A 56,557-nucleotide genomic window follows, 5' to 3' on the forward strand; every position below is an offset into this window, starting at 1 on the left:
CTGGTCAGGTGAGCGGACGTTGTCGCGCCTATCCAGGATGTTGTGGTTGAACATGGTGGCTGCCGCATACTGGTTGCCCAAGTAGCTGCCAATGTTGGGGTTGTAGATGGGGATACGGATGGTGGGCGGATCCGGGTCGCCAGGGTTGACCGGAGGAGGAACAACCACAAGACTACTTTGCAGATACCAGTTATTTTCGGTGCTGACCTGACTGCCCTGCCCCAAAATATATTCGTAGGCTCCTGCCGTAACAGGGGTACCCAGCACAAAAGCATCATGACTGGAAGTACCATTCACCGTCACAACTTCGATGCCATCGCCCGAAAGCCCGCCTCCCATGCTGCCGGCTGTTGGTTGAATATATATTCTGGTGGCGCCAGAGCCTGTAAACGCATGATCCAAAATCAGGCGGTCACTCACGCCGCCATCATGCAACTGCGTATTCAGGATTAAAGACCCCCCGTTCGATACGTAGGCTGTTGTACTGGTACTGTTGCCAATCGTCAGTGTACTGCCGGCCAGGTCATTGACGCCCATGGACAAATCAATCGAACCGCTGGCATTGTGATTAAACGTATCTATGTCGTCGAATACGGCATGCGTCACCGTACCATCCACATTCTTTGCCGAAAACCGGATGAGCCCATCATTATTGAACTGCCCATCCATACCAAAGATGCTGGTCACAACGCCTTTACTGCCCGAGCTGAAATCCTGCAGCGACAGGGTACCACCGGCCTGATTATGAAAGACCGTCTGGGGGCTTGCAAAATGTGTAAAACCTGTAATGACCCCGCCGTTATTCACGGTGGTGGAACCGGATGCATTATGCGCATAAACAGCAAAGTCATTTGCAGAAGAAACCTGGGAGCCTGTTGATAACGTTAAAGTCTGACCGCCTTGTACGATATTATTTAAATAAATACCATATCCATTGCCTGCCCCGCCTTTAATGTCGGCATCGGAATAAAGCAGCACCTGGTTCGTGCCACTGAAGCTGGATGTCTGAATCGCAATCGAATTTGCACCTTCGGCCAAAACCTGCCCGCCAACCCGCACATCAATTGCCCCAGTTGAACTGTAAGCATCAATACCTAACAAATTATCGCCTTGCGCGACTATTTTTCTGGCCATTGAATCAATGCTGACATTGCCGCCACTTCCTGTTGCAATACCTCTGACGACAAAGTTGCTTGTCGCACTTGCATTATTGGAAGTCACCTGAATCAAATCGACCTGTCCGATACGGATCTGTGCATGCGCGCCATTTGCGGCCTGACTGGCGATTGCACTGAGACTTGTGCCGTCTCCATACACATGAATCGTGTCCGCACGCACAATATTAACGGCCGCCGTATAGCCAGCACTGTTGGCAGAAACCCTGATACCGGTCTGCCCCTGGTCATTGGCACCGCCTACAATGATAGACCCGTTTGCATTGTCAAACTCCACCAGCACATTGCCTGCATTGGCTGTTGCCAGAATACCGGAGCCGCCCTGTATGTTATCTGTGCCCCCGGTATCCACCGTAATGCTCCCGCTGGCATAAACAGCCACATTGCCGCCCGCGCTGTTGTTGGCAACCGCGTTGATACCGGTCATCGGTGAGTAAGATATCACACCGTGCTGTATCAGATGCGTCAACGAAATACTGCCTTCCTGACGAATCGTAATGTTGCCATTCGGCGTATCATTTTGGGCATTGATCCCGTCTGTCTTAGATCCATGCGCAATGATTTTGCTGCCTGCACCCAAAAAATTGATCTCTATATCGCCGGCATTGCTTCCTGTCGCATATGCGCCAATACCCATCGCATTGGATGCATTCAGATTGATACTGTCGATGTTTTCGATATTCAGCCTGAGCAATCCGCCATTGGTACTCAGCCCGTATACGCCAGCAGAAGCGCCAGTACCCGCATAAGTCCCTGAACCAGGCGGAGAGGCTGAAGACGTGCCCATTGTTCCTGGCAGGGAACTGAAAACGCTTGACCTGTCAACCGTGATGACGCCCACCACCTTGCTGTAAGTCAATATCCCGCCCTGGGAAGATGCCGTATCCAGCCGGATACCATAGCTACCGCGGCTTGCCCCCTGATTCAAAGTGTTCTGAATGTGAATATCGTCTGTGGAATTGGACAAGACTGTGGGTGTGGACACCAGAGAATCCGGCTCCTGCCCGTAAACGCCAATCACGCCGGCCCCGTCAATGAGGACATCGGCCTGCGCGCCTATATTCAATGCCCCAAACATGACGGCTGCTGTGATGGGAGTCAGCCTGAAACATTTTTTATGAATGCTGCTTTTTTTATGTGCCATGAGATACCTATGTAATTTTTGGAGATAAAGCGTCAATATTTTTATTGCCCTAAATAAAAATCTGCATTGCTGCTATACCGGCCCTTCATGTTTATCATAAAAAGCCGTACGTTATCCATAAACATCCTGGCTAATGACGCAATTTGTGACATATTCCCGTAGAATGCCGCTTTTTTGTAACGCCTACAGATTTGGATCTGTTCTTCAGACCGCTTTTCATTTTCATCAACCCCGAAAAACAGCCTGGCACACTCCAAACGCATATCGGCAGCCTGCACATTTCAAATAGGCTTACCAAGTACAGTTACAATAAAAGCCGGTTTACATCAAAGCGCCCGTTTTTATTTTCGAAAGTGACCATGTTTCTTTATAAAGCGCTCTATTTTTTTAAACGGATTGATTACCAGGTTTCCATGTGGCTGGACAAGGCCGTGATCAACTGGCGCCTGAGAAAACACCAGCGCCGGCAGATTGACAAGACTGCAATCAAAACCATTCTGCTGCTTAGAAACGATGGCATTGGCGACATGGTCATCACCACCGCCCTGATCCGTGTGCTGGCGCAGCATGGCTATCAGGTCAGCGTCATGTCACAAAAAAGCGCTTTGGAGATCATTCAAAACAATCCGCATGTCGCGCGTACATTTGTCTGGCGCGACAACTACTCATCCAGTGAAATGCGCCAGGTTGAGCAACAGGTGCGTGAGCAGCATTTTGACCTGATCATTGACATGCGCTACCCGGTGTACTTCAAACACTCGCCGCACCGTATCATGCTGCCATACTACCTTGGCGGCAAATACACTCTGGGTTGGAACAAAAGCGCGCTCAAATGCTATGACGCCTCTATCAATCACTACACCCGCCGCGGCCACTACATCACACTGGTTCAAAAGTTTCTGGCCTTTTTAGACATCCACAATGCGGATCTTTCCTACGAGTTTTTCATTGACCCGGCGGCTGAAGCCGCTGCCGGCTCTTTTATCGACACATTGTGCACCGATCACGGCAAAGTTATTGTGCTCAACCCTTTTTCCGGCCACCCGCGCCGCGACATGACCAATGAGCAGATCCGCCAGTCCATTGAACTGCTTTTGTCTAAATACCCTCAAGCGCATTTCATCGCTATCGGTGTCAAAACACGTGTGGAAAAACTCATTGACACCCTCAAAATAGAGCGCCTGGTTTACTACAACTCGAAAAGCATACTGGACGTGGTGCCGCTGATTCAACGCGCGGATCTGGTCATCAGCCCTGATACCTCCATCATCCACGTGGTCGCAGCCTTCCAGAAACCTTTGGTTGGGCTGTATGCATCGGGCCGCAGAACGCCACGGTCACTTTCTGACGCCAAAACCCATATCAAAGAAAAATACCATGAGCAGGTGGATGAAGCGCGGGCCCGATTTTTTGATGGCCCCAACGTACGTGCCGGAACCAGGCCCAAAGGCAAGCTGCTGCTGGTGGAAAACTCCTTTGGCCCGAACAACAAAAACGCCATCCAGTTGAAAAACTATACCCACAGACTCTCGGAAATACCGGCGGAAGCTATTTTTGAAGCCTGCGACCAGTTGTTAAGCCGTACCGGCCCTGCGTAATGCTTCCCAAGAGTGTACCGCCCTATGGCTGTTTTTTACCCCAGAAAAACAGCCACAGCTTTTGACTGCCTGAATTCAGAATCAGCGCCCTTTTCAGGTGCTTAAAATTCCGGCTGCGCAGGCAATAAGGAATAGCGCCGAATTCGTGCACCTCTTGCACCGCGCCTGCCAGATCGCCCCGCTTGATTCTTTGGACCACCAGATTGGTAAAGATCATCACAATCCGATCTTCCCAGCTTTGCAGAAACTGAACGATTTTCTTTTTGTGCGAGCCATGGTATTCACGTTCTACCAGCGCAGTGGAGCGCTGCCGGCTGGCCAGGTCAATATGCACTTTCTGCGGCGTCATCGTGCTCATCACCGATTCCTGGTTCCAGCAATAGTGATACAAAACCTCAGGTACGCTTTTGACCTGTGCATAAATACCGCAATGCATCAGGAATTCCTGGTCTTCGCCCACAGAACACCCCGCCGTAAAACGGATACCATGTTCGGCCAGAAATGACTTTTTCGTCAACGTTGAATAAAGGCCGATATAGTCAACCAGGCCCGAAGCATAACACTCCAGCAGATTCATCTCGGGATAAGGCGCCCCCTGAATCTTGTTTTCCTTTTCATGCAGCGTACCGCAGTAAACCAAGTCACAGTTCCCCTGCGCCATTCTGGCCGCCAGCTTTTCCAAAATCGTGGGTTCATAGTAATCATCGCTGTCAATGAAAGCGATATAGTCCCCCGCGGCATGATCCAGCCCCGTGTTTCTGGCCGCAGCCACGCCCTGGTTTTCCTGACAAATGATCCGGATGCGTGCATCATTTTGAGCATAACCCTGGGCCACTGCTACCGTCGTATCGGTCGACCCGTCATCAATGATCAGCAACTCCCAGTTCTCATGGGTTTGCGCCTGCACAGAATCAATTGCACGCGCAATGTATTGGGCCATGTTATATGCAGGCATGATGACAGAAATAAAAAATGACGCTTCTGTACCCGACATCAACCATACACCCCGCTTCTGAAAACCCACATACGCATTGACAGCAATGCCCCTATTGCCTAATTGCCCTATTGTAAACACCTCGGCATTTGTTGAGCACCTGCGTGCAATGCCGCTATTTGGAAACATGCGCCAAACATCTCACAACCACACCAGATTCCTGGGTCAACAACACGGATATAGTGCGCCGTTTCACAGTCTGCCTGCGTGAAATCTCATGCTAAAAACCGTATACCCTATCCGCTTTTAATCAGATTCAACCCTTTCCCCTACAATAGTACAATTTCCGCTGACCATTGTTGCCCGTATCAGAGGCGTTCGGATAGATCATTATGAACAAGTACCTGAACACGTTACCTTACTCAAACTACCCGTTCATCTGGGCCGACTATGTTGAACTCCAGACGCTGGCCTGTGAGAACAAGGTATTCACTCATAACGACTTCACATCACTGTTGCTGCAAAACCAGGAATGTGCATGCGCTCACCCGCCTATCACCCAGGACGATGCCAACACACTCTGGCAGCAACTGATTGAACACTGCTACCAGCGAATGAGCTTATATGCAGGGCACTACCCGTTCATTGTCGAACAGGATCGCAGCAGCATTAAACTCAATTTTGTTCTGACCCATCCGAAGCAGCGCCTGTACCTGGGAACCGTTCTGGCAGCCAATATGCGCCATCTTTCCCCTGAGTGGCGTGACCGCATTACACAGGATTTTGCCGAAACCTGTCATCAGCTCTTCATCAACCTGATGCCTGTAGGCACCAAAATCCAGTTTCTGATGCCTTCGCCCGACCAGTTCCCACCCCATGAGCAAATACAGTACATGGCACGCATGACACGTGGCAAGGCCTTATGCAACCCGCAGGATTTCAGCACGCACGAAATCCCGCTGTCCTCAGGCACACCGGCTTCCGCCAGCAAAGCAGGCATTGTCGATATGATGGCCTGGCACCCGATGGGTGATGAGCGCGACGGCATTCCCGTTGCCATTGGCCGCTGCGACTGCGCCAGCGAGCACTGGTACAGCAACCAGCAAACCCTGCTTAACCTTAACACGCAGCTTTATACACGCCATCCGTGGGCCAACTACCACTTCAGCCCGATTGACCTGTACACCGCAGAAAAAGGCTGGGCATTGAACAATCAGATCGGGCGCGTGATTCTGCTGGACCGTTATCGCATTCTGACCCTGGCCGAAGAATACTTCATCTATAACGACGTACCGGACCTGGAACACATTGACTACCTGCACCAGCGCCTGCACGATCAGGCATAAACCAGACATATTTCATTGATCAAAGGCTGTCGGAAAACAGCCTTTTTTCATGACACGGTATTTTTGCTGGAAACTGCCTGCCCAGCAAAATCCTGGAGGAGCCTCACCCATGCTGGGTTCTATTTACCGGTGAAACCCACATCTCCATAGTGACCGCAGGCTTTCTTATATAATGGGAAGTATTCCCCTTGTGCAAAATCTGGATTTGCACCTGTATATCGGCAATAACAATGACCCAGAGTTTCAGAGTTTGTTATGAACCTTACAGACCGCTTAAAAAATTACCTACAAGAATCTCAAGAAACACCTTCTGACAATGCCGTCATCGATGGCAATACCGGGGTTGATTACTACGTCACCTCCGCGTGCATTGACGATGCTTCAGGCCAGCAGGCCATCAAAGCGGTGCGGGTCAGACCGAGTCAGCAGGCCCAACTGGGAGATGAAGAATTCCTGATTTTGAGAGACCTGCTGGTCCATCTGATTCAGTCCAAACAACTGCATTTTGCCACTTTGCACAAAAGCAAAAAAAACAGCTGGCGCCATGGTGCGGATCTTTTCTTTAGCCCTGCCGGTTTTATATCCGTCAATCCGGAAGAAACTGTTTCCGACAACGTAGGTGATGTGCCGGAGTTTTTTATGGAGCTTGAATTTCTCCAGCACGCGTTCTGATATCCCGCTTTCCACACGCTTTTCACACGCATCCCCCCGCAGGATAGATACTGCGGAATAAACGCGCATTGCCTCCACACATCTCAACGTACACCAGAGCGTAGCTGCTTTCTGGCATCGCCTTTGCCTGCGCCTTATCACGTGTAATCTCAATACCCCTAATAGGGGAATATGCTTTATGATTCCCGTATCATGGGTCTTATATTTTATAAAAAATAGCTTTTTAAATTATTTGAATTTCAAGTTTGAGCACAGTCAATTTTTACTGAATACACTTGAACTAGAATGACATATCCTTATCAGACATAGATACATTATTCCTGAATCTATAAGCAAATCACGATGCATTGTCAATGCGTATCAGATACGTCAACGCTCGAAAGCTGTCAATCTTCACCTTCCCCGCGCTGTCTTCCGGCCTCACTTTGCGACGCCATGATGTTGCTGCACATTCAGATCATTCAAACCAACTAGAAAGGTAATTCCCATGAGTACATCATTTTTCATTCCTGCAGTCAATGTAATGGGAGAAGGCGCATTAGGTGATTCCGTCGGCTTGCTAAAAGGCTATGGCTTCAAGCACGGGCTGATCGTCACCGACGCTTTTTTAAATAAAAACGGCGTCGTCAAAACAGTTACCGATTTGTTGGATAAGCAAGGTATCAAGTCCACAGTTTACGACGGCACCAAACCCAACCCCACCACGAAAAACGTCAAAGACGGGTTGGAACTGCTCAAAGCCAACCAATGTGACTTTGTGATTTCTCTGGGTGGCGGCTCACCGCACGATTGCGCCAAAGGCATTGCATTATGCGCCACCAACGGCGGCGACATCAGCGAATATGAAGGTGTTGACCGTTCTGCCAAGCCGCAATTGCCGCTGGTTGCCATCAACACCACCGCCGGAACCGCCAGCGAAATGACACGTTTTTGCATCATCACCGATGAAAAACGCCACATCAAAATGGCCATTGTGGACCGCAACACCACCCCGGTACTCTCGGTCAACGACCCCGCATTGATGGTGGGTATGCCTGCAGGGCTGACCGCCGCAACAGGTATGGATGCTCTGACCCATGCGGTCGAAGCCTACGTATCTACCGGCGCCACCCCGATTACCGATGCATGCGCCCTGAAAGCCGTGGAAATCATCTCTCAAAGCCTGCGTACGGCCGTCAAAGATGGTAAAAACGCCAAGGCCAGAGAAGATATGGCTTATGCACAGTTCCTGGCCGGTATGGCCTTCAACAATGCCTCTTTAGGTTATGTACACGCCATGGCCCACCAGTTGGGCGGTATGTATGACCTGCCACACGGCGTTTGCAACGCTGTGCTGCTGCCCCATGTGGAAGAATTCAACATGCAAAGCTCTGCGGCACGCCTGAAAGACATTGCACAGGCCATGGGTGTGGACGTCAGAAGCATGGATGACCAGCAGGGTGCCAAGGCATGTATTGCAGCCATCCGTTCATTGTCCAAAGACGTTGGTATTCCTGCCAACCTGACAGAACTGAAAGCCAAGGCGGAAGACATCCCCACATTGGCTGCCAATGCACTGAAGGATGCCTGCGCTCTGACCAACCCGCGTAAAGGGACACAGGCAGACGTTGAAGGCATCTTCAAAGCCGCCATGTAATCCTGAACAGATACATCGCACACAAAAAAGACAAAGCATATGCTTTGTCTTTTTTCATTTCCGGAGTGAATGACTCCTGCCTTCCGCAGGCGGCCGATACCTGACCCGCAAAAAAGAAAACTATTGCTGCCCTGCGGCTGCACCGGGCGGCGCATTACTGCCAGCCATATCAGCACTTGGCTCTACGCCAAAAACAATCGAACACTCATCCTTGTCTGCACACAAGGTATCGATAATCTGCTGGAATATGGCTTGCTCTTCAACATGCTTTTCTTCAATCAGCACATACAGCCGCCCCTCCTCTTCACGCACCACACGCCAGCCAGTGCCGGAAGGATAAGAGGTTGTTGCCTCCGTCTGCGCTTGCTGCCCGGCAGGCTGGGCAGCCTGCTGCGCCAGAGACGGTATTGACCAGATACTCAACAGCAATGACACAGAAAAACAGATTGTCTTGTTAAAAAATCGCATGTTTTTGAACTTCCCGGCTTTTTCAGGCCTGCCGGCCTGAATACCCCTGTTAACAAAAGTGAATCATACCTTAATTGTCAGGAATATGGTGATCATACTTTTCTGCAAGCCGGACAGGTTCAAAGGGAAAACCGCTGTCCTGTGCGCCCCATATCCGCTCACGGCAAGTCCGAACGCAGGCAATTAGAGCCAAACCCCAATTGACTTACCTTTTTTATGCCTGAATAATGAAAGTGAACACTTTCACTTCGCAGGGGCCCATTATGAAAAAGACACTGAGCTTCAGCAACCCCATATCCAACACCTCGCTGATTTCCCTATGGATGCGGGCGTATGAAAGCCATCGCCCCAATGGGCTGTTCAAAGACCACTGTGCAACCCGCCTGGTGGAACAGCTTCCGTTTGACTTCAGCATTTATCACGACGAATACATTACCCAGACCTGTATTGCACTGCGTACTGAATATTTTGACGCCATTGCCAAGCAGCACATGCGCGCCTCTCCCAATGCCTTGTTGGTGAATCTGGGCTGCGGGCTCGACGCCCGTTTTCAGCGCACAGATCGCGGCAAGGGTTCCCAGATTGACCTGGACCTGCCCGACGTGATTGCCGTTCGCAATGAACTGATGCCGGCAACCAGCCCCCGCAACACATACTGGGAGGGAAGCCTGCTGGAAACAGAATGGATGGACCGCTTGCTCAAGGAATATCCCGATGCAGATCTGATGTTCATGCTCGAAGGCGTACTGATGTATTTTGAAGAAGAACAGGTCCGCAACCTGCTTGCAGAGCTGGCCCATCGTTTTGAGGATGCGCACATCGTCTTTGACATCTGCTCACCGCTCACCGTGAAAAACACAAGCCTCTACGAACAAATGTGGCAGGCTCCGGTGCCTTTTGTATGGGGCGTGGCAAACCTCAAAGAGCTTGAGCGCTGGCACCCCAGGCTGTGCCTGAAAGACGTGGTGTACTACTTTAACCGCCACCCCGAACGCTGGGGCTGGTACAGTTACTGGCACCACGTTCCCAAATTTGGCAATGCCACCCGGATTGTGCATTATCAGGTTCAATAAACACGTTTTTTAAAAATATGCTCCTGCTGTTAACAAGACAACGGCTCTGACGCCCGGGCAGCATCTGTTGCATTCAATGCAACCGGCTGCCTCTGTGTTATTCTTTTTCACTTAGAATGCCATGGGCCTGTTTATTTTTGCTGTGCTATTTCATGAACTCCAACGCTACACTTCCTCCATCCTCCCAAGCGATTCAGAAGAACTTCAATCCGACATTTGCGATGTGGGGTTTTCTCATTGCGAGCATCATCATTTTTTACCTTTACTTTGAACTGCGTTTCATACTGTTCATTGTTTTTGGCCTTTTTTTCGCCCTGCTGTTCATTAACACCATTGAATGGCTTACCGTTACATCAGAAGGCGTCAGAATCAGAAGCCTGATCAAAAAGCCTCTATTCTTTCCATTTCGTGAATTCCGCTTTGAACCCATGTTACGCGATTACACGCGCTGGGCAACCCGAAATGTCGAGATATTCGATATCGCCTCAGGCAAGCAGGTGCACAGTATCCGCCTGAACAATTTCATGCAGCATCTGGTACTGCTGACGTATATCCGCTGCGCCCAGTCCATTGCACGGGGCCAGCACCTGGCACTCCCGGATCAATGGACCCCCAGCCCTGAACTCGATGAGTTCAAAAGAGACAACTTTGTATTTACAGAAAACCAGATCACCATCAATGACCGGGTTTTTCCCAAAAACGCCATTACGCTGGTCAAGCTGGATTACCCCGTGGTCTTCACAGCGGCACCGGACAGGCTCGCCAGCAAAAATCCGCATACGCTGACCATACAGACTGGCGCACAAAACCCGCCATTTCAATTGCCCGTGCTCAACGAACTTAAGTCCTTGTCAGAACTGGATGAACGCCTGCTGCTGTACTTTCAGGATACGCCGGATAAATATGTCGCTGTCTGCTGATTTCTGAACCGCTGATCTGGGCACCTTGGGCTGCTTTGGCGCTGCCTGGCTCAGCGTTATCGCCCTTAATTGATATATCCACTAGAATGGCCTTGTTTCCTTCTGGTTGAGAACCCTTTGCATGAAATACAAGCGATTCACATTGGCACTGTTCTTTGGCTTGACCGCGGCACTGGTCGAAACGTTACTGCTGCTGCTTGGAACCTCCTTAAGCGCTCAGGCAGCCCAAACCCCTTTCCTGTTTCTTCCCGTTTTGGGTCTGTGCGCCATCCCGGCATTCATCACAGGTGCAGTTTTTGCCATGCAGTGCCAACCACAGGCTTCACGTGGCCGCATCGCTTCCAGAACCTCTTCTGCCTGCCTGATCATCACATTCATAAGCATCATGTTGTATCTGGTCGCTGGCTTTTACATCAACTCAGGTTCCACCCCTGATGCGGCAACAAGCCTGAGCGGCCTGCTGCGTAACAATTTTGGCAATGCTTTGTTTGCGGCATTAACCGCTGCTTTCTGTGCGCTCATTGTGGCGCATATCGTGCTTGCCGTCACAAGGCACCGGCCTGTAACGCCGCCTCCCCCGGCGGCATAAACCCAAACGCCGTTACCCGGCTGGGCATTTATCCGCCTGAAATAGCATGTTTTCATACATCCTGATTCATCAGGGTATGCTATGATTTTTAATATTTTTCATAAGCATTGATCACAATGATAAGAGCCCTCTCTTTTTCTGCGTCGCTGATCTTCGCCGTTACAGCATTCATCACCACCGGATGTGCACAAACGCCCGCCCCATCTGCACAATACATCTCAGAGCCTCGAAGCGGTGGCGGCATTGCTGCCCTTTATGCCCAGCGCAGGCTGCCCTATGGCCTTCATGATGTTGATTCAGCCACCCCTGCAAACGACAAAAGCGCTGATGAATCATGGGGCGCATTTGCCATGGTCGAACCCGAGCAGGTCAAAGCCACGATCAGAGGCCGCCATGTCGTCTATCTTGGTTTTGGCATGGCCAACCACCATGAAACCCGCCAGGCAGCTGAAGATGCCGCGCTACAGATGTGCCAGGCAGACGGGCTGGAAGGCTGCGCCGTGCGTTACGTTTTCCAGAATCAGTCGATGGCATTCTATTTCAGCCCGCTGAATCTGGCCTATGGCTGGGCCATTGCCGCGACACCCAACAGAGCCACAGCCCGGGCCACCACCATTTGCGAACAATACAGCCGGACCGGTGCCTGCCAGCTGTTTTATAACAGTTTCCCGTCAAAATAGCGCGGCAGAAGCGCCTTATGCTGCCTTCATGCTCTTGGGCAACACAACGGCGTCTTTCCCGACAAACAGGCTGACAATCAGTGCCCGCAGCCATTTGACGCCTTTGTCCTGATGCAAGCGACGATGCCAGAAAATATGGGTCACAAGAGCTGGCAAATCTAAAGGGGATTTCATCATCACCAGATTCAGCGGCCCAACCACCTGCTGCGCCAACCTTTCAGCCACTGTCGCCAGCCAGTCGCCTGACGCCACGGCAAAACAGGCCGATAAAAGGTTAGGCAAAATATGCTGCTGTGAAACATCAACACCTGCCTGCTTTAAATACAGGGAAACCTTGGGATAAGTCACCGTCTGCTCGGCAATGACCAGATGCTCTGCATTTTTGAATTGCTCGGGCGTCAGTATTTTCCCCGCCAGCGGATGCTGATGGCAGTTAAAGCCAAAAAGCGCTCCGGCGGAGCGCTTTCAAATATCTGACAGGCACGTCCTCTTACCACGCAGCAAGAATACTGCCCTTGAACTCATCTTCAATAAACTGTTTGACTTCCGGTGAGAAATACGCCCGCAACAGTTTCGCCAGTTCGGGCGAATCCTTATCAGCAGCGCGCACCGCAATGATATTCATATACGGCGAATCTGTGCTTTCCAGTGCAATGGCATCTTTTTTCGGGTCCAGCCCGGCAGGCAAGGCATAGTTGGTGTTCACCGCACCGGCATCCAGCTCCGCCAGCGCACGCGGCATTTGGGCCGCGTCCAGCTCAATGATTTTCAGATTCAGCGGGTTTTCTTTGATATCCAAAGGCGTAGCCGTCATGCCCACATTGGGTGCCAGCTTGATCAGCCCCAGTTGCTGCAGCAGCAACAATGCGCGCCCGCCGTTGGTGGGGTCGTTCGGAATCCCGATACGCGAGCCCGCTTTGATTTCCGCTACGCTGCCAACACTTTTGGAATACAGCCCCATTGGAAAGAGCACCGTTTCAGCAACAGATACGATCTGATAGCCGCGGTTCTGTATCTGGTTGTCCAGATACGGCTTATGCTGAAAACTGTTGGCATTCAGCTCACCCGATACCAGCGCTTCATTGGGCAGTACATAATTGCTGAACTCAATGACCTCAATGTTCAACCCATCTCTTGCTGCAACCCGCTTGACCACATCCATGATCTGCGCGTGCGGCCCTGGTGTCACCCCGACTTTATAAGGAGTGCCCTGCGCCAAAGCACTTGTCCATGCACCACTCACGGTCACCACCGCAGCCAGCAAAGCACCCAGAATAAATGATTTACGTTTCATTATTTTTTAACCTTTATTCAGTATTCAATCAAACAGTTGACTGTAAAAACCCGTATTACCATGTCGGCAGAATCGCGCCTTTGAAGGTGGTTTCAATAAAAGCCTTGACTTCAGGAGAGCGGTACGCACGGATGAACTTGGCCACGTCCTCATTGTCTTTATCGCTTTCCCGCACCGCAATAATGCCTGTATAAGGAGAGTCTGCCGGCTCCAGAATCAACGCATCCTGCTTGGGGTTCAGCCCGGCATCCAGCGCATAGTTGGTCGGAATAACCGCCAGCCCCACATCGCCTAAAGAGCGCGGCAGTTGCGCCGCATCCATTTCAATAAACTGCAGTTTATGTGGATTGCTGGCAATATCTTGCACAGTGCCGTTTATACCAAAATCGGGCTTCAGTTCAATCAGCTTGGCATCTTGCAGCAGGATCAATGCGCGTGCATTGTTGCTGGGGTCGTTCGGCACCCCCACTTTGGCACCCTCAGGCACCGCTTTCAGATCGGTCAGCGTGCGGGAATAAATGCCCATCGGAAATGCAATCGACTGCGAAATTGCAATCAGTTTCAGCCCTTGTGAGCGGACCTGGTTGTCCAGATAGGGTTTGTGCTGGAAACTGTTGGCATTCAGCTCGCCCGAGGCCAGGGCCTGATTGGGCAACATATAGTTGGTGAACTCGATCACTTCAACATCAAGCCCATCCTTGGCCGCCACAGCTTTGGCCGCTTCAACAATCTGCGCATGTGGGCCAGGCGTGACCCCCACACGAAACGGTTTGCCGTCTGCCAAAGCCAGTCCAGATACAGAAACACTGAATACCGCAGCCAGTACGCTGCGCAAAAATAACTGACGCTTCATTTGTTGCAAAACTCCAGTAAGGAAAAAATTATTAACGGTGATTCACTCTGGCGGCAAGCCAGTCACCAAACCATTGAACCAATTGCACCACAACCACAATCACGATCATCACGGCAATCATCACGTCCGTACGGTAACGGTAATAGCCGTAGTTGATCGCCAATGTCCCAAGCCCCCCGGCCCCAACCATGCCCGCCATGGCCGAGTAACCAATCAGGCTGACCAGCATGATCGTCACCCCGCTGATGATGCCAGGCATTGCTTCGGGCAGCAGCACCTTGAACACAATCTGTGAGGGTGTGGCCCCCATACCCTGTGCAGCCTCAATCAGACCGGAAGGAACCTCTTTGAACGATGTTTCTGCCAGGCGCGCCATAAAAGGCACTGCGGCTACAGTCAAGGGCAGAATCGCACCTTTCACGCCAATCGAAGTTCCCATGATCATCGCCGTCAGAGGGAACATGGCCACGCACAAAATAATGAACGGGATTGAGCGGAACACGTTGATGAAAAATCCCAGCACCCGGTTGGCTGCCAGCCCTTCCAGCAGGCCGCCTTTGTCCGAGACATTCAGCAAAATACCCAATGGAATGCCCAAAACAATGGCGGCAAACCCTGAAACACCCACCATAATGAGTGTTTCCCACAAGGCATCCCAAACCAGCGGGCCGCCAAAAAGCGTATTCCAGACGCTTAAGGCCAGATCAGTCAAAGAATTATTGGACATGGCGGATCTCCTCAACCTCAATGCCTGCAGAAGCCGCCCAGTTCCGGGCCGCATCGCGCGCATCCTGCGGGCCCGTCACCTGCATCAGCAAAGACCCCAGAGGTATACCCTGATAATCCTCCACCAGTGCCTGCACAAAAGCCACATCCAGTCCGAACTGTTTTACCAATTGGGTCAGCACATCGGGCTGATGCCCTGTAATCTGCCAAATGCGTGTGTCAGGCCCTGCTTTCGACAAAATCTGGTTCACCGTTTCTTTGGGCAGTTCCTGGCCGGTGGCTTCCCCCACCAACGATTTGGTGGTATCTGTTTTGGGGTAGCCAAACACATCGCGTACCATGCCTTCTTCAACGACAACACCGTGGTCAATCACTGCAACCCGGTCACAAACGCGCTGCACCACCTCCATCTGGTGTGTAATCATGATGATCGTCACACCAAGCTCACGGTTCACCTGTTTCAGCAAAGCCAGCGTGGAGCGTGTTGTTTCCGGGTCCAGCGCAGAAGTGGCTTCATCAGACAGCAGCACCTGGGGCTGATTGGCCAGTGCGCGGGCGATACCGACGCGCTGTTTTTGCCCGCCGCTGATCTGCGCCACATACTTATTGGCGTTTTCTGTTAACCCCACCAGTTCAAGCAGAGACACCACACGCTTGCTGATTTCGGCCCGCGGCATTTTTACCAGCTCCAGCGGCAACGCCACATTTTCAAACACGGTGCGGGAACTGAGCAAATTAAAATGCTGGAAAATCATACCAATGCGCCTGCGGGCAACACGCAGTTGCTGTGCGTTAAGCTGCATCATGTTCTGCTTGCCAACCCAAACCTCGCCCGAGGTCGGCTGCTCCAGCAGGTTGATGCAACGGACCAGCGTACTTTTACCGGCACCGCTGCGGCCGATAATGCCAAAAATCTCACCCGCGTTAATTTCCAGATTGACATCGTTCAAAGCATGCAGATGCCCGCGTTCGCTCTGGTATATCTTGCGTAGATGACGTAACACCACGGCCGCCCCGCCCGGTGCTGTATTGCTTTGTAGTGCCTGCGTAAAATTGGACATTATGACCCGTAACTCACAACAGAATGGTTAAATTGATTTGAAGCGCATGCATATCAGTAAAACCCTTAATTGTCGCTCAAATCCCAACCATCTTGTGGTGACTACCTAATAACTGATAAATCAGAGGCCCCACATCACTTTTTCTGCCCATGCCCATACAGTTGTCGCCCATGCGAATACCGTTACCCGAAACCATGGTGTTAAGCTACCATCCTCTCATGGCGGCAAAAGCTTGTTACAGTTATGCATTAATTCTAGCTAGACCAGCTTGAGTGCGGCATAATTTCTACCAAGCAGCTATTGTGCAGCGTCTTTTCAAAAATTCAAACCAATAAAAAGATTTTTATTTATTACTTTTATATATAAAGGAATTGTTCATGGCACGCATGGTGAACTGCATCAAGTTACACAAAGAAGCAGAAGGACTGGACTTCCCCCCTTACCCGGGAGAACTGGGAAAACGCATTTTCGATAGCGTCAGCAAAGAAGCCTGGGGACAGTGGCTGAAGCACCAGACCATGCTGGTCAATGAAAACCGGCTCAATCTTGCTGACCTGCGCGCACGTCAGTATTTGGCACGCCAGATGGAACGTTTCTTCTTTGCAGAAGAAAGCGCCCCGGTAGATCAACCCGCAGGATATACCCCGCCATCGGCCTGATGGTTTTGTCATGCTGGTTCAAGGTGGTCCAGTCCTGCATGGCAGGAACCACCTTATATAAAAACTACTGACAGCCGCCGGCAAAAAAGCACCGTCACACGCAATGTGTTGAAAATGCTTCTCAGCTTTCCTTCCTCAAAAACCCAAAAACCAACCCCGATTACTGGTTTGTTGCCCCTGTCCGCCGTTACAGGCCAACCTGCTGATAAAGTTAGCCCTGCGACCCGGGTCCCGGGTATCTCCCGCTAACTCTAACGTTTCACATAACAATAAATCATGCAAACCATTGCCATTATTCTTGCAATGATCGCTGCTGTTATTATCAGCAGTTGGATCGTGCGTATGCTGCCTTTTCCAATCCCCCTGCCTATCGTGCAGATCGTTCTGGGCTACCTCATTGCACAGTTTCTGGGGGGCTTGAGTGCCGAGCTGAATCCACATGTATTCATGTTTCTGTTTTTGCCACCGTTGCTGTTTCTGGATGGCTGGCGTTTGCCCAAAGATGCACTCAAAAAAGACCTTGGCACGATTACCCAATTGGCATTTGGACTGGTCTTTTTCACCGTTCTAGGGATCGGCCTGTTGATTTACTGGATGATCCCGGAAATCCCCCTGCCGGTCGCTTTCGCGCTGGCTGCCGTTATCTCCCCCACGGATCCGGTTGCCGTATCTGCCATTGCACAAAAAGTGCCCTTCCCATCCCGCATGATGCACATTCTGGAAGGAGAATCGCTGTTTAACGACGCGTCCGGCCTGGTTTGTCTGAAATTTGCTGTTGCAGCGACCCTGACAGGCGCATTTTCCCTGACAGATGCCAGCTTTGAATTTGTCAAAATGGTGGTAGGCGGCCTGGTGGTCGGGCTTGTGGTTGCCCTGGGGATTACACGGCTGAAACAATGGATCTCACGCCACTGGGGGGAAGATTCCGGTACCCAGATTCTGATCAGTCTGCTGATTCCGTTTCTGGCCTACATCGTTGCCGAGCACTGGCATTTCTCCGGCGTACTCGGCGCCGTGGCCGCGGGTATCACAATGAGCTACTCCGAACTCCATGGCAAAGTCATGGCCGTGACCCGCATTCGCCGCAATGCGGTGTGGGACTCATTGCAGATGATTGCCAATGGCGCCATGTTTGTACTACTGGGAGAGCAGTTGCCAAAAATCGTCGGCAAAATGCACATCACCGTCCAGCAGGCCGGACATACCAACATTACATGGCTGTTCCTTTATGTTGCCATCATTTTTGTGGCGTTGGCCGTACTGCGCTGGCTGTGGGTGTGGGCGTCCCTGAAAGTCATGATGATTTACTTCAGCATGCGCGGCTCTTCACTGGCCCCTGTCGATAAACGCCTGATTGCGGCCATGTCGCTCTCCGGGGTCCGCGGCTCCATCACACTGGCCGGTGTTTTGTCGCTGCCACTGCTGATGAATGATAACTTCACCCCCTTCCCGGCACGTGACCTTGCCATCTTCCTGGCCTCTGGCGTGATACTGATCTCCCTGATTGTGGCCAGCGTGGCATTGCCGCGCATTCTCAACGGCCTGGCCTTGCCCAAAGCATTGGACAACGAAGAAAACGACCAGGAAAACCGCGCCCGTATTGCCGCAGCAGAAGCAGCGATCAAAGCCATTGAACATGCGCAGCACGAAATGTCTGCCGGCAGCAGTGAACCTGACCTGTATATAGAAGCAGCCAACCGCGTCATGAACACCTACCGCAATCTGATTGATGTACGCAGCCATACAGCGGCGGCTGATGCCGGAACCAGTGCGGCAACGGTTCGCAAAAGCGAAGAAATACAACGCCAGATTCGCCTGGCAGCCTTGGCGGCAGAACGTGATGACATTTACAGACAGTCTCAGGAACACCTGATTGACCACGATCTGATGGACAAGCTGATGCGCGAAGTTGACCTGGAAGAAGCCCGCATTGCCAGCTAACAGCAACATCTCTTGAAACCAAGCGGTCTGCTGACCATGAGCATTACAGCGCTGTGTTTTAAAAACACGGCGCTTTTTTATATGCAATGGTTTCAGCACACTGAGCCACTGCCAATAATCGGCTGTACCTGCCACTTAAATCGTCAGATATTCGCGCTGAACAGCTTCATTTTCCAGCAGTTCACTCATGCGGCCCTGGTAGCGTACCTGCCCTTTTTCAAGCAGATAGGCTCGATCAGCCACCAGCCGTGCAAAAGGCAGGTTCTGCTCTGACAGCAACACACTCACGCCTTGCGCTTTGAGTGTCAGAATCATCTGCGCCATCTGCTCCACAATCACCGGTGCAATACCCTCAGAGGGCTCATCCAGCAAAATCAGATAAGGGTTGCCCATCAGTGTGCGCGCCACTGTCAGCATCTGCTGCTCGCCGCCGCTCATACGGGCAGCCAGCCGGTCCGGCATTTCTTTCAGGTTGGGAAACAGTGCAAACAATTTTTCCGGCGTCCACTCCGGCATGTGCGAATCTTCTCCTGGTCGGCACCTGGCAGCTTGCCTGCCCACTTCCAGATTTTGCATGACCGTCAGTTCGGTAAAAATACGCCGGTCTTCCGGTACAAACCCCAACCCCATACGCGCAATGCGGTAGGCCGGCATGCGACTGATTTCCTGCCCGGCAAACTGTACACGGCCCTGCCGCTTGTCCAGCAAGCCCATGATGGTTTTAAGCGTCGTTGATTTTCCGGCACCGTTGCGTCCCATCAGCGCAACCACTTCTCCCTGCTGCACGTTCAGATCAACATCAAACAACACCTGCGCAGCACCGTACCAGGCGCACAGGCTCTGCGTTTGCAACAACGACAACTTGGTCACCTGCTTCATGTCATGTCCATTTCCGTTGGCTTGCGACTGCTTTGCATCTCCAGCGTGCTGCCGTGGCCGAAGTAAACCTCCTGCACCTGCACATTCTCGCGCACCTGCTGAGCATTGCCTTGTGCAATCAATTGCCCGCGTGCCAGTACGGCAATCCGATCGGCATAAGCAAACACCACATCCATGCTGTGCTCGGTAAACAAAACCGCTATGTTTTTTTCGGTGACCAGCGATTTGGTCAGCGCCATCAGCGCATGCCGCTCCTGCGGTGCCATGCCTGCTGTGGGCTCATCCATCAGCAGCACACAAGGGTCGTTGGCCAAAGCCAAAGCCAGTTCAACCCGCTTGATATCGCCATACGCCAGTTCACTGCACAATCTGCCGGCCTGCTCCTGCATGCCAACCTGTGCCAGTAAACTCATGGCTTTTTCATACCCAAACCGGCCAACCCGCCGCCACCAGTGAAACGTTTGGCGCGCATGAGACAGCAAAGCCATCTGCACGTTTTCCAGTACCGTCAGTGAAGCAAAGGTTTCCGCAATCTGAAATGTCCGTCCGACGCCCAGGCGCCAGACATGTCTGGGGATTAAGCCCAGAATCTCCTGCCCCTTCAATCTGACAGAACCATGATCAGCGGCAAGCTGCCCACCCACCATGTTAAAGGTGGTCGACTTCCCTGCGCCATTCGGCCCAATCAGCGCCAGCAGCTCCCCGGCATGCACGTCAAAGCTCACACCCTGCACCGCCTGCACGCCGCCGAAAGACTTGCACAGATTGTCAACGCTGAGTAAAACCGCTGCTTCCATACGCTACCCCTTTGCAGCCTTTGAGCCAGTCAGCCGCCAGCGTAAAGCGTGACGCATGTAATAGGCCGTCCCCGCCAGACCTTGCGGCAGCAGCAAAACCAGAATCAGAATCACCAGCCCAAGCCAGAAACGCCAGTACTCGGTGTAAATAGCTGCCGTATCTTTCAGCCAGGTAAAGCCGGAAGCCCCCACCAGCGGCCCGGCCAGGTACTGCACCCCGCCCAGCAGCACCATCACCAGCCCTTCTACCGAGCGGTTCACCGACATCACATCCGGGTCAATACTGCCTTTGGAAAAAGCGAACAATGCACCGGCCATGCCAGCAAACAAGCCGGCCACCATGAATGCAGCCCACTGCACCCGTTTGACATCAATCCCCACCGCATCGGCCCGCCATGGTGAATCACGCGTGGCACGCATCGCATAACCCAGTGGTGAAAACAACATGCGCCGCATCAGCCAGATACCGGCCACGCAACAGATGAGCACCACGTAATAAAAACCGATGCCCGATAACCACTCTGCCGGCCAGATGCCCCACATGCCATTGCTGCCGCCGGTAAAACTGTCCCACTGGTACACCACAGACCATACAATCTGCGAAAAAGCCAGCGTCAGCATCGCCAGATACACGCCGGAAAGACGCACACAAAACCAGCCAAACAACACCGCCCCGATACCTGCCACCAAAGGCGCAAAGGCAAGAGCCGCTGCCATCGGCATGGAAAGCGTATTCAATAAAATGGCTGCGCCATAAGCTCCCAGGCCAAAATAGGCCGCATGTCCGAACGAGTTCATGCCCGCAGGACCCATGATGAAATACAGGCTGAATGCAAACAGCACCGCCACCAGAATATCCATCCACAAAATCACGGAGTAGGCATCATGCCCAGCCAGCCAGGGCCATGCAGTCAGTACAAGCACCAGCAATACCATGGCTGCCTTACCCCCCCAGCCGCTGCGGCGCAGTGGCACCTGCTGTGCCGCAAAAGTACGGGCAGCCGCCATGGGCTTACCCAACAAGCCCCATGGCCGCAGCACCAGAACCACGGCCATCACGGCAAACTCCACCACCAGCGTCAGTTTGGGAAAAGAAATGGTCAGCCCCAAAAGCGTTACATCACCCAGCGCCATGCACAAGGCTTTAATTTCCGCAATGATCAATGCGGCCACATAAGCCCCGGGAATCGACCCCATGCCGCCCACCACCACCACGACAAACGCCTCGCCAATCGTCGTCATATCCAGCGTCAGGCTGGCAGGCTCTCTGGGGAGCTGGAGCGCGCCGCCCAGACCGGCCAGCATGGCACCCAGCGCAAACACGCTGGTAAACAGCCAGGACTGGTTCACACCCAATGCGCTGACCATTTCACGGTCTTGCGTGGCTGCACGCACCAGTGTGCCCCAGCGCGTTTTGGCCAACAGCAGCCATAACCCCAGTAACACCGCCGGGCCGATAACAATCAGCAACAGATCATAACTGGGAAACTGGTGCCCCAGAATCTGCACTGCACCGGAAAACCCCGGCGCACGCGGCCCCAGCAGATCTTCTGGTCCCCAGATGGACAGAGCCACATCTTTAATGATCAGCACCAGCGCAAAAGTCGCGAGCAACTGAAACAGTTCCGGCGCTTTATAAATACGCCGCAGCAGCACCACTTCAACCAGTGCTCCCACGGCCCCCACGGCCAGCGCAGCCAGCAGCAGCCCGAACCAGAAACCCCAGGCAGCACCGCCACTGGCCTGCATGAGCCAGCCCACTGCCGAATAGGCGATATACAGCCCCAGCATGTAAAGCGACCCGTGCGCAAAATTCACGACACGGGTCACACCAAAAATCAGCGACAGGCCTACTGCCGTCAGAAACAAGGAAGATGCCGAAGCCAGCCCATTAAGCAACTGAACCAGCAGCCCTGCGCCGCTCATGGCTCAACAGGCCCCATACATGCAGGAGTACCGGCCACACCCGGTACCGCACAGAAAAAAACCTCAGGCATCTTCACTTCGCCGCCTCGCTTCAGCCACGTGAACGGAACTGTGCTACCTCAGCATCGCTGGGCTGAAAATCGGCCCCATCACAATAAGTGAAATCCACCATCACGCCCTTGCCGTCCACCTGTTTGGTGCGGCCCACATAGGCCCCCAGTGTGGACTGGTGGTCTTGCGGACGATAAGTGATCTCACCAAAAGGCGTCATCAGAGACAAGCCTTTGAACGCCCCGATCAGATCATCGGCTTTGGTGGAACCTGCTTTCTGAATGCCTGCGCCCAAAGACTTGATCATTGCATAGCCCACAATCGAACCCTGGCGCGGGTAATCATTAAAGCGTTTCTGATAAGCATCCAAAAATGCCTGGTGTTCCGGCGTATCAATGCTGTACCATGGATAGCCGGTCACATACCAGCCATCGGGTGTTTCCTCTTTCAGCGTATCCAGATATTCAGGTTCACCGCTGAGCAGGCTGACTACTTCACGCCCTTTAAACAATCCGCGTGTATTGCCTTCGCGCACAAACTTGATCAAATCCACCGCAAACAACGCATTAAAAATAGCATCCGGCTTGGCATCTGACAGTGCTTGCACCGTGCTGCCTGCGTCCACCTTGCCAAAAGGCGTTGCCAGCTCAGCCACAAACTCCACATCCGGCTGCCGTTCACGCAGCAAACGCTTAAACGCGGTTGCTGCCGCCTGTCCATATTCGTAATTAGGATACACCAACGCCCAGCGCTTTTTATTCAGCGCCGCAGCCTGCGGCACCAGCATCGCGGTCTGCATATAGGTTCCAGGACGCAGACGGAATGTGTATTCGTTACCGCCTTCCCAGGTCAGCTTGTCTGTCAGCGGTTCGCCTGCCAGAAAAAACACCCGCCGCTGTTTGGCAAAGTCACTCAGCGCCATGCCGGTATTGGAAAGAAAGTTGCCTGCCAGTACATCCACTTTTTCACGGCTCAGCAATTGCTGCGCCATGCGCACGGTATCGCCTGGGTTGGCGTTGTCATCACGCGTCACCACTTCAAGCGTTTTGCCCAGCACACCGCCTGCGGCATTGATCTGCTCCACCGCCAGATCCATCCCCTTGCGATAAGGTTCTAAAAACGCGGGCAACGCTTTGTAACTGTTGATTTCACCAATGCGAATCACATCGGTGGCGGCATAGACACTTCTGGACAAACCAGCTGCGGCCAATGCCGCAGCGCAGCCTACAAAACGGCGTCTTTGCATCATGCTTATCTCCTCACTATCTCTTTTCTACTGACAGGCACTGCCAATCTGCTGATGGACATGCGCAGCGCCACGCTAAGGCCCTTTATTGTGATACAGGTTTGCAAGCCACGCAGGCCAGAAAAATAAATCCGTCCTTTTTATTTTGCTGCGCAAAATTTCGGTCACACCTTTCCTGATAACCACCCGCAAATGTGCCTGAATACCCATGCTGGCAGCATTTGATAACGATTCACATCGTCACCTAAATGGTTTCACAGAGTGGAATACATTGAACCCCATTAGCCAGACATCCCCGGCCACTTAGCAGTTAAACGGCCTCTTATTTGCATTCTCATTTGAAAGGCACAAAATGCAAACAGCAAACACTATCAAACTTAAAGACGGCACTATTCTTTACTATAAAGACTGGGGTTCCGGACAACCCATCGTATTCAGCCATGGCTGGCCCTTGTCCAGTGATGCGTTTGAAGACCAGATGCTTTTCCTCGCATCAAAAGGGTTTCGTGTGATTGCCCATGACCGACGCGGGCACGGGCGCTCATCCCAGCCATGGGGCGGCCACAATATGGACCAATACGCCGATGACCTGGCAGAACTGACAAACGCCCTGGATCTACACGATGCCGTGCACGTGGGCCACTCCACCGGCGGGGGCGAAGTAGCGCGCTACATTGGTCGCCACGGCACCAAACGGGTTGCCAAAGCCGCTTTGATTGGCGCAGTACCGCCGATCATGCTCAAAACAGATTTCAACCCCAACGGTCTGCCTATTGATGTCTTTAACGGCATTCGCGAAGGTGTGCGCAAAGACCGCTCACAGTTCTTCAAAGACCTGTCAGAAACCTTTTACGGCTTCAACCGGCCCAACGCCAAACCTTCAGACGGCTTGCGCCAGAGCTTCTGGTTACAAGGCATGGCAGGCTCAATCAAAGCCCTATACGATTGCGTCAAAGCGTTTTCTGAAACAGACCAGAGAGAAGACCTGAAGAAAATGACCATACCGACATTGGTCTTGTATGGTGATGACGACCAGATTGTGCCGCCAAAATCATCCAGCGAAGCCGCAGCCAAACTGCTTCCCAATGCGAAAGTGAAGGTATATCCCGGCGCTTCTCATGGCCTGTGCAGCACGCACAAAGACCAAGTCAATGAAGACCTGCTGGCTTTCATCAAAAGCTGATCAGTTGAACTGAACTTCTGGCCTGGACGTTACAACCAGGCCGGGAGTTTTTATACCTGAATGACTTAACCCCGCCTGTTTTATCTATCCTTGGAGTTCAGCAACCGCGATCGGCATTGCGCGAAGCCACACCCCAGCGCTCAAGCGCCTGGTCATCGCTGGCTTTGGCGTCCACCCAGCCTGCCCCTGCCGTACCGCTTTCCTTCTTCCAGAACGGTGCCTGTGTTTTAAGGTAGTCCATAATGAACTCGCAGCCCTGAAAAGCCGCTGCCCGGTGTTGCGAAGCCGTCACCACCAGCACAATCTGTGCGCCAGCAGCCAGGCGGCCTACACGGTGTATCACCGTGGCATCCAGCAGCTTAAAGCGCTCTATGGCTTCCTGCACAATTTTCTCAATGGCTTTTTCAGTCATGCCCGGGTAGTGTTCCAGTTCCAGCGCATATTCATGCACTGCCTGGCCTTGTGCCCGCACCAGCCCGACAAAGCTTGCCAAAGCACCTGTTTCAGCGTTACGCTGACTCAATGCCCGGCATTCTGCATTCAGGTCAAAATCTTCGGACTGTACGCGTACTTTCATAAGCTAACCACCTGTGACGGGCGGGAAAAATGCCACCTCATCACCATCGTTCAAAACCGCCTGTTCATCCGCCATGTCCTGATTCACCGCACAGCGCAAAACCCGCCCGGCCTCAAACGCTTCCTGATACGAACCACCGCGCGCTGCCAGCTCACGGCGCAGATCAGCCACACTGGCCGCAGCCGATTCAAAAGGCTCGTGATCACGCCCAAGCAGTTCACGCACACTGGCAAAATACAGCAGTTGAATATGTTTTGTCATGCTCATGTACTCAATTCACTCAGCCGGATGTAGCTGACCTGATCCCCAGGATGCACTTCGGTACGCGCAGGAATATCCACCAGCCCTTGCGCCCAGGCCATTGAGGTCAGCACGCCGGAGCTTTGGTTTGGATACAGCTCCACCAGCCCGTCATCATTCATGCGCGCGCGCAAAAACTCGCGCCGCTCTTTGGTTTTGACACTGAAACTAGCTTGCAGTTGCACCGCATGGCGCGGGCTGACCTGCCGCCCCGAAAGTTTTTGCAAAAACGGGCGCACCGCCAGCAGGAACGTGACAAACGACGCTACCGGGTTACCGGGCAGGCCAATGAACCAGGCATAACCTTTTTCATTGGGCCAATTAACCTGCCCGAATGCCAGCGGCTTTCCGGGCTTGACCGCCAGTTTCCACAACTCGATTTTGCCCAGGTTGGTCACTGCCTGCTTCACATGGTCTTCCTCTCCCACGGAAACACCGCCGGAGGTCAGAATCAGGTCGTGCTCCTGCGCCACCTGTTGCAAGGCATCCTGCACCACAGGCAAAGAATCCTGCAAGATACCCAGGTCCGATACGTCGCACCCCATCTGGTGCAGCAGGTCATTGAGCACATAACGGTTTGAGTTGTAAATACTGCCGGGCTTTAAAGGGTGCCCCGGCTCGGTCAGCTCATCGCCTGTGACAAACAGCGCCACCTTCGGCCGCCGGAACACCTCCAGCTCTGCCTGCCCGACGGATGCAGCCACACCGATATCAACCGTGCTCAACCGTTTACCGGCTTCAATCACAACCGCGCCGGCTTCAATATCTTCCCCTGCCCTGCGGATGTTGTCACCAAAACGAGGCAACCGGTCCAAAACCGCCAAACCACCTTCCTGCAGGGTGACATGCTCCTGTTGAATCACGGCATCAGCACCTGGTGGAACCGGCGCACCGGTAAAAATCCGTACCAGCGTACCTGCCTGCACCGCTTCCCCTGTATCGCCTGCGGCAATGCGCTGGGAAACAGCAAATGCTTTTTTGTTCTGAATATCGGCTTCACTGACATCCATGCAACGCAATGCATAACCATCCATCGCGCTGTTGTCAAAAGAAGGCACGCTCAGCACTGAGCGAACCTCTCGCGCCAGCACGCGCCCGTGAGCCTGCTGAATCGGTATCTGCTCCGTTTGCGTTAAAGGCGCAATACATGCCAGCATGCGGCTTAGCGCATCGTCAAGTTCAATCAGTTTTTTTTCAGAACCCATATCCCCAAATTCCTATGCTGTACCTGGCTTTGCAAGCACCTGCAATCAAATTGTAGATGAAATCAGCTTACCGTTTTTCAGCTACGCTCATAGACAAACAGATCTGCATGCGCATCCAGCCAGCCCACCAGGGCACCGATATCGTCAGGCGAAAAAACCGGTAGCTTGCTTGCAACAGGCAGCCGGTCTACATCATCGGTGATCAATGCTTTCACATGTGCATCGTTCTGATACAAGGCCGGCTTACCCACACTGTGGCGCCATACTTCAATTTTGTTCAGGTCAGCGTGCTTGAAGCCTTCCACAATCACCCAGTCGCAGGGCTGAATATGCGCCAGCACTTCATGAATATCGGGCTCGGGCTGCTCATGCTCCAGCTCCCTGATCAACATCCAGCGCTGAGCGGTAATCAGCACTGTTTCGCTGGCCCCGGCCTTGCGCAGCACCCATGAGTCTTTGCCCGGGGTATCCACATCCACATCGTGATGCGCATGTTTAACCACCGAAACCGTCTGCCCTTGCGCGGTTAACGCAGCAATCAACTGCTGTGCCAGGCGTGTTTTGCCTGAACCCGACCCACCGCAAATACCCAGTACATGCATCATGGCAGCCTGCTGTTACACGTGTTTGACAATATAGTCCTTGACCGTCTTCACATCCGCAGGCACAACTTCAAAACGCTTAGGCAGGCCCATCAGGCCCTTGGCCTGCTGCGGCATCGGCGGCTCAATATCTAAAGCCTCTTTGATAGTCGCCGCAAATTTGATCGGCTGCGCCGTTTCCATCACAATCGTGGGTACAATGCCGTTCATGTGCTCACGCGCGACCTTCACACCATCGGCGGTATGCGGGTCGATCAATACCTTGTGCTGCTTGTAGACATCGGCAATGGTGTGCAGCCTGTCCGCATGGGTGCTGGTGCCTGCAACAAAGCCATAATAGCTCTCCAGCATGTCAAACTCGGCTTCATTGACAGAAAACCCGCCATGCTCTGGCACTTCCACACCGAACAACTGCCGCGTGCGCGGTGCATCGCGTCCGGTCAGGTCATAAATAAAGCGTTCAAAATTGCTGGCCTTGGAAATATCCATTGACGGGCTGGATGTTTCAAACGTTTCACTGGGTTTGCGCACACGGTAAGTACCGGTAGAGAAAAACTCCTGCAATACGTTATTTTCGTTGGTTGCCAGTACCAGGCGGTAAATCGGCAATCCCATCATATGGGCCACATGCGCGGCACAGATATTGCCAAAGTTGCCCGAAGGCACCGCCAGCGAAACGCGCGCGTCGTCTGAGCTGACCACCTGGAAATAACTGTAAAAGTAATACACCACCTGAGCCAGCAGGCGTGCCCAGTTGATGGAATTGACTGTGCCAATGTTGTAGCGACGTTTGAACTCCAGATCATTCGAAACCGCTTTGACAATATCCTGGCAGTCGTCAAATACACCCTGCACCGCCAGATTGTGGATATTGGCATCCTGCAGCGTATACATCTGCGCCTGTTGGAACGGGCTCATGCGACCATGCGGGCTCAGCATAAACACATTGATGCCTTTTTTACCGCGCATCGCGTATTCGGCCGCACTGCCCGTATCGCCGCTGGTTGCACCCAGGATATTGAGCGTCTGGCCGCGACGCGCCAGTTCATATTCAAACAGGTTGCCCAGCAACTGCATTGCCATGTCTTTAAAGGCAAATGTCGGACCATTGGACAGATGCGCCAGATACAGCCCTTCCTCCAGCCTGGTCACCGGTACAACCTTGTCGGAGCCAAAAGCCTGGGCGGTATACGTTTTGTTGATCAGCTGCCGCAGGTCACTGCTGGGAATATCGCTGATAAACAGCGAGCAGATCTCAAACGCCAGTTCAGGATAGCTCAGGGTACGCCATTTGGCCCGCACGGTTTCATCAACCTGCGGGTATTCATCGGGCATATACAGCCCGCCATCCGGCGCCAGCCCTTCAAGCAGAATCTGGCAAAAGCTTTTGCGGGTATCATCCCCGCGGGTGCTGAGGTAGTTCATGAGCACTCACATCCTGTTGATTGGGTTAACGGCACCATATATCGAAAAACCACTGCCCGCAGGCAGTGTGCCCTATTTCCAGGGCACAAGTACCGTTATTGCAACTCTTCCTTGCGTATCCGGCGCACACCAAATACCGACGGCAGCGATTCAATCAGTGCAATCGCCTGATTCATTGCGCGTTCTGTCGTTTCATGTGTCAGAATCATCAGGTCGGTCTGGTTTTCATTGGCATCGCTGACTTCATCTGACTCCCGCTGAATCACCGCATCAATGCTGATTGCCTGGTCGGCCAGAATACGCGTCACCTGCGCCAACACACCGGCTTCATCTGCCACACGCAGCCGCAGATAGTAGCTGGTCACCACCTCTTCCATCGGCAGTATCGGCGTGTTGCTCAATGCATCGCTCATAAACGCCAGGTAGGGTACCTGGTGCGCCGGGTCAGCGGTTTCCATGCGTGCAATATCCACCAAGTCGGCAATCACGGCTGAAGCCGTCGGCTCACTGCCCGCTCCCTTGCCGTAATACAGCGTTGCGCCTACCGCGTCGCCCTGCACCACCACGGCATTCATCGCGCCATGTACATTGGCAATCAGGCGGCTGATCGGTACCAGAGTCGGATGCACACGCAGTTCAATGCCTTTTTCAGCAGCTTTGGCAATGCCCAGCAGTTTCACACGGTAACCCAGTTTTTCGGCATAGGCAATATCGGCGGTTTCAAGCTGGCTGATGCCTTCGATGTAGGCTTTGTGAAACTGCACCGGCACCCCAAACGCCAGCGAACAGATCAATGTAATCTTGTGCGCGGCATCCACCCCTTCGATGTCAAAAGTCGGGTCAGCTTCGGCATACCCAAGCGCCTGTGCGTCTTTGAGTGCGCTCTGAAAATCCACGCCTTTTTCGCGCATTTCTGAAAGAATGTAATTGGTGGTGCCGTTGATGATACCGGCCACCCACTGGATGCGATTGGCCGACAAGCCTTCACGCAGCGCCTTGACAATGGGAATGCCACCGGCAATCGCCGCTTCAAACGCCACGATCACACCTTTGGCACGGGCGGCGGCAAAAATTTCGGTTCCATGCTCTGCCAGCAACGCCTTGTTGGCCGTAACCACGTGTTTACCTGCCGCAATAGCCGACAGAATGACTTCCCTGGCCCGTGTGGTGCCGCCGATGAGTTCAATCACCACATCCACATCAGGCGCGGTTGTAATCTCATCAAGTTCAGTGGTGTACTGGTAGGCATCGCCAAAATCCTGGCGTGCTTTTTCCACTTCGCGTGTGCCAATGCGCACAATTTTTAATGTGCGCCCGGTCCGGCGGCGAATTTCATCCTGGTTGCGGCTCAGCACGTTCACCACGCCGCTGCCCACAACACCTGAACCCAAAAGACCCAATCTCAAAACCCGATGTTCTTTATCACTCATCTCATACAACCATATTTAATCAACAAATATCACAATGAACCGTTCGCAATAGCGCTGCTTCTTAACTCAGCTTGTTGCCTTTCCTGTTTTAGTCTGCGCTTTTTCCGCCACAGGCTTAACAGATGAGGCCATGTACACCGGATGCCGCTTGCGGTACCCGTCCAGATACTTCGCCATGCGCCCAAACGCCTCGGCCAGCACATCCATATACGGCAGAAAAACCACCCGGAAATGGTCCGGCGTAGCGTAGTTAAAACCGGATCCCTGTACCACCAGCACACGTTGCGTCTCCAGCAGATCCAGCGCAAAGTCCTGGTCGTTTTCAATCGCGTACACTTTGGGGTCCAGCCGAGGGAACATGTACAGCGATGCTTTCGGCTTGACACAACTGACACCCGGAATCTGGGTCAACAAGGCATGCGTCAAATCTCTCTGGCGTGTCAGCCGTCCATCCGGTGCCACCAGTTCCTGAATACTCTGGTAGCCGCCCAGTGCCGTCTGAATAGCCAGTTGCCCCGGTGTGTTGGCGCACAATCGCATGGAAGCCAGCGTATTGAGCCCCTCAATATAGTCAGCCGCCTGCCGCTTGGCACCGGAAACGATCATCCAGCCAGCCCGGTAGCCGCAGCCACGGTAGGCTTTTGACAACCCATTGAACGTGATAAACAGCACATCATCAGCCAGTGAAGCAATTGATGTATGCACATTGCCGTCATACAGAATTTTGTCGTAGATCTCGTCAGCAAAAACAATCAGGCCGTGCTCGCGTGCAATCTGCACGATTTCTTCCAGCACGCTGTCAGGATACAGCGCACCCGTCGGGTTATTCGGGTTGATCACCACAATGGCGCGCGTGCGGGGTGTGATCTTTGCGCGGATATCAGCGGTATCCGGCAGCCAGTCAGACTGCTCGTCGCACACATAATGCACCGGCCTGCCGCCAGACAGTGAAGTGGCAGCGGTCCACAGCGGATAATCAGGTGACGGAATCAGCACTTCGTCGCCATCATTGAGCAGCGCGTTTAAGCTCATCGCAATCAGCTCAGACACACCATTGCCCAGAAAAATATCTTCCACTTCCACATGGGGAATGCGTTTTTGCTGGCTGTAGTGCACCACGGCCTTACGCGGCGCAAACAATCCTTTGGAATCGGTATAGCCTGCGGCATCGGGCAGGTTGTGGATCATGTCCTGCACCACTTCATCAGGCGGCTCAAAACCGAATGCCGCCAGATTGCCGATATTGAGCTTGATGATTTTAATACCGTCTTCTTCCATCTGACGGCAACGATCAAGCACCGGTCCTCTGATTTCATAGAAAACCTGCGACAATTTGTTCGACTTTTGCACTGACTTCACGATGACACCGCTTTTCAAAACGCTAAAGTGGTAATTGTCCCACACTGTGAGCTTTTTGACACAAAGAATTGCTGCAAATGCAGCAACCAGCATACAGTTGGCGCCATTTACGCCTTGTGCAAATGCCTGGCTACATAAAAAAAACAGCAGACAACCGTTTCAGTTGTCTGCTGCCCTTGTATCTCAGATAAGCGTTAGGCGGCTCAGGGAATGACCAGAACCGGAATTTTAGACTGGCTCAGCACATTACTGGCCACGCTGCCCATCAGCAGGCGGTTCAGCCCGCGCCGGCCATGTGTACCCATCACGATCAGATCGCAATGATGCTCCTTGGCCTGCTCCAAAATACCCTGGTCCACATGAGAAAACTCCAGCAGCACGCACTCCCCTTTGATGCCCTGCTCTTTGCACTCTTCCTTCACGGTTGCAATGACCTGATCGGCCTCAGCCCGGGCCGCGTTAGCATATTCGGCCACATTCACGTAAGGCGAAGGCTCCATGACATACAGTGCCACCACAGGAATATTGAATTTCTTGGCAACCTCATACGCTGCCTGGCGCGCTTTGGCAGAAGCTTCTGATCCGTCTGTCGGAACCAATACTTTCATGAACATGTTTGTGTCTCCTTTATCTCAAATCACATCAGCTTGATAGCAAGCCAACACAATATAGCCTAAAAATCCAGCTTCATTCAAAAAATATATGAAAAGTGTACCTTCCTTTAGAATTTGTGGTCTTTTGAGAGATAACCCCTATTTACCTCGTCTTGGCCGACGACCTACTTTCAAACGAAAAAACGCCACATCATGAAGATGTGGCGCTTCATTATCCATCACGGTAGTGGCTTACCAGATTTCAGGGAACCACCAGCACTGGCACTTTGGACTGTCCCAGCACGCTGCGGGCTACGCTGCCCATCAGCAAGCGGTTGATACCGCGGCGGCCATGGGTGCCCATGACAATCAGGTTGCAGTCGCGAGACTCAGCCTGTTCCAAAATACCCTGGTCCACGTTGGCAGCTTCCACCAGAACCGTTTCACATTTAACACCCTGGTCCTTGCACTCTGCTTCGACCGCTTCCAGCACTTTGCTGGCCTCGGCACGCACTGCACTGGAATACTCAGCCAGATCAGGCACACCCACTTCTGCCAGCCCGACATAAGGCAGGGGTTCGATCACATACAACGCTACAATGGGAATATCAAACATTTTGGCGACTTCCACTGCTGCCTGGCGCGCTTTGGTGGAGGGCGCAGAACCGTCGATTGGTACCAGTACTTTTTTAAACATATGTGACTCCTGAGCTGATTTATTTGAGGTTGTATCACTTACAATATAGCTCAATAAGCCTTTGCTGTAAGCCAACTCCCTAATCGCCAGTAAAGTATTTTTTTGAGGGTGACTCTTTTTAAGCATCACATGCACAACCCGAAAAGGTCCCCCACCGGCAGATTGGGCTTAGCATCAGCCAAGCAGCTATTTCCATGAAAGCCTTGTAAGATTACAACCCTTCAAAATAGAATTTTAATCATTTGACATGCAAAACGCAGATAAAGGCAACAACCTGCACCTTCAGGGTCAGGGACTTCGCATCGGAATCGTTCAGTCCCGCTTTAATACCGAAATTACCGGCACGCTTGCCAAAGCCGCGCAGGCAGAATTGGTGCGCCTGGGCGTATCCCCGCAAGACATTCTGTTAATTCAGGTTGCCGGGGCGCTTGAAATCCCGGTCATGCTGCAGGCCCTAGCCAAACAGGGCGCTTTTGACGCACTGATCGCATTAGGCTGTGTCATCCGGGGCGAAACCTACCACTTTGAACTGGTGGCTAATGAAAGCGCTGCTGGCGTCACCCGCGTAACCCTGGACCATGGCATCCCGGTTGCCAATGCCATTCTTACGACCGAAAATGAAGCCCAGGCACGGGCACGTATGCAAGAAAAAGGGCTTGACGCCGCCCAGGTCGCCATAGAAATGGCACAACTTCTGAAACAACACTCTGTGAAAGCAGGCCAATGAACAGCACTGATTCAACCGCACAGCCCACATCGCCCGACAGCCATAAAACCAAAAAACCGCAGAAATCTGCCCGGCGGCGCGCCCGCGAATTCACATTGCAGGGCATTTACCAGTGGCTGGTTTCGGACAATGACCCCGGAGCTATTGATGCGCAGATTCGTGGAATGGACGGGTTTAAAAAATCAGACGCAGCCCATTATGACGCCCTGCTGCACGGCATCATTGCAGACGCCTCAGCCATTGATGCGGTATTGGCCCCGCATGTTGACCGCAAAACCACCGATCTGTCACCCATTGAGCATGCCATTTTGATGCTGGGCGCCTATGAGTTGCAGCATTGCCTAGACATTCCTTACCGCGTGGTCATTAACGAAGCCGTGGAGCTGGCTAAAACCTATGGCGGCACCGATGGTTTCAAATATGTCAACGGCGTGCTGGACAAAGTAGCCGCTCACCTGCGCCCCGCTGAGGTACAGGGCTGACCTGCCGCCAGGCGCAGTCCAGCAGGCATCGTTTTTAAGCTCATGGTTCCATCCATAAATGGCAGGTACGGTATGCTCCGGACAAAAAACCGCGCATTTCTCTACAATACCCCACATGCACAACTTTGAGTTTTCACTGCGAATCTATTGGGAGGACACCGATGCCGGAGGCATTGTGTTTTATGCCAATTACCTGAAATTCTTTGAACGTGCCCGCACCGAATGGCTGCGTACGCTGGGTATCAACCAGCAACGCCTCAAAGAAAGCGAAGGCGTCCAACTGGTCGTCAGCGAAACCCACGTACGTTACCTGCGTCCGGCCAGGCTGGATGATATGTTAAGCATCACCACAGCCGTCAAAAATATCGGACGTGCATCCATTACCGTTGAACAACAGGCCTTCCTACAGTCAACCCATGGTGAACTTTTGTGCCATGGCGAGATTCGAATCGGGTGTGTAGATGCCACAACCCTGGCACCCTGTCGTTTCCCATCAACTTTAGCCTCTGTATTACCTTCGGCATGAATCAAGATCTGTCTATTGCCCACCTCATTCTCAACGCCAGCCTGGTTGTTCAACTGATCATGGTACTGCTGCTGCTGATTTCAGTCATCAGCTGGGCCGTCATTTTTGCCAAATGGGGCGCTTTCCGGCGCCTGCATGCGCAAAACAGCCGTTTCGAGCGCATGTTCTGGTCCGGAGACGCTTCGCTCAATGAACTGCAGCAATATGCACTTCAAAATGAAAAATCGGGCAGTACCAGCCGTATTTTCGCCGCCGGCATGCGCGAGTTTTTAAAGCTGCGCGAGCGCCACGCAGACACCAATACCACCATCGATGGCGCACGGCGTGCCATGCGTGCAAGCTATCAGCGGGAAATGGACTCTGTTGAAACCCAGTTGCCTTTCCTGGCCTCTGTCGGGTCAGTTTCACCTTACATCGGCCTGTTTGGTACGGTATGGGGCATCATGCACGCTTTTACCGGGCTGTCCAATATGCAGCAGGTGACGCTGGCCACCGTCGCCCCAGGTATTGCCGAAGCTCTGGTTGCTACCGCGATCGGCCTGTTTGCAGCAATTCCAGCCGTACTGGCCTATAACCGTTTCAGCGCCAATTCCGACAAAATAGCCACCCGGCTGGAAGCATTCATGGATGAATTTACCAATATTTTGCAACGGCAAATTCCTGCCGAAGGCGCAACCCGTACCTAAACCGGCAATATCTGCCCTCATGCAACGAATGAACTGATACCATGGCTGTTGACTTACCGAAAAGAAAACGTGTAAAGCCCATGTCGCAAATGAATGTGGTGCCTTACATTGACGTCATGCTGGTGCTGCTGATCATCTTCATGGTCACCGCCCCCATGCTCACCATGGGAGAAATCGAGGTGCCCAGTGCGGGGGCCGCTTCGCGTGCGCCTGAGCAGTTTGTCCGGGTTTCCGTTTCAGCCGGCAACGAAATCAAAGTCACCGATAACACCGGCGCCACCACACCGGTCACCCTTTCGCAGCTGGTGGAGGAAGTCCGCGCCATGCAGGCCGGTAACGAAAATACGGCTGTCATCATCGCCGCGGACAAGCAGATTCCCTATGAACAGGTCGTCAAAATACTCAACACACTCAATGAAAGCGGTATCAAAAGGGTCGGATTGCTGGTAGCCCAGCAGTAAGCATGACCTCCAGTATGTACATGATCAGCAGTTCAGATAAACCACCATGCCTTCGCCACTAGACCACTCCACGCTAAAGCCTCCCAGCACCACGCTCAAAGGACGCTACATTTTGCTGGCTGTCGCGGTGCACGTGCTGCTGATCATTGCATTGAGCATGAATTTTTACTGGCGCAGCGAAACACCCCCACCGGCCCAAGCCGAGTTGTGGACCGCATTGCCCGAACCGGTTCAGACTCAGCCCGTTCAACGCACGCCGGCTCCTGCCCCTGCCCCCCAGCAGCCAGTGCAGCCCCCTCCACGCGTAACCCCGCTGCAGCCCAGCGATGCTGAAATTGCGCTGGAGCAGGCCCGGCGCCAAGCGGCCGAGCGCGAACGGCAGGCAGCGGAACAACAACGCCAGGAACAGGCACGCAGAGAGCAAGCCCAACGAGAAGAACAACAGCGCCAGGAACAGACCCGCAGGGAACAAGCCCAGCGTGAAGAACAGCAACGTCAGGAGCAAGCCCACCGCGAACAGGCTCAGCGCGAAGAACAACAACGCCAGGAGCAGGCTCGGCAGGAACAGGCGCAACGTGAAGAGCAACAGCGCCAAGAACAAGCCCGACAGGAGCAACGCCGCCAAGAGCAGGCGCGTCAGGAGCAGGCCCGCCGCGAACAAGCCCAGCGCGAAGCTGCTGAACGCGATCGCCTGCGTCAGGAGCAACTGGCACGGATACAAAGTATGGCTGGCGGCAGCGGCAACAGCACTTCGGGTGCTTCTGGCCCGACCGGCGGCACCGGCCGCGCGTCAGACGCTTATGGAAACCGTCTTGCAGGTATTGTGAAACGCAATATTGTCTATGCGGGGGACAATAATGACAATTCAATGACCATTGTTTATGTCGAAACAGACAACAACGGCAATATCAAAACCGTCAGAATCACGCAGTCCAGCGGCAATCAGGCCTGGGATGACGCCGTGGAAAGAGCCCTGTGGAAAACAGCGCAACTCCCGGCTGATATCGACGGCAAACGACCAACCACCACATTTAACTTTCGCTTCAGACCGAATGATTAACCGGCTGTATCAGAAATAACATAACCGCACAGCGGTCCATCTCGCCTATACAGAGCTGTGGCAACACCGTGAATACAGCTGCATCTGTTGCAGGCAGATCAGCATCAATGCGGAAACAACGGTTTATGTCCGAACAGATGGCATCGGTTATATCAAAACGGTTAGAATCATCTAATTTAGCGGCGACCATGCAGAAAATACTGCAGCGGTCCAAGCACTTTTGAAAACAATGGCACTTGCGGCCAATACAGATGGCAAACGTCCAGGTATCACGTTTAACTTTCGCTTCAGGCACAACCATTAACACCATGATCCCAATTTGATATGTCTGCACATGGCGCCCGCCTTTCCTTTAAACAATACCTTCTGATTGCCTTCTTTTTGATGGCCTCGCTGTTTGCCGCCAGCTCATTCATCGGCATCAAAACACTGGATTATCTGGGCAAACGCAGCCAAGAGACCGCCACCAGTGCCGTCAAACTCAATGAACTGGCACAAGACCTCAGCAGTGTGGGCATGGTGATGGAGCGCTCAGCCCGCCAGTATATGGTGCTGATGGATGCCCCTTTGCTGCAAAGCTATGAAGAGTCCCGCAGCCGGACCAATCAGATCATTGCAGAGCTGCGCAAACAAAACGTAGTCACTGACGAGCTGGTTGAACAATGGCGCGATCAAACACAGCAGCTCTCCGAGATACTGACATCCATTAAAAACCAGCCCGAAAACATTGCGGAACTGCAACATCAGTTGATAGACCAGTTTCAAAATCTGGAAGCCACGCAGACACTGATCAATACAGCCGTTCAAATGATCAGTGACCAGCGCAATCAACAACTCCAAGATGATATTGCACGGCGCCAGCACTGGATGACCCAGTTGATGATCGGGCTGGTCGCAGTCGCATTGCTGATGGCCCTGGCCTTTGGGGTCTGGCTCGCCAGGCCGTTCAGACGCATTGAAAAAGCCATCGTCCGGCTGGGAGAAAACCAGTTTGATACCGTTATTGATATCCATGGCCCGGCAGACGTGCGCAAACTCGGCCGCCAGCTGGACTGGCTGCGCATGCGCTTAGCAGAAATAGACGCCGATAAAGCCCGCTTTCTCAGGCATACATCACACGAGCTGAAAACACCTTTGGCTGCCTTGCGTGAAGGCATTTCGCTGTTGCAGGAAGGCCTTGCCGGCACCCTCAGCAGCAACCAGAAAGACGTGGTGCATATCCTGCAGCAAAATGCTGTCATTCTGCAAAAGCAGATTGAAGACCTGCTGCGCTTCAACGCCGCAGCGTTCGAGGCCCGTAAACTGGCACGCAAACCGACTAATTTGCTGGAGCTGGCAGAAGACCAGGTTGATGCCCAGCAATTACAATGGCAGGCCAATGACCTGCATCTCCGGGTGGATGGCGAGCCTGTGGTTGCCGAAGTCGACCCGGAAAAAATTGCCACTGTGCTCAGTAACCTGCTTTCCAATGCCATCCGCTTTTCGCCACCGGAAGGACACATCAATATCCAGGTTAGCTCTCAGGGTGAAAAAGCATACATTGATATCATTGATGAAGGTCCGGGCATTACCCCACAAGACCAGCAACACATTTTTGAACCTTTTTACAGGGGCAAAGTACAACCTCAAAATGTTTCACGGGGTACCGGCATTGGTTTATCCATTGTGCAGGAGTATATCCATGCACATGGTGGACGTATCGAGCTGATCCCTCATGAACATGGTACTCACTTCCGTATTGAACTGCCTTATGCCAATGTTATCTGACATGACAAATCATTTTTCCGGCTTGATTCAGAGCCGCCGCTTAGCCCCCTTGGTGGCAAGCGTTGCATTCAGCATATTTGCTGCGGGCTGTGCCAGCGACACCTCGTCATCAGATGACGCGTTGACATGCCGTGTTGCACAGGCACCGGCGCTGGTATGCCCGCCCCCGCCACCCACATCGGCAACGGAACCCTATTTAAACAAATTGCTGCTGGCAGACATTAACCGCATTTACGCCCTGCAGAACAGCGCTCTGACTGATGAAATCGCCCAATTATCCGGCCACACGGATGAACCCTCACGCATCAAACTGGCACTGGTTCTCTCCAGAACGCACCAAGTAGCAGACAGCCAGCGCGCGCTCGATATTTTGAAAGATATTTTTAACCAGGCAAGCGACAGCAACAACGCCTGGTATCTGTGGGCCCAGTTGCTCTACCCCTTGATTGAGGAACAGCACAAACTCAACAACCAGCTCGCACAGCAAAACCGCTCTCTGCGTGACAATGCCCGCCAGATTGAAGATCTGACACAAAAACTCAATGCCCTGCGCGCCATTGAAGAAAGCCTGAGCACCCGCACCGCACCTGCGGGCCGAGGCCAATAAGCCGGTAATTCGGTAATCCGGCAGCAGATATATACGGGAAACGGGTTACCGTATCCGGCATCCATACGGCGAAGACATATAATAAACCGTATGGTCATTGACCTGTCTTGCTGCCTTCCTGTCTGATGCACAATGCCATGCAGGCGATAGAACCCGTACAACTCTGATAAATAACACCTTATGCCTAATTCAGCTCAAGCCCGCATTCTTGTTGTAGACGATGACACCGACATGTTGCGCCTGATATCCATGCGCCTGACCGCAGCAGGCTATCGGGTCAGCACCGCAGACAGCGCAGAAAGTGCGCTGAGCCAATTAGCCATTGAACGCCCGCAACTGGTACTCAGCGATGTACGCCTGCCCGGAAAAGACGGCCTGGAACTGTTTGACGAAATCCAGCGCAACCATCCCTCGCTGCCGGTCATTTTGCTGACCGCGCACGGCACCATTCCCGATGCGGTGAAAGCCACCTCACACGGCGTATTTTCCTACCTGACCAAACCTTTTGACGGCAAAGAACTGCTCGATAAAATTTCGCAGGCGCTGTCCTTGAGTGCCCCTGCGGCTAAAGTTTTGGAACCGGCAGACAAAGGTGCCTGGCACGCCAACATCATCAGTCATGCCAGTTGCATGGAAGAACTGCTGGCCGAAGCCAAGCTGGTGGCGGCATCTGACGCCAGCATTTTGCTGTTGGGAGAAAGCGGCACCGGCAAGGAAATGCTGGCACGCGCGATCCACCATGCCAGCCCGCGGGCGAAAAAACCATTCATCGCCATCAATTGCAGCGCTATTCCCGAAACATTGCTCGAATCTGAACTGTTCGGCCACGTGAAAGGCGCTTTTACAGATGCCGTCAATAACCACAAAGGCCTGTTTCAGGAAGCCGATGGCGGCACGCTGATGCTGGATGAAATCGGTGATATGCCGCCATCCTTGCAAGTCAAGCTGCTGCGCGTGCTACAGGAGCATGTGGTGCGCCCTGTCGGGTCAACCCAATCCATCCCGGTAGATGTGCGCATTATTTCAGCCACCCACAGAAACCTGGAAGATGCCATGGCCAATGGCGAATTTCGCGAAGACCTGTATTACCGGCTGAACGTCGTCACACTGAACCTGCCCCCGCTTTCACAACGGCGGGAAGACATTCCACTGCTGGCCAGCCATTTTCTCAATGCCCTGACCCAGAAATACGGGAAAAAAATATCCGGATTTTCACCAGAAGCACTGCGGGCGCTGGCAACAGCTCCCTGGCCGGGCAATGTGCGCCAGTTGCTTAACGTGGTAGAACAGGTATGCGCCCTGTGCACCACACCGCTGATCCCGTTGTCTCTGGTTCAGCGCGCCCTGCGTACCCCCAGCGTGCAGGTACTCACCTACAATCAGGCCAAACAGAAGTTTGAAAGGGAATACTTGGTTGGCCTGATGAAAATGACCGATGGTGTGGTTGCCGACGCAGCACGCCTGGCTGACCGCAACCGTACCGAGTTTTACCGTCTGCTGCAAAAACATGGCCTGACCCCGGGGCACTTTCACAATAAAAATGAAGAAACGCTGCTGGAGCCGCCTGACCTGGGCTAGGTCGTGTTAAAACGACCGCCGGCGTGCAGTTCGGCGATACAAACGATCAAAGCAGAAAAACCCCAACCCTGCCTTCAGATGCGGTGACGGATGGCGCATGAACATAACGGATATGGCATTCGCCAATGCCACCAATACCATCCCGGTGCTGCAATTGGCGTTATTTTGTCTACCGGACATGCACGCCATGATACCCCCCACCAACATCCCCCAATACCTCACCCACGCCGGATACAAACCGACCAATGTATCAACCGATGTATCAGATTCACATTTCTGATCCAATCGCCTGAAAACCGCCCCCATCAACGCCTGCGGTGAACAGCTTGCTCTCCCACCGGTTCTCGGTTTTTTATGCTGTCGCTGTGCAGCGACATACATAATCCATTGTTTTTAAAAGAATAGAGGCTCAGCCCTGATCAGGCTGTCGTTGAGCAGCGACAAATATCCTGCTATTTCCCCTTTAATTCAGTTTTGCGCTGGCAAAAAAATAATAACTATATGTTTTTAAACAAATTTTTAGCAATGGCACAACATTTGCTTTATAGAGAGGCAGAGAACTATTACAGATAACAACTACTTTTACTGATTTAATTTTATGTACAGGCAACATTCGAACAAACGCACAGCTCCTCAGATCAACCGGGGATCTATGGTACCGCAACCCTGGCAAGGCTTCTGGAAAGGCCTGGGGCAAGGTATCCGCAAAGTACTGTTCACCGAAATTCATTTATTTAAACGGGCTGCACAGACGAAACAGGAGCCTTGGCAGCGCGCGGTCAAATTCCGCCGCAGCACTTTGGCTTTACTGACGCTATCCATTACCGCATTTGCAACCTGGCTGTTTACACAGGTTCAGGGCGACTATCACAATGTCTGGCTTCAATATGGCCATGTTGCATTGTTCGCCGTGCTGTCCGCCTGGATCATCGTTGGCTTTAGCACCGCGCTCATGGGGTTCTGGGTATTGCTGCGTGGTGACCGCTACGCCATGACGGCGCAATCCGTTGCGCACGATAAACTGGCATCCGATGTGCGGACTGCCGTCATCATGCCGATTTGCAATGAAGACACCACAACCGTGTTTGCCGGGCTCAGAGCCATTGCAGAATCACTGGCTGCAACTGAAAACGCCAAAGCATTCGACGTGTATGTACTGTCTGACAGCCGCGATCCTGAAATTATTGCCGCAGAACGCAAAGCATGGGAAGAACTGCGCTGGACGCTGGCAAACCAGCACAAAACCCCTGTTGAGGTTTACTATCGCCTGCGTACCCGTCGCGTTCACCGCAAAGCGGGTAACGTTGCAGACTTCTGCCGCCGCTGGGGTAAAAACTACCGCTATATGATTGTGCTTGATGCCGACAGCGTGATGAGCGGAGACTGCCTGGTCACATTGGCCAAACTGATGGAAGCCAACCCTCAGGCCGGTATTATCCAGACAGCCACGCAGGCCGTCGGCCAGGTGACCCTGCACGCCCGTGTGCAGCAGTTTGCCGCCCGCGTCGTGGGCCGCGTCTTTACGCTGGGCATGCAATTCTGGCAATTGGGTGAATCACATTACTTCGGTCACAATGCCATTATCCGTGTTGAACCGTTCATGAAACACTGTGCGCTGGCCCCGATCAAAGGCAAAGGCGGCCTGTCAGGCGACATCATGTCCCATGACTTTGTGGAAGCCGCCCTCATGCGTCGTGCCGGTTACTATGTCTGGATGGTTGCAGACCTTAAAGGCAGCTACGAACAACAGCCACCAGACCTGCTGTCTGAATTGCAGCGAGACCGCCGCTGGTGCCAGGGCAACATTCAAAACAGCCGCCTGATCACAGAACCCGGCCTGCACGGTGTGCACCGTGCCATGCTGGCAACCGGCTTCATGTCGTACTTCTCTGCCCCGCTGTGGATGATGTTTCTGGCATTCGGCACCGCTTTGTGGCTGACAATGCCTGCCACAGCGCATGCAACCGTTTTCAGCCATGAAATGGTCGGCCTGTGGATCATGACACTTGCCATTTTGTTCATGCCCCGTTTACTGGGTGTGCTGGCAGTCATCATCAAAGGTGAACAACGCTTTTACGGTGGCACCTGGAGCCTGATCAGCAGTTCTTTACTTGAAGCCGCAATTGCCTTGCTGCAAGCACCTATCCGTATGGTTGCCCATACCCTGTTTGTACTGACTGCGCTGACCGGTATCAAACTGGAATGGAAATCGCCTCCCAGAGAAGCTGTTTCTGTTCCATGGAATACAGCATTCTCACATTTTGCATCGCTGATCCTGATTGTGACCGCGCTGTTCACATTCATCTGCTACTGGGACGCTGAAGCTGTCGTCTGGCTCTCTCCAGTGCTGCTGCCCCTGCTGCTGGTCGCGCCTATTACCGTGCTAACCAGTCAGATATCTCTGGGTGAGTTGATTCGCCAACATCGTCTGCTGCTGATCCCCGAAGAGGCGCTTTCTCCCATGGTTTTACGCAATGCATGGAAACATATACGTCGTGCATTGCAAGTGGAAATGACCGGAAAAATGCAGCTCGCGGTATAAGCGTTTAAAATAAATTCCAAGCTTGGCCTAAATGAAACCTAGGCACCCCCTCTAAGATTGCCCGTCTTAGGGGGGCGTTTTTTATCTGCCGTATGTCGGCACGACATTCATCCGCACACTTCAAATTTATAACCTGTCTTGCCATGCTTTCCGCCATGCCATGGGTCAAGCTCGGCATCGCATTTATTTCACAGGCGTTATGATGTGTGACAGGCCTTTTGAGCCCTCTTTGAACACGAGCCAGGCTGCTCTTGTGAATAACAACAGATAGCACAAAAAATATTAAAACGCTGCCGCCGCATCTACGCAGGGCTTTGACATAAAAATATGGAAAGTAGCCGCACCGCCTGAAGTCTGTGTTTGTCAAAGCAACGCTGCAATGTACAAAGTACAGGCTTGATGCATTCCTGCCGATATCGCCACAACAACACGGCGGCAAAAGCCCCGGCCTCCTTCTGTCAGCAGCCAGCCTCAGTTTCATCCAGCAGCCATTGCTGCAGCAACTGAGGCAGCTCTGCCACCTCATCCGCTACATCGGCTTCATGCACAGCATTATGGAATAAGGCATTCAGCAGGCGCTGCACAACACCCGCTTGCGGCAGCGAAACGCCAAAATGAACTGCCACGCCTTGCCTGAATACCGCAATGGAAGGAAAGTTCGTCACATCAACGTCTCCTGCCACATCGCTGTCATCTTCCACATCCAGCCAGACAAAAAGCGTTTCAGGAAATTTGCCTGCAAGCTCATCTGTCATGTCACGAAAAGTGCGGCAAGTGCCGCACCATTGGGCGCATAACAACAGCACCAGATTGCCGCCGGCCAATACCTGGGGCAAGCGCTCCTTCAGTTGAGGAAAATCCCCGGCAACCAACTGCAGAACCTGATTCATTTTCCTGATGCTGTTTTCTTTTAATGATCCGGTTAATTACGCACCGCTTTGCCGGTATTGAGCATGCCTTCAATACGCTGCAATGTTTTTTCATTGCCCAGCAGGCGAATAAACTCCTGCCGCTCCAGCGCAATCAGATCAGCCTCGGTCACAACCGTTCCAGCGGCAACATCGCCGCCGGACAGCACACGCGCCAGGCTTTGCCCAATAACCTCATCATACTCAGTGCACTTTTCCGCCTGCTGCCATGCCTGCAGCCGCTGCTGCAATACTTTCTGCAATTCAGTGCCCCCGACAGGGAATGGCTGCTGCAACGGAGGCCGATAGCCGCTGGCAAACATCGCTCTGGCCTGTTGAATCGCCACATACAGCAGCTCATCCTTATGCGGCACCACAATGTCACTGTGCAATGCATATCCCAGTTTGACAGCATCCAAAGCGCTGCCACTGGTCTGCGCGGCCATCACCTGGTCAAACGCCGGCAGGATAAATGGCTCTGTCCCCAGGCCATGACCCGAACCGGCCTTTTCTGCCGCACGCCGCGCCAGATAAGTCAGCCCGCCACCAGCCGGGATCACGCCCACATTGAACTCCACCAGGCCCATGGCGCTTTCCAGTGCCATCACCCGACGGGCGCAATACAACGCGATCTCGCATCCACCGCCCAATGCCTTGCCGTGCACAGCTGCCACGGTCGGCACCAATGCATAACGCAAACGCAATGAAAGACGCTGCAAATCGGCCAGATCTTTTTCAACCGCTGCCGCCCCCTGCGAAGCACATAACTCCATCACCGTTTTCAGATCAAACCCGGCTGAAAACAGAGCATCAGGCGCCCAGATCACCAGCCCCTGATAGCCACCGTTCTCGGCCTCATCAATGGCTTTGTGCAGGCCATGTACTGCTACCCGGCTCAGCGCATGCACTTTGGTTTTCAGCGATGCAATGAGCACAGGCTCATCCAGCGTCCACAGGCGGATGGCCTCATCCTCATAAATCGTCTGCCCGGTCTTTTTCGGATCAAGCGCAGCACCGCCCAGCACATTCTCACGGAAATACTGGCGCTGGTATACCGGCAAGGCACTCTGAGGCAAATAACTGCCCGACTGCGCAGACCATGAGCCTTCAGGCAGATGAACACCATTGCGCCCATCAAACACCCATGCCGGCAGCGGCGCATCGCACAAAGTCAGCTTGGCATCAATATCTTCCTTGATCCAGTTGGCCACTTTTTGCCAGCCGGCCTCCTGCCACAATTCAAACGGGCCCTGCTTCCAGCCAAAGCCCCAGCGCATGGCAAAGTCAATATCACGCGCACACGGGGCCACTTCTGCCAGGTGAACTGCTGAATAATGAAAAATATCGCGCAGAATCGCCCACAGGTACTTCGCCTGGGTATCTGTCGACGTTCTCAACGCATCCAGACGCTGTGATGCGGGCATTTTCAGTATCTGCGACACCACATCGCTGGCTTTCAGCCCGCCCGGCACATAATCACCTTTGGCTGCATCGTACCGCAGAATATCGCGCCCGACTTTCTTAAAGTAACCGGCACCGCTCTTCTGTCCCAACTGCCCCTTGGCAATCAGATCTGCCATGCTGGACGGTAGCTGGTAAATTGCGTGGAATGGATCCTTGGGTAACTGGTCATCCATCGTCTTAATGACATGCATTGCCGTATCCAGCCCCACCACATCCATGGTGCGGTAAGTCGCAGAGCCTGAGCGCGCCAGCTTCTTGCCGGTCAGGTCATCGACCAGATCAGGCGAGAAACCAAACTTGTCAGCTTCCACCATGCCAATCAGCAAAGCCGCAAACCCAATACGGTTGCCAATGAAATTAGGTGTATCAAATGCCCTGACAACCCCTTTGCCCAGCACCGTTGTTGCAAAGGTTTCCACAGTGTCCATCACATCGGCACGCGTCTCACGGGTAGGAATCAATTCCAGATAATGCATCGCACGTGGCGGATTAAAAAAATGAACCCCGCAAAAACGCGGGCGAATCGCCTGCGGCAATACATCAGCCAACTGGTTCATCGAAAGCCCGGAAGTATTGGATGCCACAATGGCATGAGGCGCAATATGGGGCGCAATACGCTCATAGAGGTCAATTTTCCAGTCCATTCGCTCGGCAATGGCCTCAATGATCAGGTCACACTCTGACAACAGCGGCAGATGTTCATCATAATTGGCCTGCTGAATCAGGGCCGCTTCATCAACCACGGCCAGCGGAGCCGGACGCAATTTTTTCAGCCGCTCCACCGCCTGGGACACAATGCCGCTTTTATCGCCTTCTTTGGCCGCCAGATCAAACAGCACCACCGGCACACGCACATTGATCAAATGGGCCGCAATCTGCGCTCCCATCACACCGGCCCCCAATACGGCCACTTTTCTGAACTTGAATTCGGTCATGCAGAGTTCCTTTTTGTCTTCCTGTTACTTAGAATTATTGTCACGCAATGTTTGATGATAGCGCATCTGGCTGCAAAATGGGAGCCACCCCGCATCCCTGCAATCCTGCGCAACCACCAGCGCAGAAAACACGGCAAAAGATGCACATGAATCAGGTTATGGGCCTTTGTAACCCGGACGGTGGCGTGACCGTACCGGCCCCTGCTTTTTATAGCGCAAGCGGCGCGCCTCTTTCGGATCAACCGTCAACGGGCGGTAAATTTCAATGCGGTCATTCAGACGTAGCGAAGCATCCAGCCTGGTCTGGCGGCCCCAGATACCAATATGGGCTGTTTGCAAATCAACTTCAGGAAACCGGGCACACAGCCCGCTGGCAATGATCGCGGCTTGTACGGTGGCAACACCATGCGCATCTTGAATATTTGATAAGGATACTTTGACAACAACCGTCTGCCGCGCTGCAGGCGAATAAATCACCTCAACATCATCTGCCGACAAAGGTTCTGGCAGTGCGTCACTTACCATAAACGGTATTGGCCCGCTTGATAAATGCCTCAACCTGTGAGTTGACAATGCGGTCAAATACCGGGCCCAGCACAAACTCCAGCGCTTTGCTGGAAAATTCGTAACTGATCTCAAAATTGATACGGCAGGCCCGCGGAGGCTCGGTTTGCGGGGGCGTTGCAGGCAGTTCGGTAAAAGTCCAGACGCCTTTCAGTGAAGAAAAAGGACCATCCACCAGATCCATGGTCACCGACTTTCCCGGTTCATGATGGTTGCGGGTGGTAAACTTCTGATTGATGCTGCCATAGCCGATGCCCAACCGGGCCACCATGCCCTCAGGCAAGGTTTCCACCACTTCGGCACTGCTGCACCAGGGCAAAAATGTAGGATAGGCCTTAACATCAATGACCAGATCATACATTTCTCTGGGGGAGTACCAGATTAAAACGGACTTTTTAACATTTTTCATACAATTGCACTCTATTGTAAAAGAACTTAAATAACTGACTTGTCAACCCATGTCTATTGCAGAAAACAGAAAAGCCAGATTCAATTACATTCTGGAAGACAAATACGAAGCAGGCCTGGTGCTCGAAGGCTGGGAGGTTAAGGCCATCCGTGAAGGGCGCGCCCAACTCACTGATGGCTACGTGGTTATTCGTGATGCAGAGCTGTATCTCATCGGCTGCCAGATCAGCCCACTTAAAAGTGCTTCTACCCATGTCAAGCCCGAAGCGGCGCGCACCAAAAAACTGCTGCTGCACAAGGAAGAAATCAGTCGCCTGATCGGCAAAGTCGAGCAGCGTGGCTACACACTGGTCCCGTTGAATCTGCACTACAGCAAAGGCCGTGTCAAAGTTGATATCGCTTTAGGCAAAGGCAAAAAAACACACGACAAACGGCAAACCGAAAAAGACCGTGACTGGGACAGAGAAAAAGCGCGCCTGATGCGGCATAAAACCACACGCAATCCGGATGCGTAAGCAAATCTCTGTTCTATAACTGCCCAGACAATAAAAAATCTGACGGCCTGAGTTCAAGCCATACGCCACAGCATCATCAAAAGGCACGTTCATCAGCAACCAACAAACCCATGACAACTTTCATTCTATTTTTTGTTGGCGTATTGGCCACGCTTGTCGACCCTATTCACGCCATTGTTGCATTGGCTATTGGGATTTTATGTAAATCGCACCTCACGCGATTAGGCTTTTCATTGCTGGCCGCACTGGTCATGACGTGCTTGATCCTGTCCATGCAAAATCCACTGGGAGGTAGAATCAATGGCGTGTTGTGGTTTATAACCGCGTTCACCGGTTTCTGTCTGGTTGCTTACGTGATTGCGGGCATCAAATACCTTTTAGCGTCTCCTGAAAAGCGTGAAAAATCAACGCAGGATCGTATTCAGGAAAAAGAAAACCAGAAACAACAGCAGCTACAGCAAAACATCAATACCTACATCCACATGGCAGACAGTCAAACTATAAACAATCCCGAGACTGCCTTGGAAAGCTACACAAAAGCATTACAAATGATTGGCGAACTTGCCCAGCCTTTAAACGAAGAAATGCAAAAACAGGCCACACAGGTTTCCGACAAAGTGATGCACCTGCGTACACAGCTGGAAACCCCCTCACACATTGCACATCCGCCAGTTCCAACACCACAGCAGAATACATTTTCCCAAGAATCATCACCACTTCAAAAAACACCCTATACGGCAGAAAAAGCAGCCCCACTGCAAACAACACCTCAAACGATACCTGTTCCTGAGCCTGCTGCTACTCTTTCTCACAACACTACAACACAGCAACAAGAAAATACCACCCTATTTGCGCCAGATCTGGCCACACAGCCTGATTCAGCAAGCAATAGATGGAGTCTTGAGCGTCAAGCCGCACTGGCACATAATATCCTGCATGGCAAAACCACCATACAACAGGCCAGCCAGATTTTTAGCCTGCCTGTCCCCACTGTAGAATGCTGGGTAGAAGAAGCCTTACGGCAAATGGACAACACTGTTGAGCCTGAGACGCATGCGCCTCATAAAGCAGCCCATTCCCAAGCACCCCAGCCAGAAGAGCTGCAGGCGGCTTATGGCGAAGCCATGCTTGAGATTCGCATGCTGAAGAAAAGGATCGAACAGTTGGAACAGCAGAACGACTGACTGTCTCTCAGCCTCGCAGCCACAGCCATTCCGGCCAGCGCTCGCAAGCAGCGCCCCATCCCTTACTAGGGGCAGAGCAGTTTCACATACAAAAACCCGGCACTGCACCATACGCACAGTCCCGGGTTGTTGTGACTGTTGCCAGAAAAATCAGGCTTTTAATGCATCCGTCACACGTTGGGTAATTTCCTGCACAGAGCCTACACCGCTCACTTTGCGGTATTTCGGCGCATCTGCTGCACCGCTGGTAGCCCACTGTCCATAGTAATCGACCAGGGGCCGTGTCTGGCTCTGGTATACGTCCAGACGCTTGCGCACGGTTTCCTCTTTGTCATCATCACGCTGAATCAGGTCTTCACCGGTGACATCGTCCTTCCCCTGAACCTTGGGAGGATTGTGCTTGATATGATAGGTACGCCCTGAAGCGGGGTGCACACGGCGGCCACTCATGCGGTCAACAATCTGCGCATCGGGCACGTCAATTTCCAGTACAAAGTCGAGCTTGACACCGGCCTTTTTCAAGGCATCGGCCTGCGGGATGGTACGCGGAAAACCGTCAAACAAAAAACCGTTGGCACAATCGGGCTGTGTGATACGCTCTTTGACCAGACCAATGATGATGTCGTCAGACACCAAACCACCACTGTCCATAACTTTTTTGGCTTCAACCCCCAGCGGCGTTCCGGCTTTCACGGCTGCACGCAGCATATCGCCAGTGGAAATTTGTGGAATACCGTATTTTTCGCAAATAAATTGAGCCTGGGTTCCTTTACCGGCGCCTGGTGCACCCAATAAAATCAGTCGCATTGAAATACTCTCCTTTTATTCATTGAAAGCTGTCAAAATAACTGCCCAACTTCAGCCATCAACGTCATGTGTTCATAAATGAAATGTCTACAGTTGATTGTATGGCGTCCGGGTAGCCAAATGTAATTATGGTATTCCATACATTTTAAGGATAAATCAACGTCCAGCGGTTCTTCGCATGCGCAAGTTGATCATTCCTGTGCGCGTATCCATTGCATAGCAACGGTACAGCGTAATACACAACCTCCATCCGCATCAAAACGGTTTTCCCTGAATACCGCATCCCTAGGTCACAACACGATAATCTGTGCTCCCAGCAAAGACAGCAGCTCCGGCAATACCACATCTGTCATTTCAGACTGTTATTCACCTTGCAGCCAATGCTGCACGCACCCGCTCCAAATCGGCCGGAGTATCTACTCCAGGGCCTGGGCGCTCAGACGTCACATGTACTGCAATGCGTTCTCCGTGCCACAAGGCACGCAATTGTTCCAGTGACTCCAAACGCTCCAGCGGTGCTACCGGCAATGTCGGGAAGCGCTGCAAAAAAACCACCCGATAGGCATAAATGCCAATGTGCCGCAGTGGCAAAGGCATATCTGCCCCCGGTTCTGGCAGATGCGGGACCTGCCCTGCCGAATGCGCCAGATTGCCATCACGCCACCATGGAATCGGCGCCCGGCTGAAATAGAGCGCCCGCCCGGCCGCATCGCAAACGACTTTGACCACATTGGGGTTGGCATACTCTGCCTCATCATCTATCGCATGTGCTGCGGTACTGATGGCACAGTCCGGATTGTTGTTTAATACACGTGCACAGGCATTAATCAATTGCGGCGGCATCAAAGGCTCATCGCCCTGCACATTCACCACAATGTCGCTGCCAGACAGTCCGAGCAGGCTGCTGGCCTCTGCCAGACGGTCACTGCCACTGGGATGGTCTGCCCTTGTCAGCACCGCAGACACGCCATGCTGTACACACGCCTGCACAATGCGCTCATCATCCGCAGCCACTGTGACGCTTTTCGCCTGGCTCTGTGCCGCACACCGGGCAACGCACACCACCATCGGCAGCCCATTGATATCGGCCAGTGGCTTATCAGGCAGCCGTGTCGACTTCAGGCGTGCAGGAATAATGACATGAAAATCCATACAACCCGATCATTCAGATTTTTCTTGTTCTGCAGCTTCATTTTCCGGCGCATGTTCCTGTGTATCCGGGGCAGACGCCGCCACAGGCGCTTTCATTTGGTTGGCATGTGGCTTGCCCTGGGCTACCCACTCATCCAAAACCACCGCTTCAGTTTCAAGCATGATGGGAATACCATCGTGAATCGGAAACACCAGCTTGGCCCCTTGCGAGATCAGCACCTGGTGCTCTTTATCATATTCAAGCGGGCCCTGTGTTACCGGGCATATCAGCAGTTCAAGCAATTTACGGTCCATAAGTCATGTCACTCCAGTGTTCATCGGCCACAAGCAGCCACTCTCTATGGCTGCCTCGTGTTTGGCACATCTGCCAGCAATTGATCCAGGCGCTGCATAAACGCTATTTCCGGCTCATAGTCCAGCGCAACCACATGCAGTTTTTCCTGATGAGGTAATTGTAGGCATTTAGCCGCATCTTTTTCAGTAATCAGGATGATGTCTGAGCGAATTGCCTCAAACGGCGATTGCGCAAAGTCATAATGGTCCGGCAGCGGCAGCGTCTGTTCCAGCTTCACCCCGGCCTGCGCCAGCATATTAAAAAACCGCTGCGGATGCCCAATACCCGCCGCCGCCGCAATGCTCGTCCCTTGAAGCTGGCACTTTGCAACCAGCGCAGCCATAGGCTGCCATGACCGCTGCGCAGGGCATGTGTCAGCCCAGGTGCTCAGCGGCAAATAGCCTTTCAGCCCGCGTGTCACCATATACCCTGGCAAACCGACAGAAGGCGCATCGGCGTTATACAAAACCAGGTCAACTGAGCGGGCTCTGGAAAGCGGTTCGCGCAAAGGCCCGGCAGGCAGCAGCCAGCCGTTACCGGCTCCACGGTCGTCAAACACCGCAATTTCAATGTCACGCCCCAATGCATAATGCTGCAACCCGTCATCGCTAAGCAGTACCGTGGTTGCAGGGTAGCGCTCCAGCAGCATCTGCGCAACCTGCACACGCTTTGCGCCTACAAACACAGGCACGCCAGTGCTGCGCTTGATCAGCAAGGGTTCATCGCCAGTCTGCGCCGGGGTACTGCTGCTCTGCACCTCAACACACGGGGTATTGTCTTTTCTGCCATACCCGCGGGAAATCACCCCAGGCTGCCACCCTGCCTGCTTCAGATGCTCAACCAGTGCAATCACTGTCGGCGTTTTGCCAGCACCCCCTGCGGTCAGATTGCCGACCACAATCACAGGCACAGACGCTTTCCATGGTTGCCGAACCCGCTGCAACCACCAGCGGCGCACTGCACTGATACCCCTGAACAACAGGCTTGCCGGCCACAAAACACACGCAACACCACCGCGCCGCTGCCAATACTTTTCTTTTGCAGCAGGTTGGGGTTGTTCGGGCGAGCTTGTCATATAGGCAGCCACATCGTGTGAGATGAATGTTGAATGATACAACAACAAAACGGTTTGGCCCGATCGGGCCATTTCAATTGGGTCAGGGCTGCTCGCTGCGGGTGGCAAATGTCAGGCGTGAAAGCCCTGCCTGTCTGGCAGCATCCATCACATTGACAACCGACTGATGCGAAGAATTGCCATCGGCATTGATCACCACCATGGACAGTTCATGCTCCCCGGCTGCCGCTCTCAGTAACTGTGCCAGATGCGACACACTCGGGTCACTCACAATCGTGCCATTGATGGCAAATGTACCATCCGCTGTAACCACCACATCAACTTTTTGCACTGTCATGTTCTGCTGTTCGGCATTGGCATCAGGCAAACGGATTTGCAATGCGGCAATGCGGTTATAAGTGGTCGTCAGCATTAAAAAGATAATGATCACCAGCAATATATCGATGAACGGGATCAGATTGATCTCCAGTTCATCCAGGGGGCGATGGCGGAATTTCACTTGGCACGCTCCAGCAGACTCAACAGATGCCGCGTAAAGCGCTCAGAACTTTGCTCGAGCAGCAGAATATAGACTTCAACCCGGGAACGGAAATAACGGTAGAACAGATACGCCACAATCGCAATCATCAGGCCAAACGCCGTGTTATAAAGCGCGACAGAAATACCGTGTGCCACCTGCGCCGGGTCCCCTTGTCCGGCGGCCTGTTGGGCACCAAAAATCTCGATCATGCCGATCACAGTACCAAACAGCCCCAGCAAAGGCGCTACATAGGCAATGGTTGCCAGTGCAGGGAGAAAACGCTCCATCACATGAATAGCCAGCCGGCCGGCGCCTTCCATCGTACTGCGCAACTCCTCCTCTTTCACCTCCGGGTTTTGCTGCACGGTCTGCAAACCTGTAGCCAAAACACCGCCAAGCACTGAGCTTGCCGCCAGTTTTTTAATGGTCTCAGGAGAAGGAATTTTTTTTGCGCTGGCGCTGATCGCTTCTTCCAGCGTCTTTGCCGGAATGATCTTGTCACGCCGCAAACTCAGAAACCGCTCCACAATGAACACAATTGCAGCAAACGAACACAGAATCAAAAACCAGATGGGCCAGCCAGCAGCCTGAATGATGGAAAACAAAGAACGCCTCCTCAGCTCAAAATAAATTGACACCCGTAATTATCACCCGAGACGCCCCCGTTTGGGAAGCCGCCCAAGTTACCCCCTGTTCCTGTGGATAAGTATGTGCGTAAACGCGTATACACATATCCAGATGCTTGTCTTCATGCGGGTTTGAACAAATTGCCTAGTTTTTAATCTAAAAAAAACATAAATAAAATCAATATACTACGATAATCTTTCAGCATTTCAAGGTAGTTTAAATGGCATTTTGCTACGGCAACAGTTTATCACTGCATTGCATATGACCCCGGTCGGTTTCTGATCCGGTACACTCTTTTACAATAAGACTCCAAGCCCTGCCAGAAAAAACAAAACCCGATTCTTACCAGAAGGAACCTCCACATGTACATTCCTGCCGCATTCAAGCTCTCAGATCTGGCAGCCCTGCACCACCATATAGAACAGCACCCCTTTGCCACACTGGTCACCTTCTCAGCGGAGCACGGGTTGCAGGCCAGCCATCTGCCGCTTTCATTACACCGGCAACAAGGGCCATACGGCACCCTGGTAGGACACCTGGCACACAAAAATCCTCTGTGGCAGCAGCATGATTCTTCACAACCTGTGCTGGCCATTTTCCACGGCCCACACAGCTACATTTCACCTGGCTGGTATCCGACCAAAAAACAAAATGGCAAAGCCGTGCCTACATGGAATTACACGGCGGTACATGCATATGGTCACATGCACACCACCACAGACCGGGCAGAACTCAAAGCCGATTTGACCCAGCTCAGTGACCAGCACGAACAGACCATGCCCAGCCCATGGCATTTACACGATGCACCGGAACCCTATATCAATGCCATGCTTAACGCCATTGTTGGTATACGCATTGAAATCACACAGCTTCAGGGCAAGAACAAACTTTCGCAGAATCAGCCCATGGAGAACCAGCAGGGTGTCATAGAAAACCTGCGCGCGCATGCGCTCCCCAATACGCCTGCACAAGAAATTGCAGATTTGATGGAACAGCAATTACGCGCCAAGTAACACCAACGCCATCCGCCAGATCTTTTGCGATGCATCCGCAATACCATGAGAAGCTAAGCGGCTGCATCGTGTCATCCAGCCCCATATGACACCTGAATGATGCGCCCAGATAACTAACTGCCGCCACAGGGCCGCCTTTCTCAATACCCCCGAAAACAGGTACTTTTGCACACTTTGCAGATAAACATATCACGCTGTCGTTAATTTTGTGCAACAAACGCGCTATAGCATCAGAAAAGGCCTTATCCATACTAATGCCATGGATATAATTTGTTGAGGGCATTTTTGCATTGAACATTTCGATAGTGCCCTGTCAAGAAAGGTAACTATGAAAAAATCTATATTCGCATGTCTTTTTTTGGGCGCAGCACTGGCCGGATGTACAACCCTGTCGGGCGAATACATCATCACAGCACATGATCAAAACGGTAACCCGGTAAGCAGCAGCATTTCATCACGGGCACAAGGAAAAGGTATTTATACCGTGCGCGATGCAATCTGTTCCGCATATCCGAATGCAATTGTGGTCATCAAAAACGCACACACAGGGGAAGAACTCGAAGACGAGAGTCCTTATCAATGCAAATAAGGCTTTTGGTATGCCACTGTGGCAGACAGCCGGTCAAGCTGTCTGCTTTTTTCTAATAAGTACGAGAGTGACATCTCCCACTTCGTCTGCTGCCTTATACGGCAGCAAACACCTTCCAGATCAGTAAAAAATCATCTCTTCCAAAAGAAGGTAAAGCCCTTTCCTGCTCAATATCTGACGCTCTGCCAGGATAGTTTGTACAACCATTCAGTTTAGTCCTGCCAAGTGACAGCGCCGCGAATGTAGCATAAAATGGCAGGCCTGCCGCCGTAGTTCAATGGATAGAACGAGCGCCTCCTAAGCGCTAGATACAGGTTCGATTCCTGTCGGAGGCACTCTATACGTTGCATTGAAGCGGCTTTCAAGGCCGTTTTTTATTTTCCCCTTATCCCCACACGTCAATCATCTGTCCATTGGCATAGCCATTGCTGTCGCATTTTGCTGCTCATGGATACTGCGTCTGACGGATCGCAATCCTGTTTAAAGCTGCTCTCATCTGTGCCTTGTCTGCCAGCAACTGGTTTTTTCAAAAGTTTCAAAATCACACGCTTTGTCCAAGCAGCCATCAGGCATAAACGGGCAAGACCCAACTCAAAAAAGAAATAATCAAAGGTGTCATCAGAATAAATAAAATTGACCTGATTGCATCCCCTTATACCCAAAGTGGGTAACTTCAATGGCTGCGAAGCAAACCACATTGTTTGCTCTATATAATCAAGTTTAAATCTTCTTTCTGCCAAATAAAGTCTGTATTTTTCGCTTTAAGGTGCTTTAAAGTTTAACCATTCTGATATTAATAGGCTATATGGCAATAGTGTGATAACACATCCGCATAGAATCAAACAATCGCGTTTATTTTTCATATTTTTGTAGTACTGTTCTTCATATATTGGCTTTTATACAGCGTTGAGAATTTGGGACTGCCAATATATGGGGGTTTCTGAATTTTTAGAGTTCAGAAGGGGCTTTAAGAGAATGAAATATCTG

Annotated in this window: 58 protein-coding genes, 1 tRNA gene and 1 pseudogene; 27 read left to right on the forward strand and 33 right to left on the reverse strand. The window is 52.6% G+C overall.

Annotated features, from left to right (window positions below; genetic code table 11):
- The coding region (locus AACY98_RS02070; protein WP_339800981.1) for a hypothetical protein at nucleotides 1–2,253 on the reverse strand (2,253 nt) is incomplete at its 3' end.
- A 425-nt stretch (nucleotides 2,254–2,678) separates the two neighbouring features.
- On the opposite strand from AACY98_RS02070, the gene AACY98_RS02075 reads away from it, so the two are divergent.
- On the forward strand, nucleotides 2,679–3,917 hold the full coding sequence (locus AACY98_RS02075) for a glycosyltransferase family 9 protein (protein WP_339800984.1): 1,239 nt from the start codon (nucleotides 2,679–2,681) through the stop codon (nucleotides 3,915–3,917).
- A gap of 22 nt (nucleotides 3,918–3,939) precedes the next feature.
- Here AACY98_RS02075 and AACY98_RS02080 read toward each other — a convergent pair whose 3' ends face one another.
- Nucleotides 3,940–5,040 carry a glycosyltransferase family 2 protein gene (locus AACY98_RS02080; RefSeq protein ID WP_339800986.1) on the reverse strand — a complete coding sequence of 367 codons (1,101 nt, stop codon included), beginning with the start codon at nucleotides 5,038–5,040 and terminating at the stop codon, nucleotides 3,940–3,942.
- Nucleotides 5,041–5,243: 203 nt separating this feature from the next.
- On the opposite strand from AACY98_RS02080, the gene AACY98_RS02085 reads away from it, so the two are divergent.
- The 3 genes from AACY98_RS02085 (at nucleotide 5,244) to yiaY (ending at nucleotide 8,505) form a co-directional block, all read left to right on the forward strand.
- Entirely contained in the window at nucleotides 5,244–6,197 is a 954-nt protein-coding gene (locus tag AACY98_RS02085) for a hypothetical protein (RefSeq protein ID WP_339800988.1), read from the forward strand.
- Between the two features lie 255 nt (nucleotides 6,198–6,452).
- Nucleotides 6,453–6,869 (forward strand): hypothetical protein, encoded by a 417-nt coding sequence (locus tag AACY98_RS02090; RefSeq protein WP_339800990.1) that lies wholly within the window; start codon nucleotides 6,453–6,455, stop codon nucleotides 6,867–6,869.
- A 487-nt stretch (nucleotides 6,870–7,356) separates the two neighbouring features.
- Nucleotides 7,357–8,505, forward strand: a complete 1,149-nt coding sequence (gene yiaY, locus AACY98_RS02095) for an L-threonine dehydrogenase (RefSeq protein WP_339800993.1) — start codon at nucleotides 7,357–7,359, stop codon at nucleotides 8,503–8,505.
- A gap of 120 nt (nucleotides 8,506–8,625) precedes the next feature.
- On the opposite strand, the gene AACY98_RS02100 is transcribed toward yiaY, so the two are convergent.
- The gene (locus AACY98_RS02100) at nucleotides 8,626–8,940 is read right to left on the reverse strand and encodes a hypothetical protein (protein WP_339800995.1); all 315 of its coding nucleotides are present in this window, start codon (nucleotides 8,938–8,940) and stop codon (nucleotides 8,626–8,628) included.
- A gap of 296 nt (nucleotides 8,941–9,236) precedes the next feature.
- On the opposite strand from AACY98_RS02100, the gene AACY98_RS02105 reads away from it, so the two are divergent.
- The 4 genes from AACY98_RS02105 to AACY98_RS02120 all read left to right on the forward strand — a co-directional run bounded on the left by AACY98_RS02105 (nucleotide 9,237) and on the right by AACY98_RS02120 (nucleotide 12,235).
- Complete coding sequence (locus AACY98_RS02105; RefSeq protein ID WP_339800998.1) at nucleotides 9,237–10,046, forward strand: class I SAM-dependent methyltransferase; 810 nt, start codon at nucleotides 9,237–9,239, stop codon at nucleotides 10,044–10,046.
- 152 nt (nucleotides 10,047–10,198) lie between these two features.
- Entirely contained in the window at nucleotides 10,199–10,966 is a 768-nt protein-coding gene (locus AACY98_RS02110) for a hypothetical protein (RefSeq protein WP_339801001.1), read from the forward strand.
- Between the two features lie 121 nt (nucleotides 10,967–11,087).
- On the forward strand, nucleotides 11,088–11,555 hold the full coding sequence (locus AACY98_RS02115; protein ID WP_339801003.1) for a hypothetical protein: 468 nt from the start codon (nucleotides 11,088–11,090) through the stop codon (nucleotides 11,553–11,555).
- A gap of 116 nt (nucleotides 11,556–11,671) precedes the next feature.
- The gene (locus AACY98_RS02120) at nucleotides 11,672–12,235 is read left to right on the forward strand and encodes a DUF4189 domain-containing protein (protein ID WP_339801006.1); all 564 of its coding nucleotides are present in this window, start codon (nucleotides 11,672–11,674) and stop codon (nucleotides 12,233–12,235) included.
- A gap of 15 nt (nucleotides 12,236–12,250) precedes the next feature.
- Here AACY98_RS02120 and AACY98_RS02125 read toward each other — a convergent pair whose 3' ends face one another.
- The 5 genes from AACY98_RS02125 to AACY98_RS02145 all read right to left on the reverse strand — a co-directional run bounded on the left by AACY98_RS02125 (nucleotide 12,251) and on the right by AACY98_RS02145 (nucleotide 16,169).
- A complete protein-coding gene (locus AACY98_RS02125; RefSeq protein ID WP_339801296.1) occupies nucleotides 12,251–12,652 on the reverse strand; it encodes a LysR substrate-binding domain-containing protein in 402 nt (133 codons plus the stop codon).
- A gap of 73 nt (nucleotides 12,653–12,725) precedes the next feature.
- Nucleotides 12,726–13,529, reverse strand: a complete 804-nt coding sequence (locus AACY98_RS02130) for a MetQ/NlpA family ABC transporter substrate-binding protein (RefSeq protein ID WP_126980670.1) — start codon at nucleotides 13,527–13,529, stop codon at nucleotides 12,726–12,728.
- Between the two features lie 55 nt (nucleotides 13,530–13,584).
- Entirely contained in the window at nucleotides 13,585–14,382 is a 798-nt protein-coding gene (locus AACY98_RS02135) for a MetQ/NlpA family ABC transporter substrate-binding protein (protein WP_126980669.1), read from the reverse strand.
- Between the two features lie 31 nt (nucleotides 14,383–14,413).
- Nucleotides 14,414–15,109 carry a methionine ABC transporter permease gene (locus AACY98_RS02140; protein WP_126980668.1) on the reverse strand — a complete coding sequence of 232 codons (696 nt, stop codon included), beginning with the start codon at nucleotides 15,107–15,109 and terminating at the stop codon, nucleotides 14,414–14,416.
- The gene (locus tag AACY98_RS02145; RefSeq protein WP_339801015.1) at nucleotides 15,099–16,169 is read right to left on the reverse strand and encodes a methionine ABC transporter ATP-binding protein; all 1,071 of its coding nucleotides are present in this window, start codon (nucleotides 16,167–16,169) and stop codon (nucleotides 15,099–15,101) included. Before AACY98_RS02145 ends, AACY98_RS02140 begins: the two co-directional genes overlap by 11 nt.
- Before the next feature lie 377 nt (nucleotides 16,170–16,546).
- Between AACY98_RS02145 and AACY98_RS02150 the strand changes: the two genes are divergently transcribed.
- Complete coding sequence (locus AACY98_RS02150) at nucleotides 16,547–16,828, forward strand: oxidative damage protection protein (protein ID WP_339801018.1); 282 nt, start codon at nucleotides 16,547–16,549, stop codon at nucleotides 16,826–16,828.
- A 276-nt stretch (nucleotides 16,829–17,104) separates the two neighbouring features.
- A complete protein-coding gene (locus AACY98_RS02155) occupies nucleotides 17,105–18,769 on the forward strand; it encodes a Na+/H+ antiporter (protein ID WP_339801021.1) in 1,665 nt (554 codons plus the stop codon).
- A gap of 135 nt (nucleotides 18,770–18,904) precedes the next feature.
- On the opposite strand, the gene AACY98_RS02160 is transcribed toward AACY98_RS02155, so the two are convergent.
- The 4 genes from AACY98_RS02160 to AACY98_RS02175 form a co-directional block, all read right to left on the reverse strand.
- Entirely contained in the window at nucleotides 18,905–19,648 is a 744-nt protein-coding gene (locus AACY98_RS02160; RefSeq protein ID WP_339801024.1) for an ABC transporter ATP-binding protein, read from the reverse strand.
- The gene (locus AACY98_RS02165) at nucleotides 19,645–20,445 is read right to left on the reverse strand and encodes an ABC transporter ATP-binding protein (protein ID WP_339801027.1); all 801 of its coding nucleotides are present in this window, start codon (nucleotides 20,443–20,445) and stop codon (nucleotides 19,645–19,647) included. The genes AACY98_RS02160 and AACY98_RS02165 overlap by 4 nt, the downstream gene beginning before the upstream one ends.
- 3 nt (nucleotides 20,446–20,448) lie before the next feature.
- Entirely contained in the window at nucleotides 20,449–22,371 is a 1,923-nt protein-coding gene (locus AACY98_RS02170) for an ABC transporter permease (RefSeq protein ID WP_339801030.1), read from the reverse strand.
- 91 nt (nucleotides 22,372–22,462) lie between these two features.
- The gene (locus AACY98_RS02175; RefSeq protein ID WP_126980736.1) at nucleotides 22,463–23,668 is read right to left on the reverse strand and encodes an ABC transporter substrate-binding protein; all 1,206 of its coding nucleotides are present in this window, start codon (nucleotides 23,666–23,668) and stop codon (nucleotides 22,463–22,465) included.
- A 352-nt stretch (nucleotides 23,669–24,020) separates the two neighbouring features.
- Here AACY98_RS02175 and AACY98_RS02180 point away from each other — a divergent pair, with 352 nt between their 5' ends.
- Nucleotides 24,021–24,851, forward strand: coding sequence for an alpha/beta fold hydrolase (locus AACY98_RS02180; protein WP_126980661.1), 831 nt, complete (start codon nucleotides 24,021–24,023; stop codon nucleotides 24,849–24,851).
- A gap of 97 nt (nucleotides 24,852–24,948) precedes the next feature.
- Here the strand turns inward: AACY98_RS02180 and AACY98_RS02185 are convergent, their stop codons facing one another.
- From AACY98_RS02185 to AACY98_RS02225, 9 genes are all read right to left on the reverse strand, one after another.
- On the reverse strand, nucleotides 24,949–25,428 hold the full coding sequence (locus AACY98_RS02185; protein ID WP_339801035.1) for a molybdenum cofactor biosynthesis protein MoaE: 480 nt from the start codon (nucleotides 25,426–25,428) through the stop codon (nucleotides 24,949–24,951).
- Nucleotides 25,429–25,431: 3 nt separating this feature from the next.
- Entirely contained in the window at nucleotides 25,432–25,689 is a 258-nt protein-coding gene (moaD, locus tag AACY98_RS02190) for a molybdopterin converting factor subunit 1 (protein ID WP_339801038.1), read from the reverse strand.
- A gap of 2 nt (nucleotides 25,690–25,691) precedes the next feature.
- On the reverse strand, nucleotides 25,692–26,933 hold the full coding sequence (glp, locus tag AACY98_RS02195; RefSeq protein ID WP_339801040.1) for a gephyrin-like molybdotransferase Glp: 1,242 nt from the start codon (nucleotides 26,931–26,933) through the stop codon (nucleotides 25,692–25,694).
- A 77-nt stretch (nucleotides 26,934–27,010) separates the two neighbouring features.
- A complete protein-coding gene (gene mobB, locus AACY98_RS02200) occupies nucleotides 27,011–27,538 on the reverse strand; it encodes a molybdopterin-guanine dinucleotide biosynthesis protein B (RefSeq protein ID WP_339801043.1) in 528 nt (175 codons plus the stop codon).
- A 12-nt stretch (nucleotides 27,539–27,550) separates the two neighbouring features.
- Entirely contained in the window at nucleotides 27,551–28,960 is a 1,410-nt protein-coding gene (gene thrC / locus AACY98_RS02205) for a threonine synthase (RefSeq protein WP_339801045.1), read from the reverse strand.
- Between the two features lie 95 nt (nucleotides 28,961–29,055).
- Nucleotides 29,056–30,390: a homoserine dehydrogenase gene (locus AACY98_RS02210; RefSeq protein WP_126980656.1), complete on the reverse strand. Its 1,335-nt coding sequence runs from the start codon at nucleotides 30,388–30,390 to the stop codon at nucleotides 29,056–29,058.
- A 66-nt stretch (nucleotides 30,391–30,456) separates the two neighbouring features.
- Nucleotides 30,457–31,749 carry a pyridoxal phosphate-dependent aminotransferase gene (locus tag AACY98_RS02215; protein WP_126980655.1) on the reverse strand — a complete coding sequence of 431 codons (1,293 nt, stop codon included), beginning with the start codon at nucleotides 31,747–31,749 and terminating at the stop codon, nucleotides 30,457–30,459.
- 203 nt (nucleotides 31,750–31,952) lie between these two features.
- Nucleotides 31,953–32,357 carry a universal stress protein gene (locus tag AACY98_RS02220; protein ID WP_162615340.1) on the reverse strand — a complete coding sequence of 135 codons (405 nt, stop codon included), beginning with the start codon at nucleotides 32,355–32,357 and terminating at the stop codon, nucleotides 31,953–31,955.
- 247 nt (nucleotides 32,358–32,604) lie between these two features.
- A complete protein-coding gene (locus tag AACY98_RS02225) occupies nucleotides 32,605–33,039 on the reverse strand; it encodes a universal stress protein (RefSeq protein ID WP_126980653.1) in 435 nt (144 codons plus the stop codon).
- 247 nt (nucleotides 33,040–33,286) lie between these two features.
- Between AACY98_RS02225 and ribH the strand changes: the two genes are divergently transcribed.
- The 6 genes from ribH to tolA all read left to right on the forward strand — a co-directional run bounded on the left by ribH (nucleotide 33,287) and on the right by tolA (nucleotide 36,981).
- Nucleotides 33,287–33,766, forward strand: a complete 480-nt coding sequence (ribH, locus tag AACY98_RS02230; RefSeq protein ID WP_339801051.1) for a 6,7-dimethyl-8-ribityllumazine synthase — start codon at nucleotides 33,287–33,289, stop codon at nucleotides 33,764–33,766.
- On the forward strand, nucleotides 33,763–34,248 hold the full coding sequence (nusB, locus tag AACY98_RS02235; RefSeq protein ID WP_339801054.1) for a transcription antitermination factor NusB: 486 nt from the start codon (nucleotides 33,763–33,765) through the stop codon (nucleotides 34,246–34,248). Before ribH ends, nusB begins: the two co-directional genes overlap by 4 nt.
- A gap of 115 nt (nucleotides 34,249–34,363) precedes the next feature.
- Nucleotides 34,364–34,774, forward strand: a complete 411-nt coding sequence (gene ybgC / locus AACY98_RS02240) for a tol-pal system-associated acyl-CoA thioesterase (RefSeq protein ID WP_126980650.1) — start codon at nucleotides 34,364–34,366, stop codon at nucleotides 34,772–34,774.
- Nucleotides 34,771–35,460, forward strand: a complete 690-nt coding sequence (gene tolQ / locus AACY98_RS02245; protein ID WP_126980649.1) for a protein TolQ — start codon at nucleotides 34,771–34,773, stop codon at nucleotides 35,458–35,460. Before ybgC ends, tolQ begins: the two co-directional genes overlap by 4 nt.
- Before the next feature lie 41 nt (nucleotides 35,461–35,501).
- Entirely contained in the window at nucleotides 35,502–35,921 is a 420-nt protein-coding gene (gene tolR / locus AACY98_RS02250) for a protein TolR (protein WP_339801060.1), read from the forward strand.
- A gap of 46 nt (nucleotides 35,922–35,967) precedes the next feature.
- Nucleotides 35,968–36,981, forward strand: coding sequence for a cell envelope integrity protein TolA (tolA, locus tag AACY98_RS02255; RefSeq protein ID WP_339801062.1), 1,014 nt, complete (start codon nucleotides 35,968–35,970; stop codon nucleotides 36,979–36,981).
- Here tolA and AACY98_RS02260 read toward each other — a convergent pair.
- Entirely contained in the window at nucleotides 36,965–37,315 is a 351-nt protein-coding gene (locus AACY98_RS02260; protein WP_339801065.1) for a hypothetical protein, read from the reverse strand. The genes tolA and AACY98_RS02260 overlap by 17 nt on opposite strands.
- Here AACY98_RS02260 and AACY98_RS02265 point away from each other — a divergent pair.
- The 5 genes from AACY98_RS02265 to mdoH all read left to right on the forward strand — a co-directional run bounded on the left by AACY98_RS02265 (nucleotide 37,306) and on the right by mdoH (nucleotide 43,475).
- A complete protein-coding gene (locus tag AACY98_RS02265; RefSeq protein ID WP_126980645.1) occupies nucleotides 37,306–38,748 on the forward strand; it encodes a sensor histidine kinase in 1,443 nt (480 codons plus the stop codon). The two genes, AACY98_RS02260 and AACY98_RS02265, sit on opposite strands and share 10 nt — an antisense overlap.
- A gap of 1 nt (nucleotide 38,749) precedes the next feature.
- Entirely contained in the window at nucleotides 38,750–39,355 is a 606-nt protein-coding gene (locus AACY98_RS02270; RefSeq protein WP_339801068.1) for a hypothetical protein, read from the forward strand.
- Nucleotides 39,356–39,535: 180 nt separating this feature from the next.
- Nucleotides 39,536–40,933, forward strand: a complete 1,398-nt coding sequence (locus tag AACY98_RS02275) for a sigma 54-interacting transcriptional regulator (protein WP_126980643.1) — start codon at nucleotides 39,536–39,538, stop codon at nucleotides 40,931–40,933.
- A 97-nt stretch (nucleotides 40,934–41,030) separates the two neighbouring features.
- Nucleotides 41,031–41,213, forward strand: a complete 183-nt coding sequence (locus tag AACY98_RS02280; RefSeq protein WP_339801073.1) for a hypothetical protein — start codon at nucleotides 41,031–41,033, stop codon at nucleotides 41,211–41,213.
- Nucleotides 41,214–41,531: 318 nt separating this feature from the next.
- On the forward strand, nucleotides 41,532–43,475 hold the full coding sequence (gene mdoH / locus AACY98_RS02285; RefSeq protein ID WP_339801076.1) for a glucans biosynthesis glucosyltransferase MdoH: 1,944 nt from the start codon (nucleotides 41,532–41,534) through the stop codon (nucleotides 43,473–43,475).
- 458 nt (nucleotides 43,476–43,933) lie between these two features.
- Here the strand turns inward: mdoH and AACY98_RS02290 are convergent, their stop codons facing one another.
- From AACY98_RS02290 to AACY98_RS02305, 4 genes are all read right to left on the reverse strand, one after another.
- The gene (locus AACY98_RS02290; RefSeq protein ID WP_339801079.1) at nucleotides 43,934–44,365 is read right to left on the reverse strand and encodes a thioredoxin domain-containing protein; all 432 of its coding nucleotides are present in this window, start codon (nucleotides 44,363–44,365) and stop codon (nucleotides 43,934–43,936) included.
- 32 nt (nucleotides 44,366–44,397) lie between these two features.
- On the reverse strand, nucleotides 44,398–46,782 hold the full coding sequence (locus AACY98_RS02295) for a 3-hydroxyacyl-CoA dehydrogenase/enoyl-CoA hydratase family protein (RefSeq protein ID WP_339801081.1): 2,385 nt from the start codon (nucleotides 46,780–46,782) through the stop codon (nucleotides 44,398–44,400).
- Nucleotides 46,783–46,938: 156 nt separating this feature from the next.
- Entirely contained in the window at nucleotides 46,939–47,307 is a 369-nt protein-coding gene (locus AACY98_RS02300) for an RnfH family protein (protein WP_339801084.1), read from the reverse strand.
- A complete protein-coding gene (locus AACY98_RS02305) occupies nucleotides 47,297–47,755 on the reverse strand; it encodes a type II toxin-antitoxin system RatA family toxin (RefSeq protein WP_126980638.1) in 459 nt (152 codons plus the stop codon). The genes AACY98_RS02300 and AACY98_RS02305 overlap by 11 nt, the downstream gene beginning before the upstream one ends.
- 49 nt (nucleotides 47,756–47,804) lie before the next feature.
- Between AACY98_RS02305 and smpB the strand changes: the two genes are divergently transcribed.
- Together smpB and AACY98_RS02315 are read left to right on the forward strand one after the other, a co-directional pair.
- A complete protein-coding gene (gene smpB / locus AACY98_RS02310; protein ID WP_126980637.1) occupies nucleotides 47,805–48,269 on the forward strand; it encodes an SsrA-binding protein SmpB in 465 nt (154 codons plus the stop codon).
- 110 nt (nucleotides 48,270–48,379) lie between these two features.
- Nucleotides 48,380–49,453 carry a hypothetical protein gene (locus AACY98_RS02315; protein WP_339801088.1) on the forward strand — a complete coding sequence of 358 codons (1,074 nt, stop codon included), beginning with the start codon at nucleotides 48,380–48,382 and terminating at the stop codon, nucleotides 49,451–49,453.
- A gap of 150 nt (nucleotides 49,454–49,603) precedes the next feature.
- Here the strand turns inward: AACY98_RS02315 and adk are convergent, their stop codons facing one another.
- The 6 genes and pseudogenes from adk to AACY98_RS02345 all read right to left on the reverse strand — a co-directional run bounded on the left by adk (nucleotide 49,604) and on the right by AACY98_RS02345 (nucleotide 53,946).
- Nucleotides 49,604–50,260 (reverse strand): adenylate kinase, encoded by a 657-nt coding sequence (gene adk, locus AACY98_RS02320; RefSeq protein WP_339801091.1) that lies wholly within the window; start codon nucleotides 50,258–50,260, stop codon nucleotides 49,604–49,606.
- Between the two features lie 366 nt (nucleotides 50,261–50,626).
- Complete coding sequence (gene kdsB, locus AACY98_RS02325; protein WP_339801093.1) at nucleotides 50,627–51,412, reverse strand: 3-deoxy-manno-octulosonate cytidylyltransferase; 786 nt, start codon at nucleotides 51,410–51,412, stop codon at nucleotides 50,627–50,629.
- 129 nt (nucleotides 51,413–51,541) lie between these two features.
- A pseudogene (locus AACY98_RS02330) lies at nucleotides 51,542–51,706 on the reverse strand (Trm112 family protein); the annotation flags it as partial.
- A gap of 44 nt (nucleotides 51,707–51,750) precedes the next feature.
- The gene (gene lpxK, locus AACY98_RS02335) at nucleotides 51,751–52,821 is read right to left on the reverse strand and encodes a tetraacyldisaccharide 4'-kinase (protein WP_339801096.1); all 1,071 of its coding nucleotides are present in this window, start codon (nucleotides 52,819–52,821) and stop codon (nucleotides 51,751–51,753) included.
- An 82-nt stretch (nucleotides 52,822–52,903) separates the two neighbouring features.
- On the reverse strand, nucleotides 52,904–53,320 hold the full coding sequence (locus AACY98_RS02340; RefSeq protein WP_339801100.1) for an ExbD/TolR family protein: 417 nt from the start codon (nucleotides 53,318–53,320) through the stop codon (nucleotides 52,904–52,906).
- Nucleotides 53,317–53,946, reverse strand: a complete 630-nt coding sequence (locus AACY98_RS02345) for a MotA/TolQ/ExbB proton channel family protein (protein ID WP_126980630.1) — start codon at nucleotides 53,944–53,946, stop codon at nucleotides 53,317–53,319. Before AACY98_RS02345 ends, AACY98_RS02340 begins: the two co-directional genes overlap by 4 nt.
- 384 nt (nucleotides 53,947–54,330) lie before the next feature.
- Between AACY98_RS02345 and AACY98_RS02350 the strand changes: the two genes are divergently transcribed.
- The 3 genes from AACY98_RS02350 to AACY98_RS02360 all read left to right on the forward strand — a co-directional run bounded on the left by AACY98_RS02350 (nucleotide 54,331) and on the right by AACY98_RS02360 (nucleotide 55,905).
- Nucleotides 54,331–54,981, forward strand: a complete 651-nt coding sequence (locus tag AACY98_RS02350) for an FMN-binding negative transcriptional regulator (protein ID WP_339801103.1) — start codon at nucleotides 54,331–54,333, stop codon at nucleotides 54,979–54,981.
- A gap of 328 nt (nucleotides 54,982–55,309) precedes the next feature.
- A complete protein-coding gene (locus AACY98_RS02355) occupies nucleotides 55,310–55,570 on the forward strand; it encodes a hypothetical protein (RefSeq protein WP_339801106.1) in 261 nt (86 codons plus the stop codon).
- A 263-nt stretch (nucleotides 55,571–55,833) separates the two neighbouring features.
- Nucleotides 55,834–55,905 (forward strand) — tRNA-Arg (locus tag AACY98_RS02360).
- Nucleotides 55,906–55,968: 63 nt separating this feature from the next.
- On the opposite strand, the gene AACY98_RS02365 is transcribed toward AACY98_RS02360, so the two are convergent.
- On the reverse strand, nucleotides 55,969–56,310 hold the full coding sequence (locus AACY98_RS02365) for a hypothetical protein (protein ID WP_339801108.1): 342 nt from the start codon (nucleotides 56,308–56,310) through the stop codon (nucleotides 55,969–55,971).
- Nucleotides 56,311–56,557: the final 247 nt, after the last annotated feature.

Source organism: Saezia sanguinis (genome assembly GCF_963921665.1).
Taxonomy (GTDB): Bacteria; Pseudomonadota; Gammaproteobacteria; order Burkholderiales; family Burkholderiaceae_C; genus Saezia; species Saezia sanguinis.

What these genes read in the sequence shown, in the direction of transcription:
- AACY98_RS02150 (WP_339801018.1), top strand. Translation starts at nt 16,547, where the DNA reads ATGGCACGCATGGTGAACTGCATCAAGTTACACAAAGAAGCAGAAGGA.
- AACY98_RS02080 (WP_339800986.1), bottom strand. Translation starts at nt 5,040, where the DNA reads ATGTTTCCAAATAGCGGCATTGCACGCAGGTGCTCAACAAATGCCGAG.
- mdoH (WP_339801076.1), top strand. Translation starts at nt 41,532, where the DNA reads ATGTACAGGCAACATTCGAACAAACGCACAGCTCCTCAGATCAACCGG.
- lpxK (WP_339801096.1), bottom strand. Translation starts at nt 52,821, where the DNA reads ATGACAAGCTCGCCCGAACAACCCCAACCTGCTGCAAAAGAAAAGTAT.
- AACY98_RS02295 (WP_339801081.1), bottom strand. Translation starts at nt 46,782, where the DNA reads ATGACCGAATTCAAGTTCAGAAAAGTGGCCGTATTGGGGGCCGGTGTG.
- nusB (WP_339801054.1), top strand. Translation starts at nt 33,763, where the DNA reads ATGAACAGCACTGATTCAACCGCACAGCCCACATCGCCCGACAGCCAT.
- AACY98_RS02225 (WP_126980653.1), bottom strand. Translation starts at nt 33,039, where the DNA reads ATGTTTAAAAAAGTACTGGTACCAATCGACGGTTCTGCGCCCTCCACC.
- AACY98_RS02155 (WP_339801021.1), top strand. Translation starts at nt 17,105, where the DNA reads ATGCAAACCATTGCCATTATTCTTGCAATGATCGCTGCTGTTATTATC.
- AACY98_RS02180 (WP_126980661.1), top strand. Translation starts at nt 24,021, where the DNA reads ATGCAAACAGCAAACACTATCAAACTTAAAGACGGCACTATTCTTTAC.
- ybgC (WP_126980650.1), top strand. Translation starts at nt 34,364, where the DNA reads ATGCACAACTTTGAGTTTTCACTGCGAATCTATTGGGAGGACACCGAT.
- AACY98_RS02105 (WP_339800998.1), top strand. Translation starts at nt 9,237, where the DNA reads ATGAAAAAGACACTGAGCTTCAGCAACCCCATATCCAACACCTCGCTG.
- AACY98_RS02315 (WP_339801088.1), top strand. Translation starts at nt 48,380, where the DNA reads ATGACAACTTTCATTCTATTTTTTGTTGGCGTATTGGCCACGCTTGTC.
- smpB (WP_126980637.1), top strand. Translation starts at nt 47,805, where the DNA reads ATGTCTATTGCAGAAAACAGAAAAGCCAGATTCAATTACATTCTGGAA.
- AACY98_RS02270 (WP_339801068.1), top strand. Translation starts at nt 38,750, where the DNA reads ATGACAAATCATTTTTCCGGCTTGATTCAGAGCCGCCGCTTAGCCCCC.
- ribH (WP_339801051.1), top strand. Translation starts at nt 33,287, where the DNA reads ATGCAAAACGCAGATAAAGGCAACAACCTGCACCTTCAGGGTCAGGGA.
- kdsB (WP_339801093.1), bottom strand. Translation starts at nt 51,412, where the DNA reads ATGGATTTTCATGTCATTATTCCTGCACGCCTGAAGTCGACACGGCTG.
- AACY98_RS02135 (WP_126980669.1), bottom strand. Translation starts at nt 14,382, where the DNA reads ATGAAGCGTCAGTTATTTTTGCGCAGCGTACTGGCTGCGGTATTCAGT.
- AACY98_RS02130 (WP_126980670.1), bottom strand. Translation starts at nt 13,529, where the DNA reads ATGAAACGTAAATCATTTATTCTGGGTGCTTTGCTGGCTGCGGTGGTG.
- AACY98_RS02170 (WP_339801030.1), bottom strand. Translation starts at nt 22,371, where the DNA reads ATGAGCGGCGCAGGGCTGCTGGTTCAGTTGCTTAATGGGCTGGCTTCG.
- AACY98_RS02085 (WP_339800988.1), top strand. Translation starts at nt 5,244, where the DNA reads ATGAACAAGTACCTGAACACGTTACCTTACTCAAACTACCCGTTCATC.
- mobB (WP_339801043.1), bottom strand. Translation starts at nt 27,538, where the DNA reads ATGATGCATGTACTGGGTATTTGCGGTGGGTCGGGTTCAGGCAAAACA.
- AACY98_RS02175 (WP_126980736.1), bottom strand. Translation starts at nt 23,668, where the DNA reads ATGCAAAGACGCCGTTTTGTAGGCTGCGCTGCGGCATTGGCCGCAGCT.
- AACY98_RS02145 (WP_339801015.1), bottom strand. Translation starts at nt 16,169, where the DNA reads ATGTCCAATTTTACGCAGGCACTACAAAGCAATACAGCACCGGGCGGG.
- AACY98_RS02115 (WP_339801003.1), top strand. Translation starts at nt 11,088, where the DNA reads ATGAAATACAAGCGATTCACATTGGCACTGTTCTTTGGCTTGACCGCG.
- AACY98_RS02075 (WP_339800984.1), top strand. Translation starts at nt 2,679, where the DNA reads ATGTTTCTTTATAAAGCGCTCTATTTTTTTAAACGGATTGATTACCAG.
- AACY98_RS02165 (WP_339801027.1), bottom strand. Translation starts at nt 20,445, where the DNA reads ATGGAAGCAGCGGTTTTACTCAGCGTTGACAATCTGTGCAAGTCTTTC.
- tolR (WP_339801060.1), top strand. Translation starts at nt 35,502, where the DNA reads ATGGCTGTTGACTTACCGAAAAGAAAACGTGTAAAGCCCATGTCGCAA.
- glp (WP_339801040.1), bottom strand. Translation starts at nt 26,933, where the DNA reads ATGGGTTCTGAAAAAAAACTGATTGAACTTGACGATGCGCTAAGCCGC.
- AACY98_RS02120 (WP_339801006.1), top strand. Translation starts at nt 11,672, where the DNA reads ATGATAAGAGCCCTCTCTTTTTCTGCGTCGCTGATCTTCGCCGTTACA.
- AACY98_RS02305 (WP_126980638.1), bottom strand. Translation starts at nt 47,755, where the DNA reads ATGAAAAATGTTAAAAAGTCCGTTTTAATCTGGTACTCCCCCAGAGAA.
- AACY98_RS02210 (WP_126980656.1), bottom strand. Translation starts at nt 30,390, where the DNA reads ATGAGTGATAAAGAACATCGGGTTTTGAGATTGGGTCTTTTGGGTTCA.
- AACY98_RS02185 (WP_339801035.1), bottom strand. Translation starts at nt 25,428, where the DNA reads ATGAAAGTACGCGTACAGTCCGAAGATTTTGACCTGAATGCAGAATGC.
- AACY98_RS02275 (WP_126980643.1), top strand. Translation starts at nt 39,536, where the DNA reads ATGCCTAATTCAGCTCAAGCCCGCATTCTTGTTGTAGACGATGACACC.
- tolA (WP_339801062.1), top strand. Translation starts at nt 35,968, where the DNA reads ATGCCTTCGCCACTAGACCACTCCACGCTAAAGCCTCCCAGCACCACG.
- AACY98_RS02350 (WP_339801103.1), top strand. Translation starts at nt 54,331, where the DNA reads ATGTACATTCCTGCCGCATTCAAGCTCTCAGATCTGGCAGCCCTGCAC.
- adk (WP_339801091.1), bottom strand. Translation starts at nt 50,260, where the DNA reads ATGCGACTGATTTTATTGGGTGCACCAGGCGCCGGTAAAGGAACCCAG.
- AACY98_RS02300 (WP_339801084.1), bottom strand. Translation starts at nt 47,307, where the DNA reads ATGGTAAGTGACGCACTGCCAGAACCTTTGTCGGCAGATGATGTTGAG.
- AACY98_RS02160 (WP_339801024.1), bottom strand. Translation starts at nt 19,648, where the DNA reads ATGAAGCAGGTGACCAAGTTGTCGTTGTTGCAAACGCAGAGCCTGTGC.
- tolQ (WP_126980649.1), top strand. Translation starts at nt 34,771, where the DNA reads ATGAATCAAGATCTGTCTATTGCCCACCTCATTCTCAACGCCAGCCTG.
- yiaY (WP_339800993.1), top strand. Translation starts at nt 7,357, where the DNA reads ATGAGTACATCATTTTTCATTCCTGCAGTCAATGTAATGGGAGAAGGC.
- moaD (WP_339801038.1), bottom strand. Translation starts at nt 25,689, where the DNA reads ATGACAAAACATATTCAACTGCTGTATTTTGCCAGTGTGCGTGAACTG.
- thrC (WP_339801045.1), bottom strand. Translation starts at nt 28,960, where the DNA reads ATGAACTACCTCAGCACCCGCGGGGATGATACCCGCAAAAGCTTTTGC.
- AACY98_RS02140 (WP_126980668.1), bottom strand. Translation starts at nt 15,109, where the DNA reads ATGTCCAATAATTCTTTGACTGATCTGGCCTTAAGCGTCTGGAATACG.
- AACY98_RS02220 (WP_162615340.1), bottom strand. Translation starts at nt 32,357, where the DNA reads ATGAAAGTATTGGTTCCGACAGACGGATCAGAAGCTTCTGCCAAAGCG.
- AACY98_RS02280 (WP_339801073.1), top strand. Translation starts at nt 41,031, where the DNA reads ATGAACATAACGGATATGGCATTCGCCAATGCCACCAATACCATCCCG.
- AACY98_RS02090 (WP_339800990.1), top strand. Translation starts at nt 6,453, where the DNA reads ATGAACCTTACAGACCGCTTAAAAAATTACCTACAAGAATCTCAAGAA.
- AACY98_RS02265 (WP_126980645.1), top strand. Translation starts at nt 37,306, where the DNA reads ATGTCTGCACATGGCGCCCGCCTTTCCTTTAAACAATACCTTCTGATT.
- AACY98_RS02290 (WP_339801079.1), bottom strand. Translation starts at nt 44,365, where the DNA reads ATGAATCAGGTTCTGCAGTTGGTTGCCGGGGATTTTCCTCAACTGAAG.
- AACY98_RS02355 (WP_339801106.1), top strand. Translation starts at nt 55,310, where the DNA reads ATGAAAAAATCTATATTCGCATGTCTTTTTTTGGGCGCAGCACTGGCC.
- AACY98_RS02110 (WP_339801001.1), top strand. Translation starts at nt 10,199, where the DNA reads ATGAACTCCAACGCTACACTTCCTCCATCCTCCCAAGCGATTCAGAAG.